The organism is Segatella asaccharophila (assembly GCF_054687055.1).
In genome coordinates this window covers 57,672-115,342 of record NZ_BAACAN010000008.1, presented here as the reverse complement: position 1 = coordinate 115,342, position 57,671 = coordinate 57,672, and the positions used below count along the sequence as shown (strand labels likewise).

Annotated in this window: 46 protein-coding genes and 1 CRISPR repeat array (1 of these 47 only partly in view); of the genes, 32 read left to right on the top strand and 14 right to left on the bottom strand. The window is 39.8% G+C overall.

The window, feature by feature from the left end:
- The 29 genes from ACYRYG_RS06890 to ACYRYG_RS06750 all read left to right on the top strand — a co-directional run.
- Window positions 1-1,141: the 3' portion of a tetratricopeptide repeat protein gene (locus ACYRYG_RS06890; protein WP_460197879.1), read on the top strand. Its footprint begins 443 nt before the window's first position; 1,141 of the gene's 1,584 nt are visible here — the last part of the coding sequence; its start codon lies off the left edge, out of view; the stop codon is at window positions 1,139-1,141.
- A gap of 376 nt (window positions 1,142-1,517) precedes the next feature.
- Window positions 1,518-3,653, top strand: coding sequence for a TonB-dependent receptor (locus ACYRYG_RS06885; RefSeq protein WP_460197878.1), 2,136 nt, complete (start codon window positions 1,518-1,520; stop codon window positions 3,651-3,653).
- A gap of 320 nt (window positions 3,654-3,973) precedes the next feature.
- Window positions 3,974-6,166 (top strand): peptidase domain-containing ABC transporter, encoded by a 2,193-nt coding sequence (locus ACYRYG_RS06880; RefSeq protein WP_460197896.1) that lies wholly within the window; start codon window positions 3,974-3,976, stop codon window positions 6,164-6,166.
- 17 nt (window positions 6,167-6,183) lie between these two features.
- On the top strand, window positions 6,184-6,690 hold the full coding sequence (locus tag ACYRYG_RS06875; RefSeq protein WP_460197877.1) for a hypothetical protein: 507 nt from the start codon (window positions 6,184-6,186) through the stop codon (window positions 6,688-6,690).
- A 206-nt stretch (window positions 6,691-6,896) separates the two neighbouring features.
- A complete protein-coding gene (locus tag ACYRYG_RS06870) occupies window positions 6,897-7,289 on the top strand; it encodes a DUF3244 domain-containing protein (protein WP_294730256.1) in 393 nt (130 codons plus the stop codon).
- A gap of 504 nt (window positions 7,290-7,793) precedes the next feature.
- A complete protein-coding gene (locus tag ACYRYG_RS06865) occupies window positions 7,794-8,093 on the top strand; it encodes a DUF6734 family protein (RefSeq protein ID WP_460197876.1) in 300 nt (99 codons plus the stop codon).
- 4 nt (window positions 8,094-8,097) lie between these two features.
- On the top strand, window positions 8,098-10,407 hold the full coding sequence (locus ACYRYG_RS06860) for an outer membrane beta-barrel protein (RefSeq protein WP_460197875.1): 2,310 nt from the start codon (window positions 8,098-8,100) through the stop codon (window positions 10,405-10,407).
- A gap of 13 nt (window positions 10,408-10,420) precedes the next feature.
- The gene (locus tag ACYRYG_RS06855) at window positions 10,421-10,840 is read left to right on the top strand and encodes a cysteine peptidase family C39 domain-containing protein (RefSeq protein ID WP_460197874.1); all 420 of its coding nucleotides are present in this window, start codon (window positions 10,421-10,423) and stop codon (window positions 10,838-10,840) included.
- A gap of 209 nt (window positions 10,841-11,049) precedes the next feature.
- On the top strand, window positions 11,050-11,442 hold the full coding sequence (locus ACYRYG_RS06850; protein WP_460197873.1) for a hypothetical protein: 393 nt from the start codon (window positions 11,050-11,052) through the stop codon (window positions 11,440-11,442).
- Between the two features lie 105 nt (window positions 11,443-11,547).
- Window positions 11,548-11,742 (top strand): hypothetical protein, encoded by a 195-nt coding sequence (locus ACYRYG_RS06845; RefSeq protein WP_460197872.1) that lies wholly within the window; start codon window positions 11,548-11,550, stop codon window positions 11,740-11,742.
- Window positions 11,743-11,969: 227 nt separating this feature from the next.
- Window positions 11,970-13,166, top strand: a complete 1,197-nt coding sequence (locus ACYRYG_RS06840) for a radical SAM protein (protein ID WP_460197871.1) — start codon at window positions 11,970-11,972, stop codon at window positions 13,164-13,166.
- 40 nt (window positions 13,167-13,206) lie between these two features.
- Window positions 13,207-15,522 (top strand): outer membrane beta-barrel protein, encoded by a 2,316-nt coding sequence (locus tag ACYRYG_RS06835; protein ID WP_460197870.1) that lies wholly within the window; start codon window positions 13,207-13,209, stop codon window positions 15,520-15,522.
- A gap of 15 nt (window positions 15,523-15,537) precedes the next feature.
- Window positions 15,538-15,981 (top strand): cysteine peptidase family C39 domain-containing protein, encoded by a 444-nt coding sequence (locus tag ACYRYG_RS06830; RefSeq protein WP_294730287.1) that lies wholly within the window; start codon window positions 15,538-15,540, stop codon window positions 15,979-15,981.
- A 184-nt stretch (window positions 15,982-16,165) separates the two neighbouring features.
- Complete coding sequence (locus ACYRYG_RS06825) at window positions 16,166-16,558, top strand: hypothetical protein (protein ID WP_460197869.1); 393 nt, start codon at window positions 16,166-16,168, stop codon at window positions 16,556-16,558.
- Between the two features lie 120 nt (window positions 16,559-16,678).
- Complete coding sequence (locus ACYRYG_RS06820; RefSeq protein ID WP_294730283.1) at window positions 16,679-16,828, top strand: hypothetical protein; 150 nt, start codon at window positions 16,679-16,681, stop codon at window positions 16,826-16,828.
- A 215-nt stretch (window positions 16,829-17,043) separates the two neighbouring features.
- The gene (locus tag ACYRYG_RS06815) at window positions 17,044-18,357 is read left to right on the top strand and encodes a radical SAM/SPASM domain-containing protein (protein WP_294730281.1); all 1,314 of its coding nucleotides are present in this window, start codon (window positions 17,044-17,046) and stop codon (window positions 18,355-18,357) included.
- Between the two features lie 47 nt (window positions 18,358-18,404).
- Window positions 18,405-20,759, top strand: a complete 2,355-nt coding sequence (locus ACYRYG_RS06810; RefSeq protein ID WP_294730279.1) for an outer membrane beta-barrel family protein — start codon at window positions 18,405-18,407, stop codon at window positions 20,757-20,759.
- An 11-nt stretch (window positions 20,760-20,770) separates the two neighbouring features.
- Window positions 20,771-22,966 carry a peptidase domain-containing ABC transporter gene (locus tag ACYRYG_RS06805; protein WP_460197868.1) on the top strand — a complete coding sequence of 732 codons (2,196 nt, stop codon included), beginning with the start codon at window positions 20,771-20,773 and terminating at the stop codon, window positions 22,964-22,966.
- Window positions 22,967-22,983: 17 nt separating this feature from the next.
- Complete coding sequence (locus tag ACYRYG_RS06800; protein ID WP_460197867.1) at window positions 22,984-23,490, top strand: hypothetical protein; 507 nt, start codon at window positions 22,984-22,986, stop codon at window positions 23,488-23,490.
- 206 nt (window positions 23,491-23,696) lie between these two features.
- On the top strand, window positions 23,697-24,089 hold the full coding sequence (locus tag ACYRYG_RS06795) for a hypothetical protein (RefSeq protein ID WP_293427865.1): 393 nt from the start codon (window positions 23,697-23,699) through the stop codon (window positions 24,087-24,089).
- A gap of 336 nt (window positions 24,090-24,425) precedes the next feature.
- The gene (locus tag ACYRYG_RS06790) at window positions 24,426-25,709 is read left to right on the top strand and encodes a radical SAM/SPASM domain-containing protein (RefSeq protein ID WP_293427867.1); all 1,284 of its coding nucleotides are present in this window, start codon (window positions 24,426-24,428) and stop codon (window positions 25,707-25,709) included.
- A gap of 8 nt (window positions 25,710-25,717) precedes the next feature.
- On the top strand, window positions 25,718-28,021 hold the full coding sequence (locus ACYRYG_RS06785; protein WP_293427869.1) for an outer membrane beta-barrel family protein: 2,304 nt from the start codon (window positions 25,718-25,720) through the stop codon (window positions 28,019-28,021).
- Window positions 28,022-28,178: 157 nt separating this feature from the next.
- Window positions 28,179-28,949 carry a GLPGLI family protein gene (locus ACYRYG_RS06780; RefSeq protein ID WP_293427872.1) on the top strand — a complete coding sequence of 257 codons (771 nt, stop codon included), beginning with the start codon at window positions 28,179-28,181 and terminating at the stop codon, window positions 28,947-28,949.
- A 12-nt stretch (window positions 28,950-28,961) separates the two neighbouring features.
- A complete protein-coding gene (locus ACYRYG_RS06775) occupies window positions 28,962-31,511 on the top strand; it encodes a hypothetical protein (protein WP_293427874.1) in 2,550 nt (849 codons plus the stop codon).
- A gap of 434 nt (window positions 31,512-31,945) precedes the next feature.
- Window positions 31,946-32,416 (top strand): RNA polymerase sigma factor, encoded by a 471-nt coding sequence (locus ACYRYG_RS06770; RefSeq protein WP_294730253.1) that lies wholly within the window; start codon window positions 31,946-31,948, stop codon window positions 32,414-32,416.
- Window positions 32,413-32,829: a hypothetical protein gene (locus tag ACYRYG_RS06765; RefSeq protein ID WP_460197866.1), complete on the top strand. Its 417-nt coding sequence runs from the start codon at window positions 32,413-32,415 to the stop codon at window positions 32,827-32,829. The genes ACYRYG_RS06770 and ACYRYG_RS06765 overlap by 4 nt, the downstream gene beginning before the upstream one ends.
- A 19-nt stretch (window positions 32,830-32,848) precedes the next feature.
- Window positions 32,849-33,280, top strand: a complete 432-nt coding sequence (locus tag ACYRYG_RS06760; RefSeq protein WP_293427880.1) for a DUF6108 family protein — start codon at window positions 32,849-32,851, stop codon at window positions 33,278-33,280.
- Between the two features lie 12 nt (window positions 33,281-33,292).
- Window positions 33,293-34,156 (top strand): hypothetical protein, encoded by an 864-nt coding sequence (locus ACYRYG_RS06755; RefSeq protein ID WP_460197865.1) that lies wholly within the window; start codon window positions 33,293-33,295, stop codon window positions 34,154-34,156.
- 238 nt (window positions 34,157-34,394) lie between these two features.
- Window positions 34,395-35,114 (top strand): hypothetical protein, encoded by a 720-nt coding sequence (locus ACYRYG_RS06750; RefSeq protein WP_460197864.1) that lies wholly within the window; start codon window positions 34,395-34,397, stop codon window positions 35,112-35,114.
- A gap of 127 nt (window positions 35,115-35,241) precedes the next feature.
- Here ACYRYG_RS06750 and ACYRYG_RS06745 read toward each other — a convergent pair whose 3' ends face one another.
- Together ACYRYG_RS06745 and ACYRYG_RS06740 are read right to left on the bottom strand one after the other, a co-directional pair.
- On the bottom strand, window positions 35,242-35,694 hold the full coding sequence (locus ACYRYG_RS06745; protein ID WP_293423547.1) for an HU family DNA-binding protein: 453 nt from the start codon (window positions 35,692-35,694) through the stop codon (window positions 35,242-35,244).
- A 360-nt stretch (window positions 35,695-36,054) separates the two neighbouring features.
- Window positions 36,055-37,404: an alanine/glycine:cation symporter family protein gene (locus tag ACYRYG_RS06740; protein ID WP_293423545.1), complete on the bottom strand. Its 1,350-nt coding sequence runs from the start codon at window positions 37,402-37,404 to the stop codon at window positions 36,055-36,057.
- Between the two features lie 291 nt (window positions 37,405-37,695).
- On the opposite strand from ACYRYG_RS06740, the gene ACYRYG_RS06735 reads away from it, so the two are divergent.
- Window positions 37,696-37,884, top strand: a complete 189-nt coding sequence (locus ACYRYG_RS06735; RefSeq protein WP_293423543.1) for a hypothetical protein — start codon at window positions 37,696-37,698, stop codon at window positions 37,882-37,884.
- On the opposite strand, the gene ACYRYG_RS06730 is transcribed toward ACYRYG_RS06735, so the two are convergent.
- The 8 genes from ACYRYG_RS06730 to cas9 form a co-directional block, all read right to left on the bottom strand.
- Window positions 37,881-38,138: a hypothetical protein gene (locus ACYRYG_RS06730; protein WP_460197863.1), complete on the bottom strand. Its 258-nt coding sequence runs from the start codon at window positions 38,136-38,138 to the stop codon at window positions 37,881-37,883. The two genes, ACYRYG_RS06735 and ACYRYG_RS06730, sit on opposite strands and share 4 nt — an antisense overlap.
- Before the next feature lie 48 nt (window positions 38,139-38,186).
- Entirely contained in the window at window positions 38,187-39,449 is a 1,263-nt protein-coding gene (locus ACYRYG_RS06725) for a WS/DGAT domain-containing protein (RefSeq protein ID WP_460197862.1), read from the bottom strand.
- 350 nt (window positions 39,450-39,799) lie between these two features.
- Window positions 39,800-42,604 carry an AAA domain-containing protein gene (locus ACYRYG_RS06720; RefSeq protein ID WP_460197861.1) on the bottom strand — a complete coding sequence of 935 codons (2,805 nt, stop codon included), beginning with the start codon at window positions 42,602-42,604 and terminating at the stop codon, window positions 39,800-39,802.
- A gap of 138 nt (window positions 42,605-42,742) precedes the next feature.
- Window positions 42,743-43,051 (bottom strand): hypothetical protein, encoded by a 309-nt coding sequence (locus ACYRYG_RS06715; RefSeq protein WP_460197860.1) that lies wholly within the window; start codon window positions 43,049-43,051, stop codon window positions 42,743-42,745.
- A gap of 341 nt (window positions 43,052-43,392) precedes the next feature.
- Window positions 43,393-43,914: an ATP-binding protein gene (locus ACYRYG_RS06710; RefSeq protein WP_460197859.1), complete on the bottom strand. Its 522-nt coding sequence runs from the start codon at window positions 43,912-43,914 to the stop codon at window positions 43,393-43,395.
- A gap of 236 nt (window positions 43,915-44,150) precedes the next feature.
- A CRISPR array of direct repeats spans window positions 44,151-46,044; the repeat unit is 47 nt; unit sequence GTTGTGATTAGCTGAAATTTCATTACCTTTGTAGAAGGTGAAACAAC.
- Between the two features lie 113 nt (window positions 46,045-46,157).
- A complete protein-coding gene (gene cas2 / locus ACYRYG_RS06705) occupies window positions 46,158-46,490 on the bottom strand; it encodes a CRISPR-associated endonuclease Cas2 (RefSeq protein WP_293424820.1) in 333 nt (110 codons plus the stop codon).
- The gene (gene cas1, locus ACYRYG_RS06700; RefSeq protein ID WP_293423529.1) at window positions 46,490-47,425 is read right to left on the bottom strand and encodes a type II CRISPR-associated endonuclease Cas1; all 936 of its coding nucleotides are present in this window, start codon (window positions 47,423-47,425) and stop codon (window positions 46,490-46,492) included. Before cas1 ends, cas2 begins: the two co-directional genes overlap by 1 nt.
- Before the next feature lie 11 nt (window positions 47,426-47,436).
- Window positions 47,437-51,915 carry a type II CRISPR RNA-guided endonuclease Cas9 gene (gene cas9, locus ACYRYG_RS06695; RefSeq protein WP_460197858.1) on the bottom strand — a complete coding sequence of 1,493 codons (4,479 nt, stop codon included), beginning with the start codon at window positions 51,913-51,915 and terminating at the stop codon, window positions 47,437-47,439.
- 407 nt (window positions 51,916-52,322) lie between these two features.
- Here cas9 and ACYRYG_RS06690 point away from each other — a divergent pair, with 407 nt between their 5' ends.
- Window positions 52,323-52,490: a hypothetical protein gene (locus ACYRYG_RS06690; protein ID WP_293417578.1), complete on the top strand. Its 168-nt coding sequence runs from the start codon at window positions 52,323-52,325 to the stop codon at window positions 52,488-52,490.
- Between the two features lie 32 nt (window positions 52,491-52,522).
- On the opposite strand, the gene ACYRYG_RS06685 is transcribed toward ACYRYG_RS06690, so the two are convergent.
- The 4 genes from ACYRYG_RS06685 to rsmA form a co-directional block, all read right to left on the bottom strand.
- Window positions 52,523-53,407 (bottom strand): glycosyltransferase, encoded by an 885-nt coding sequence (locus ACYRYG_RS06685; RefSeq protein ID WP_460197857.1) that lies wholly within the window; start codon window positions 53,405-53,407, stop codon window positions 52,523-52,525.
- Between the two features lie 9 nt (window positions 53,408-53,416).
- The gene (gene rsgA, locus ACYRYG_RS06680) at window positions 53,417-54,349 is read right to left on the bottom strand and encodes a ribosome small subunit-dependent GTPase A (RefSeq protein ID WP_294077075.1); all 933 of its coding nucleotides are present in this window, start codon (window positions 54,347-54,349) and stop codon (window positions 53,417-53,419) included.
- A complete protein-coding gene (gene frr / locus ACYRYG_RS06675) occupies window positions 54,350-54,910 on the bottom strand; it encodes a ribosome recycling factor (RefSeq protein ID WP_460197856.1) in 561 nt (186 codons plus the stop codon).
- A 152-nt stretch (window positions 54,911-55,062) separates the two neighbouring features.
- On the bottom strand, window positions 55,063-55,872 hold the full coding sequence (gene rsmA / locus ACYRYG_RS06670) for a 16S rRNA (adenine(1518)-N(6)/adenine(1519)-N(6))-dimethyltransferase RsmA (RefSeq protein WP_293417590.1): 810 nt from the start codon (window positions 55,870-55,872) through the stop codon (window positions 55,063-55,065).
- Window positions 55,873-56,505: 633 nt separating this feature from the next.
- On the opposite strand from rsmA, the gene ACYRYG_RS06665 reads away from it, so the two are divergent.
- Window positions 56,506-57,525, top strand: coding sequence for a lysylphosphatidylglycerol synthase transmembrane domain-containing protein (locus ACYRYG_RS06665; RefSeq protein ID WP_293417593.1), 1,020 nt, complete (start codon window positions 56,506-56,508; stop codon window positions 57,523-57,525).
- Window positions 57,526-57,671 lie beyond the last annotated feature (146 nt).

Here is a 57,671-nt window from a genome sequence, read left to right as displayed (position 1 = left end):
CTTAGCATCTGTTAATGAAAATCATAACGAATATGCGATTTCCTTGCATTATGCAAAGAAAGCCTTGGCCCTGTCCCGGAAAGCTCATAATGCCAATTGGACAGCCAATGCCCTTCAATACATAGCCGTCGATTACAACAATCTAGGCAAAAACGACAGTGCCCTGACTTATTTTGATCAGGCAAAGAATTTGATTAAATATACATCCCCTTCTTCACAGGCAGATTATTATTCTAATCTGGCTGCCGTCTTCTCTAATACAAACCCTGCTCTCGCAAAAGAATATATTCTCAAAGCAGAGAAAATCAGTCATAACAGTACGACTTACCTGGTTCTCTCTGACTTATATGAAAGGCACATGAAATATGGTCAGGCTATGGCCATGCTGGACAAGGCCTGGCCCATAGCCCCACTTGATCACCGGCCGTGGATACTTAAAAGGAAAGCAGAAATTTATAGCAAGGAAGGAAAGCATATAGAATCCGAGAAACTGTACCGGAAGGCCTATAACCTTCGGGACTCTGTAAACTCAATTACCAGGGAGAAGGACCTGAGCAAATTGCAATTGGATTACGCTTATCAGATACGTTCTCTCCATACGAAACAGATTCTCTACCATGCAATTACTACTATAATAGGTATAATACTGATGGTACTCCTGATCATCTTCTATCAGAAATACAGATTTCATAAAGGGAAGCAGATCGTAATGGAGAAACAGGCCCTAATCAACCTTTATCAAGGTCAGATTATCAAATTAACCCAAAATGGAGAAAATACCAAAAAGAAGATAGTAGAATTACATTTAAAGATCAATCAGTTAGCAAAAGATCAGACGGCTGTTTATCATCAGGGAAAACAACTCTATGATGATCTGAGAAATAGCGGAACAACAGTGTCTTGGGACAAAGATGATTTTGCCAGATTTATAGAATACTACAGGCTTGATCACCTGGAGTTAATCAATAGTATCGAAGCTCGTTATGATAATTTATCCTCTAAGAATATCTTTTTTCTGATCTTGCAGGAAGAAAATACAAGCAATGATCGAATCATGAAGATCATGGGCATTAGTGCAGGTGCTATAAGAATGATAAATCATAGAATAAAAATGAAAGAAAAAAGGATAAAATTGGAGTGATTTGATCCTAAAAGCGTCACATTTTCGAGTTAATTTTGTATAACAAAATAGACTAATCTATTATCTGTCAGACTTTTGCGCCATTTTAACAGTGTGACACCCCTAAGAAAAAAAGTGCGTAAATATTTGGAGTTCTCATTCTTTCAGAATAACTTTGATACAGCAAAATGGGATTTTTCTAAGCTCATAAATAGGATGTCTCTTAAATTATCCGAAAGATGCCTGGATTGTAATATGCTTCCGGTTTGTCCTAAACCATGTTCTCAGACACTATTGGAAAATCCGGGAACTATCTGTATTTTAAATAGTAATTTTACCAAAGAAGACTACATCATACAAATGCTAAATAACAAACTGATTCAGAAAAAATTGCGATATGAGAAATAGAATATTCTTATTTAGCATCTTCATCCTTTTTACCGTCAACTCATTTTCACAAATAAACATAGAAGGTATTATCGCTGACAAAATAAGTCATAAGGCCGTGAAAGATATGACCATCAAAGTTATGGATAAAGATTCCATATTTATAGTTGGTGCTATCTCACAAAAAAATGGTTGGTTTGAAGTCAATAACATAAAATTGTCTTCCGTCTATCTAATAGAATGCTCAGGAATTGGATATGAAAGAACTATTCAGAAAATAAAGGGAAGAAATACTGTAGATGTATCAACATTAAATGCTGATACGATATTTGTAGCCTCCTCTCCATATAATTTAAAAGAGGTCGTTGTCAAAGGAGAATCACGCAAAAGGCAGATAGACAGGATCGTTATATATCCTAATAAAATCATCAAGGAATCCACGAATTCTGCATGGGGTGTTTTGGAGAAATTACAGTTGCCTAAGATTGTTATCCATAAGGATGGGATGTCGATTACGACAGCAGATGGGAAAAACGTAGTTTTAAAAATAAATGGAGTACCTTCCAATACTGATGAATTTCTGTCTATCCTACCCAGTCAGATTAAAGAAGTGGATTATTATGATAATCCGGGCATTCGTTATGAAGGGCAAAATATAGGTGCTGTCATTGATATACATACAAAGAATTATATTGACGGTTATTCGGCAGGCATCCAATCTATGGATGCCTTGACAACGGTTTCTACCGAAAACAAACTTCATTTTAAGATCAGCCATGCAACAAGCCAGTTTTTATTTATGTATTCTAACAAATACAGAGACTATCATAAAAGTTGGACTGATACGAACTTATCTTTTGGCAGCCAGGCTGAAACTCTATCTCTAACAAAAAATGGTTTAAGAGAGCCTTACAGCTATCTGGAACATAATATTGAGGCAAATTACTATTATAACTTATCTGGCCTTCAACTGAATTTTAAGTTAAATGATGACATATACAATTGTAAAAAGGACAATGCCAAACAAGATATTTACGAGAACAACGTTTTTCAGTATCAATCTTATTCTTCTCCGAAAACAAGTTATAACTCTCCGTCTATTGATATGTACTCATCATTAAAATTGTCTGAGAAAGACAATATTTCCCTCGATATATTAACAACATACAGAAAAAGCAACTATGATTATTACTATCATGAAGCTGAGGAATCAGGACAGACCGTATTCCCATACGAATATAATGTTGATGGAAAGAGATTTTCAGTTATATCAGAAGCCTTGTATGAACGTTCTCTAAATGCGAACGCCAGATTCACTGGAGGATTGAGATATGATTATGCCAAAACTGATAATGATTATACAAAGGATCTGGCGTTACAAGATCATTCTACAAGTTCTTCTCTATTCGGATATACGCAGATTTTAGGTAAAGTATCCAGGTTCAGTTATCAAGTGGGATGCGGTATCAACTCGTTAAGATATCAAGAAGGTGACAATTCTTATCATAAGACAATATTTCGCCCCACTATTAGGGTCTCGTACAATCCTTTTGAACACTGGCTTCTTTCCTTCTCCTCAAAGGTTACTCCCTATATCCCAGAACTTTCAGACATGGCAGGCGCAACCAGAAAAATAAACCAGTTGGAATATGAAAAAGGTAATTCCAGTCTGAAACCTTACTCTGAATTTTCGAATAAGTTAGGCTTAACTTACAGCAATGACAGATTTTATGCCCAGTTGGATTACGAATTCGCTTATGGGCATCATCCTTTTGCACCTTACTGTTTTATCCAGAATAATTATGTTGTTTATTTGACAGATACCTATAACAAAAGCATTAATCAGACCTGTAGTTCCTATGTAAGCTATAATATTATAAAGGACATCATATCTGTTTCAGGGTTTTGCAACTACGATAGATACCTCTACTGCATTAACGGTGACAGATACAATAAAGCTTTTTGGAATTATCAGGGACAACTGATGATAAATCTGTCTAAATCTTTTTCTGTTGATATGGCAGTTATTGACAACCGAAAAGGGCTTAATGGAAATATCTGTTCTATGCAGGAGGCTGCTACATATATAGAAGCTTCTTATAAATGTGGATCATGGCTTTTTGATTTCGGAGTCTGGAATCCATGACGAAACAAAATCAAGTTGTATGAGGATAAATATTATGGTAATGATGTATCTAAGCATGTTATATCTTACAATTATGACAAAGGTAATATGTTCTATATTCAGGTCAGCTTCAATTTTGCTAAAGGAAAGAAAAGCAATACTGTTAATAACAAAATTACGAATTATGATTCTGAAGATGGTATCATCAGATAGTCTGGCATCAGAATCATTATAATGAGAATAAGATATACATTATTTATTACATCGATTTTATCGGTCGTAGAATTTCTGGATCAGAAAATATTTACGATTGAAATAAAGATGAAGATTCCAGTATGTTAATGAGCTACTTTCCTCTTTATCTCCAGCATGACAGTATGAAGTGCGGCATAGCCTGCCTTCAGATGGTCTGTGATTTCCATGGCAGGAAAATCTCTGAAGCCAGGCTGAGCCAACTCTGTTTTGCCACGGCAGAGGGAGTATCACTACTCGGTATCAGTGAGGCTGCCACGGAACTGGGATTCGAGACCATAGCTGGAAAAGTGCCCGTGGACAAGTTATCCCGGTCACCCCTGCCCTGTATCCTCCACTGGAACCAGAACCATTTCGTCGTCCTCTACAAGGTCAGGCATAACAGAAAGTTCTATGTCGCTGATCCGGGGAAGGGACTGATCAAGTACAGCCGGGAGGAGTTCTCGAAGCACTGGGTAAGCACGGTTTCCGGAGGTGAGGAGAAGGGCATTGCCCTGTTCCTCCAGCCCTCACCTAAGTTCTACCGGTTGAAGGAGGACCCCCAGAAGAAAATACATTCCTTCCGTTTCCTCTCGGGCTATGCCCGGCCTTACCGGAGGTATTTTGTCCAGATCATCCTCGGACTGGTTGCCGGCAGCCTGCTGCAACTCGTCCTGCCTTTCCTCACCCAGTCCATCGTCGATGTCGGTATTGCAAACAGGAATATCGGATTCATCTGGCTGATACTCATCGGGGAACTGATGCTCACTTTCAGCCGTACGGTCATCGACTTCATCCGCCGCTGGCTCCTGCTGCATATCAGCATGAGGGTGAACATCTCGCTCATCAGTGATTTCTTCATCAAACTCCTGAAACTTCCGATGTCCTTCTTCGATACGAAACTGCTCGGCGACCTCATGCAGCGTATCAATGACCATACCCGCGTGCAGGACTTCCTCACCTCGAAGACGCTCACCGTGGTGTTCTCGGCACTGACCTTTGTCGTCTTCGGCATCGTCCTGCTTCTCTACAGCCGTCTGATCTTTATCGTCTTTATCCTCGGCAGCCTCCTCTACGGCCTGTGGATAACGGTCTTCATGCGGAGGAGGAAAGTACTGGACTATGCCCTGTTCGAGAAGGAGGCAGAGAACAACAACCGGACGTACGAGTTTCTCACTTCCATGCAGGAGATCAAGCTACAGGACTGCGAGCAGCGCAGGCGCTGGGAATGGGAGGACGTACAGGCGGATGTCTTCGGCGTACAGATGAAAAGCCTGAAACTCCAGCAGTCGCAGGAGGCTGGGAGCATCTTCATCAATGAGGTGAAGAATATCCTGATCACCGTCCTTTCGGCCACGGCGGTCATCCACGGTCAGATGACGCTGGGTATGATGCTGGCCGTGCAGTACATCATCGGGCAGTTGAACTCACCCGTGGACCAGTTGATGTCGTTTATCTACTCCCTGCAGGACGTGAAGATCAGTCTGGAGCGGATCAACGAGATCCACTCCCAGGGCAATGAGGAGGACAGCCGCAGGACGGTTGCCTGCCTCCGGAATCAGAAAGACGGTATCCAGGTGGAGAAGGTCTGTTTCAAGTATGATCCCCATGCCCTGAAGGACACCCTTGAGGACATCAACTTTGATATTCCTGCGGGAAAGGTGACGGCTATCGTGGGAGCCTCGGGCAGCGGCAAGACGACCCTTGTCAAACTGATGCTCGGCTATTATCCCGTAAGCAGCGGGGATATCAGGGTATGCGGAACGGACATCGGCAGCCTCAACCTGAAATGGTGGCGCCGGCAGTGCGGCGTGGTCATGCAGGAAGGAGTTATCTTCTCGGAGTCGATCGCGCGGAACATAGCCGTGGGAGACGGGGAGATAGACGTGGAGAGACTGGACCGGGCGGCGGAGATGGCCTGTATCCGGGACTTCATCATGGGCCTTCCGCTGAAGTTCAATACGAAGATCGGACGGGACGGCATAGGACTGAGCCAGGGACAGAAACAGCGGATACTGATCGCACGGGCGGTCTACAAGGATCCGGACTTCATCTTTCTGGATGAGGCGACCAACTCCCTGGATGCCCGCAATGAACGGATGATCGTGGAGAACCTGGACAAGTTCTACAAGGGCAAGACCGTTGTCATCGTCGCCCACCGCCTGAGCACGGTCAGGGATGCCGACCAGATCATCGTGCTGGACAAGGGGCATATTGTCGAGAGGGGCAACCACCGGACGCTGACGGCAAAGAAGGGATATTACTATGAACTGGTGAAGAACCAACTGGAACTGGGAAACTGAAAGGAAGGCATTCGAATATGGAGAAGACAGAACAGAACAAGATAGAACTCCGCAGCGGAAAGGTAAGGAACATCATCGGGCAGATCCCTCCCTTCTGGGTCAGGACGGGCACCGTCGTGATCATACTGATCCTGATTGCCTTAGGCTATACAGCCTGGAAGGTTCCGTATCCGTTTACCGTGGAGGCCGGCGGAACCGTAGAGAAGTTTGTCCCTTCTGGATTCAGGGGGAATACAGGAAAATATGATATCCGGCTTCTGGTCCCATACCGCTACAATGATTATTTCCATGAGCCACGCAGGGTATCCCTCACCTTTGAAGGCAGGGATGACGTTTTCCTGTCCTTCAGAATTGATAGGGTAAGCGATTCGGTGATCACAAGGGACGGAGAGGATTATTTCTCTGCCTTCATACCCATAGAGGACCGGGACGCTGTACGATACCGGCTGGTTCCCGGCATGAAAGTACAGGCGGTCTGTACGGTCAGTGACAAGACGATCTGGCAGAGAATCTGGGCAAGATAATAGAGAAAATCCGAGTAATCCGATTATCAAAGCGTCACATTTTCGAGTTAATTTTGTATAATAAAATAGACTAATATCTTAATTGTCAGACATTTGCGTCATTTTAACAGTGTGACACCCCTAAGAAAAAAAGTGCGTAAATATTTGGAGTTCTCATTCTTTCAGAATAACTTTGATACAGCAAAATGATATCTAATAAGTTAAGTATGAAACAGAAAACCTTAATTTTAATTTTATGTTGTGGTCTGACTGTTTATTCTCAGACTCTTTTTGCCAACAAAGAGTTGACATCTCCTATGTATAATGAGAATGAAGATTACATTCCTACACATCAAGGACCAATAAAACGGTCCATACGTCCTACATCACCTATTTCTTTAACCTATGACGGATCAGAAGCAACTATTAACTTCCTTCAGACCTATATGAGCTGTAAGATTCTTGTATACAAAGATGGTATATTCTTTGATTCTTCCACTTATGCTACCATTCCAGCTGGGTATACGGAAACACTCACTTTTAATGGATCCGGCTCGTATGAAATAGATATTCAATCAGAAGAAAAAACGGTGTATAGTACCGAATTGGATATAGAATAATTTGACATATAATCTTGCTAGTACATTATATCCAGACCAGACTGGTATAAAGGAATGCAGATGCAGAAAAGCTATAAGTGAGTAAGCTTAAATCTATAATCATTTTTATAATGAAGGATTTAAAATATCAGATAGAACATTTTGAACCTCTTGATTTGAAGGAGCAAGGTGAATTATAGGGAGGATCTATCTCTATTAAATTAGGAAAAACATAGTGTTCTTAGTAAAGAATATAATAATCCCATCTGAAAAATCTTAAAGATACTAATAAATCACGCCGGGAAAAACGATTTCATTTTATGAATAATATATTTATATATTTGCAAATATAAGATAGTGTATAATTAGAACAATCTTAATACCTTAATAGGTATAATCTATATAGCATTATCTTCATACATGAGAACATATTACATTTACCATGCATCCACACTTTTTATAAGTTTTATGCTTACACATGTTCATGCTCCTTAATATTATGAAACTAAGAATTTAATAGTTGAAATGAAAATAATACAAAGTCTTTGGACTAACCCTTTAAAAATATCAACGCCATGGTGTGACGTTGACTATTTTTTTACAACTTGGATTCTAAGTTGCTTAAGGCTGCATTTGTATCATGCAAATTATGTAATAGAGTATCCTCTTATAGGGCCATATAGATTTCTACAAGCGTTAACTCATTTCTCAGGAAAGTTTAGATTGACAGACTTAATTCGAGGAAGAACAGAAAAAGAGAATAGAATGATACAACTACGAATAAAGAAAATGCTATTAAACCAAATGCTAATTATTAGTGGGTAAAAATATGATATGGGTAAATAAAATTCTGATTGTACTCTGCCTTTTCCTTATATCGGCAAGAAGTCAGGCACAAAATATTGTTGGACACGTGGAGGATGATACCAGGGCGCCGATAGAGTTTGCCAACATCGTGCTGCTTTCCCAGAAAGACTCTACTTACATTACGGGGACGGTTTCCGATTCAGCAGGCAAGTTCACACTTCCTTCCGGCAAGAATGGAGTCTTGCATATTACGTGCATGGGATATAGGCCTTTGTATGTGCAATCAAGAGAAGTATTGAAAGGAGCTATTGTTATGTACCCATCTGAGAATGCTCTGTCAGAAGTGGTGGTAAAAGGCTCACGTCCGCTGGTCAGGATGAAGGATGATGCGCTGGTAACTTCGGTTCAAGGAACCTATTTAGCTAAGGTTGGTACGGCGTATGACCTGCTCGACCAGATACCGGGTGTAGTTAAAAACACGGACGGGATAGAGGTGATAGGGAAGGGGACACCGCTCATTTATATTAACGGACGCTTGATGCGCAACCCTTCTGAGCTAGACCAGCTAGCCTCTTCACAGGTCCAGGACGTTGAAGTAATTAGAACTCCAGGGGCGAAATATGACGCTACTGCCAATGCCATTATACGTATTAAGACCGTGAAGCCAGCTGGTGAAGGTTTAGCTGTCGACAGCCGGACCATGGTTGGATTGAAACGTTACTTGTATGGTATAGAAGAGCTGAACCTGAATTATCGGAAGAACGGACTGGATGTCTTCGGAATGGTGGAATATGATAAGGATAAAGAATGGCAAACGATTACTACAACACAAGACGTATATACTTCCAATTATCTTTTCCACCAAAACAATATCGACCATAGGTCACAAAGAAATCAGGTATATACAACCAAGATCGGGGCAAATTTCACCTTTAACGAACACCATTCCCTGGGCGCGATATACGATTTTTCATACAAGCCCGTAAAGGTTAGCGACAAGGCTTTTACCGAAATGTTGAAGGACAATGTCTTGGCGGACAATGTAAATGACGAAAACCTGAGCAATAACCGCAGCAACAGACACCTATTGTCAGGCTATTATACAGGGCAGCTGAAGGACTGGTCGGTCAATCTGAATACGGATGCGTTGTGGACTAACGAGCATCGCACACAACGCATTAGCGAAACAGCATCGGCAGATACGGTCAGAGCATTCGCTACCGGAAACCGGGTTTGCAGTAAGCTGTATGCAGCTAAACTTGAGGTGGGGCACCCTTTGTGGAAAGGCGATATTTCCTTTGGCTCAGAGTGGAGCTTCATTCGCCGTTCAGATGTATATGATAGTGGTGCATCTTACATCGCTAATAGCGATACAAAACAGAAGGAAGATAACAAAGCTGGATTTGTCGAACTAACTCAACATTGGGGGAAGATAATGGCTTCCCTTGGATTGCGTTACGAACACACCTCTAGCAGATATTACAGCCAGGGCAAAAAGCAAAAAGAGCAGTGCCGTACCTACAATAACATCTTCCCTTCTGCAATGCTGCTAATGCCCATTGGCAACACGCGTATTCGCTTGTCGTACTCGAAAAAGGTTACACGTCCGGCATTCAGCCAGTTGAGCAGTAACGTGCAATATATCAATCGTTATACTTACCAGTCAGGGAACCCAAACCTTCAACCCTCATTCCGTGATTATGTAGAGTTTACCGCCTCTTATAAGTGGTTTACACTGATGTCAGACTATACCCACACATCAGGATATATAATGTCTGTGTATACCCAATATCTTAATAATCCGGAAATTTCGCTTCTGCAAAAGCAAAATGCTAAGTCTTTTAATGAATTAAGCACAATGGTTAATGTTGCTCCATCGTTTGGCATATATCATCCCTCTTTGATGGCAGCAATAAACAAGCAATTTTTTAACATTACATTTCTAGGCAAACCAACTAACATGGATAAACCAATAGGTGTATTCCGGTTTAATAATGCCATAAATACGCCATTTGATTCATGGCTTAATGTTGATATGTCATGGCGTACAAATGGGCATACTGAGAATATGTACTTACATGGTTCTTGGCAACTAAATTTAGGATTTTACAAATCATTTAATAAAGATCGATGGAGTATAAAAGTACAATGTAATGATATTTGCAAGACCGCAAAATCTCAAGTTACATTGACAAATGATATCAGACAAATTCATCTTACAAAGAATATTGACACAAGAAATTTTTCTGTTACAATTCGTTATAGATTTAATGCGACAGAAAGTAAATATAAAGGAACTGGTGCTGCTGAAGAGGATAAGAACAGATTATAAACGATCGTAGAAAATGGGCAGACGGTTTTCTTTTTATCTCCAGCATGACAGTATGAAGTGTGGCATAGCCTGCCTTCAGATGGTCTGTGACTTCCATGGCAGGAAAATCTCTGAGTTCAGACTGAGCAATCTGTGCTTTGCCACAGCAGAAGGCGTTTCCCTGCTGGGTATCAGTGAGGCAGCCACGGAACTGGGATTCGAGACCATAGCGGGAAAAGTACCTGTGGATAAGTTGTCCCAGGCACCCCTGCCCTGCATCCTCCACTGGAACCAGAACCATTTCGTCGTCCTCTACAAGGTCAGGCATAACCGGAAGTTCTATGTTGCTGATCCGGGGAAGGGACTGATCACGTACAGCCGGGAGGAGTTCTCGAAGCACTGGGTAAGCACGGTTAGGGACCAGATAATCCGGCAGAAGATCCGAGCGAGATAACAGAAAAAACAATTCTGATTTGATTATCAAAGCGTCACATTTTCGAGTTAATTTTGTATAACAAAACAGACTAATCTATTATCTGTCAGACTCTTGCATTATTTTAGCAGTGTGACGCCCCCCCCCCAAAAAAAACACGTAAATATTTGGAGTTCTCATTCTTTCGGGATAACTTTGGTATATCAAAATGAGATATAATAAGTTAAGATATGAAGCAGAGAACCTTAATTTTAATTTTATGTTGTGGCATGACCACTTGTTTTCAACCTCTTTTTGCCAACAAAGAATTGACAGATCCTATGTATAATGAGAATGAAGATTACATTCCTACGCATCAAGGACCAGTAAGACGGTTGGCATATCATGCATCACCAATTACCCTTATTAATGACGGAACAGAAGCAACTATTACCTTCTATCAAGGCTACACCAATTGCAAGATTCTTGTATACAAAGATGGTATGTTTTTTAGTTCTTCCACTTATGCTACCATTCCAGCCGGATATATGGAAACACTTACTTTTAATGGACCCGGTTCGTATGAAATAGATATTCTGTCAGAAGAAAAAACGGTGTATAGTACCGAATTGGATATAAAATAATTTGACATATAATCTTGCTAGCACATTATATCCAGACCTTACTGGTAAAAAGGAGCGGATGTCGAAAAGCTATATGAGTAGATATACAACTAAATGATGACTAAAATGATGAAATCTATTTTTGAAGAACTTGATGCAGAAGAGTTGAGTAAAGTAAAAGCTGGTAAGGCAAGTGTGGAAAATAGCATACAGGAGTTATCTGAGGGTAATTATGGTTATGCTTTAAAATGTTGCAGTGATAATGATTCTACTGGTGTTAAAAAGCTAAGACAAAACACGCCACCTAGCAAGTGTTTTTGAACAAATTTTGTTATAAAGGTAACTTTATTCCTTGCATAAAGTTTGTGTAAATTATGACTAATTGAGAGGCTGTTTAAATTTCTCAATTAGCCATTTAATGAAAATATATCATGCAGTATTATACATTAAATAGTATTTTTGTTCTACGAGAAAATAAAAAGGGAAGGTATATTTTGTACAATAAAATAATATCTAAAACATATTTTATTACAACCAAGCTATATTATATGCTCAAATATTTTCAGAATCAATCCATTTCTTTTCTTGATTTAAATAAAGAATGTGAAACTTATAAAGTAGATGCAACTGATTTTTATGAGCTTATGGCAAAAGATGAATTTAAAAATGTTTTAGTTCCAACAAAAGACAAAAATAAAGCGGTAGAATATAATATACCCAATAATCTTTCTCCTTATACATATGTCAGTCCAGAAAGAGTTGATCTTTTTATAACAAAACATTGTAACCTTGCTTGTAGACATTGTTTTGAAGGCTCTGCACCTTCTTTTAGGATTAAAAGATTTACAAATAGGGAAATAAATAGAGTAGTTTCCCAATTGGAATCTGCAAATATTAAAATTTTAAAAATAACTGGTGGTGAACCTTTTTCTCATCCAGATATTAATACTTTTTTAAAACGAGTTTCTCAATGTCATTTTAAAACTATAATTCTTACAAATGCTTTATTATTAAATAGTACACAGATTGACTTGATAAAAAATAATAATATGCAATTGGGAATATCATTAGATGGGATTACAGCTGAAACATATGATTATATTAGAGGAAAAGGAACTTTTAATATGTTGCTTCCAATTCTTCAGGAGATCAGTTATAAAGGCTTGATATTTAGTATTACTTGTACCATAAATAAGATAAATTTATTTCAAACAGGAGCTCTTATAGATTATGTCCTGGATGATTTAAAGGCACAATCTTTATTGCTTGGCAGATTACGTCCAATGGGCAGAGCTAATTACAATTCAAATTTAGTTTTATCAGAAGAAGAAAACAAATATGTTCGCAACATATATTTTAAGAAGAAAGAAAAATATAAAGATAGATTAGTTCTAGCTGATGATTCTACTTTAAAAGTTAAATCTGAAAGTAATATCATATCTTGTTCAGCGGGAAACAGCATTATTGCTTTAGATGAAAACTTTGATGTCTATCCTTGCATCTTTGGAGTTGGGCATCCAGCTTACATAATGGGGAATCTCCTAACTCAAGATCTAGAAACTATCTGGGGTGCTGAAAAATGGAAAATTTTCAGAGGTGGAACACACTTAGATGATTTAAGGGACTGTAGAAAATGTAAACTAAGCAAAGAATGTATAATGAAGAACTGTAGGCTAAAGCCTGTATTTGAAGGAAATACATTTTTAGATGCAATATCATATTGTGAAAAGAAAACTCAAGGATAAGATTTCAACGTAAGTAAAAAACATTAAAAAATAGAACAAATTGAAAAAGGTATTTTTCATCTTGTTTTTCTGTATATGCCCTATTACTTTATTACGGGCCCAAACAATAGCAGGTAAGATTATAAATGAGAAAAAAGAACCTGTTGCTTATGCCAACATAATCTTGTTGGATCAGAAGGATTCAACTTTTATAGAAGGGACAACAAGTGATGGCAACGGAGATTTCAGTCTGAATAGAGGCAATTCCAATAAATATTTGATAAAGGTTTCGTCTATCGGTTATATCACACAGTTTGTACATTACCATAATGATACAAAGCTTACCATAATGCTGAAGGAAAGTGACAAGATTCTCAATGATGTCGTTGTTAAAGGGCACCGCCCTGTCAGTTATCTTACAACTGAAGGTCTTCTGACGCATGTCCGTGGAACAGTTTTGGAAAAAATTGGTACTGCAGAAGATGTATTGAAGTTCATTCCAGGTTTGCTGGCAAGTAATGGAAGCTATGAAGTCTTTGGAAGAGGAGCTCCCATTATCTATATCAATGGCAGGTTATTACATGACCAGACGGAGTTGGACAGGATAAAGTCAGAAGATATAGTCAGTGTGGAACTCATAACAAATCCCGGGGCGAGATATGCTGCTTCGGTACAGGCGGTTTTGAAAATCAAGACGAAGAAGGTTCAGGGTGAAGGTCTGGGGACAGACTTACGTTCTGCCTACAGTCAGGGCATATATTCCAATTTTGAGGAACAGGTCAGCTGGAATTATCATCATAGAAAATTCGATGCTTTTGGGACGTTCTACTTTGCTAAAGGGAAAAACAAAGATATAAGTACGATCACACAGGATGTAAGAGTGGATACACTTTGGCATCAAGATAATTATCAGGCACATCGGTATATAAATAGGACACTAAAGGAATCCATCGGACTGGACTATATGTTTAACGAAGAGAACTCCATCGGAGCATGGTATACGATTACCCTCAACCCTGATGGTAGCAACCATACTGTCTTTAATTCTGATATTAGTGCCAACGGTACTTATTTTGACAAACTTAAAGACCGAATAGATGCGACTGTTTATTATAGGCCTTCACATCTTTTAAATATGTACTATCATGGAAAGATAGGTGTTACAGAACTGGACTTTGATGCGGATTATCTATTTGATAAGGATGGCAATAATACAAAGACGGCCGAAATCAGTGAAAGCCAGGGAAACAGGACTGTAACATCAGAAAGTAAAGAACGTAATATACTGTTTGCCTCGAAACTTATTCTGAGTCATCCTCTTTTAGGGGGGAAAGTGAGTATCGGAGCAGAATATACAAAAACGAAACGAAATGATGACTATATTAATAATGAAAATTATGTACCTCTATCACTGAGTATGCTCAGAAATCAAAATGAAAGTGCCTTCATGGTATATAACATTCCATCAAAGATAGGATCGTTTATGGCCGGATTACGTTACGAGCATGCATCCTTTGACTATTATGAAAACCATCAGCTGGTCAAGGAGCAAAGCCGTAATTTTTCGAATCTTTTTCCAAGTTTCTCATATAACAAGTCATTCGGTAATTTTCATTTGCTGACAGGATATACGCTTAAAACCAGCCGTCCTTCCTATCACCAATTAAGTAACAACGTTACATATATCAACCGGTATATGGTACAATCCGGGAATCCTCTGCTGGACAATGAGATTATACATCATATATCATTTCAGGGCCTTTGGAAATTCATACAGTTGGATCTGGGTTATAACGACCGGCGTAATGCCATCATCTATTGGACAGTTCAGGAGGGGAAAAGAACTTCCGTAACCCGTTTAACCTATACGAATGTGAAAAGTTTAAAAGATTTTTCAGCTTTCCTATCCATTACGCCACAAATCGGTATATGGTACGGTCAGTTCAATGCCGGAATTGTAAAACAATGGTTACATCTTGATGCATCAACAGACAGACAGGTTATGAATCGCCCCGTATTTGTAAGTACGATAAATAGCATTTTTAAATTTCCTCATGAATGGAATCTGTCTTGTGACATGACTTACCAGAGTAAAGGAGATGACGAAAACAATTATTTGCTGCGTAGTTATTTTGTCGGAAATGCCGGAATCGTAAAAACCTGGTTTAAAGACAAGATTTCTTTGAAGTTATCCGTTTCAGACATGTTCCATAGTGCAAAATATGGTGAACTCATGTACTGTAACAGGTTTCAGTCATCTCAAATTTCACGGTCAGACAGTCGTAATATATCTTTGACATTCCGATATAAGTTCAATATAGTGCCTAACAAATATAAAGGTACAGGTGCCGGTAATGATGAAAAGAGCAGACTATAAACAATTATAAGAAAAATGGGCAGACGATTTCCTCTTTATCTCCAGCATGACAGTATGAAGTGTGGCATAGCCTGCCTTCAGATGGTGTGTGACTTCCATGACAGGAAAATCTCTGAACTCAGGCTGAGCAATCTGTGCTTTGCCACGGCAGAGGGCGTGTCACTGCTGGGTATCAGTGAGGCAGCTACGGAATTGGGATTCGAGACCATAGCGGGAAAAGTACCTGTGGATAAGTTGTCCCGGTCGCCTCTGCCCTGTATCCTCCACTGGAACCAGAACCACTTCGTTGTCCTTTACAAGGTCAGGCATAACAAAAAGTTCTATGTTGCTGATCCGGGGAAGGGACTGATCAAGTACAGCCGGGAGGAGTTCTCGAAACACTGGGTAAGTATGGTCAGGGACCAGACACTCTGGCAGAAGATTTGGACAAGAATAATAAAGGAAATCGGAGTGATTTGATCGTCAAAGCGTCACATTTTCGAGTTAATTTTGTATAACAAAATAGGATAACAGATTATATGTCAGGCCCTTGCATCATTTTAGCAGTGTGACGCTCCCAATAAAAAAAGCACGTAAATATTTGGAGTTCTCATTCTTTCAGAATAACTTTGGTATATCAAAATGAGATATAATAAGTTAAGATATGAAACAGAAAACCTTAATTTTAATTTTATGCTGTGGTCTGACTGTTTATTCTCAGACTCTTTTTGCCAACAAGGAATTGACATCTCCTATGTATAATGAGAATGAAGATTACATTCCTACACATCAAGGACCAGTAAGACGGTTTGCATATCGTACATCACCAATTACCCTTATTAATGACGGAACAGAAGCAACCATTACCTTCTATCAAGCCTACACTAATTGTAAGATTCTTGTATACAAAGATGGCATGTTTTGGGGTTCTTCCACTTATGCTACCATTCCAGCCGGATATATGGAAACACTTACTTTTAATGGACCCGGTTCGTATGAAGTAGATATTCTGTCAGAAGGAAAAGCAGTGTATGGTACTGAATTGGATATAGAATAATTTGACATATAATCTTGCTAGCACATTATATATCCAGACCAGACTGGTAAAAAGGCGGACCTTCTTAGAAACGTTAAAATCCAAGATAGTTAACATATTAAGAACTTAAAACAAATTATTATGAATGATTTTTTAAATTTACCTTCAGAGGTTTTAGACAATCTCTCTAAAGAAGACATGGCTATGGTTGTTGGTGGTATCGAAAAAAAGAGTAATACCATAAATAACGGAACAGGTTGCGGCTGTGTACCAGCACAACGTCAACAATAATATCTTTAGGAGGGTGTATCAAAATGAAAATGCTATCCTCTACATGTTACGAATCGTAACTAACAAAGATAAAAACTATATTTAACTCCATAATATAGGGAAAAGATATGGCTTTTATTGGACCTTATAAATAATCCACTTACAAATTGTTAGTAAGGTCTTTCAAAAATAGAGTTTTGACACACCCTCTATCTCTTCAGCAAAAAAGAACAGCTATGAGAAAAAATAAATATCAAATTTGGGTATCCTTAAACGAGAATCTGTTTTTACACTATAATTCATTTAGCGATAAATACATTCTCATGAACAAGGATAACCACGAGTTATATGAAAATAGCACACCCGATATTTTGGAGAAAATGAATATGGAATTATTCCATAAATTAGTCAATGCAGACTATTTTGTGCAGGATGATTTTAGGGAAACTGATATTATTATATACAAACGTCTTTCTCTAAAGACAGATACAACACTTTATCATGTTGTCATAAACACAACACTGGATTGTAATCTAAAGTGCTGGTATTGCTATGAGCATAAATTTAAAGATAGCATATTAAAGGATAAGATTATCCTTTCGATAAAGAAGAATATCGAATTACATTATAAAACAAATCCTTATACCACTCTTAAAGTATCTTTCTTTGGTGGAGAACCGTTTATGAATTCTACTGCTATAGAAGATATTTTATCTTTTTCAAAATCATTCTGTAAAAAAAACAACATCCGTCTAATAGCTGATTTTACTACTAATTCAATACTTATTACCAAGAAGAATATATCTTTTTTAAAGGGCTATGATTGCTACTTTCAAATTACATTAGATGGAAATCGAGAACAGCACAATAAAGTCAAACACATTAAGGGTTTAGATACATATCAATTGGCTCTAAATAAAATATATGCTTTAGTGAAAGAAATACCTAAATGCCGGATATGGGTAAGAATAAATTATGATGCAATCACCTTATCCCATATAGATGAAATCCTAAAAGATTTGGAAGTTCTTGATAGAGATAAAGTATTTCTAATTGTCAGAAAGATATGGCAGGTTTCTTCGGATAAAATAGATACTCTCTTATTATTAAATTCCATACAAAAGATTTTTGATAGAGGTTTTGTAGTTGATTGCTATCCGTTAACTACAAACAGACTCTGTTTTGCAGAGCGACTAAACCAAGTTCTTTTTAATTATGATGGTAAAATATTTAAATGTTCTACCATTCCAAAGTTTGATAAGCAACATTCAATGGGCGAATTGGACATCCCAACAGGAAATGTAATATGGGATCAAAATAAAATATCACAAATTACCAAAGTAATGTATTCTATGAAATGTCAAGATTGTGGCTTATTTGGCTCTTGTTATGGAGCTTGCAACAAGACTCTATTACAATATCCCGATCAAGACTTCTGTATTCTAAAAGAAATAGGTATGGATATGCGTGAATACCTAATGTATAATTTTAAGCTAAGTTTGCAGTCTCATCATACAGTGGGAGTAGATAGCACATCCTATAGTGAATAGTTCTATTTGCACCAAGTATCACGAAATTTCATTGATAAACACTAAATATGATTTTGAACAAGTCTCTAAATATATTGTTACTTCGAAAGAGTATATTCATCTTTATAACTTTATTACTTTTTCCTATTATATGTTGGGGACAAAAGATTAAAGGTAAGATAACGGACAAAAAAGGTTCTGGTATTCCTTTTGCAGATGTGGCATTGCTATCTCATGACAGCACCTTTATAAAAGGAGCAATAACTAAGGGAGATGGGACTTTTACGATCAATTATGATACATTGGCTTCCATAATAGTCAGGATTTCCTGTGTAGGCTATAAAACGAAGTTTATTACTCAGCCCAAAAATGATATTGGTAACATTATATTACAGGAAGATGAAGCTATATTAAGGGAAGTTACTGTAAGAGGAAACAGACCAATCTATAAAATGACAGATAATGGATTGGTAACAAACGTATCAGGAACCATGTTGGGAAAGGTGGGCACTGCCGAGGACGTGTTAAAGTTTGTTCCAAGTCTGAGGAAAACGGACAATGGATATGAAGTCTTTGGCAAGGGTGCGCCGCTTATATATCTGAATGGGAAAAAAGTGAGAGATCTGACAGAACTGGACAGATTAAATTCTGAAGACATTAAGGATATTACCTTGATCTCTAACCCTGGTGCTGAATATGATGCTTCGGTGCATGCTGTCTTGAAGATAAGGACATTGCCTAAGAGAGGAGATGGATTTGGAGTCAACTATCGTCAAGTGTTAGGATTTGCTCATAAGTTCCTTCATGAAGAACAGTTGGATTGGAATTATCGAAAGAGGGAGTTGGATTTATTTGGCACCATCTATTATTCACAAACGGATGACAAGCAGAAACAAACTAACTATCAGACCATTCAAGATGGAAAAGTTTTAGCGCTTAATAGCGCTCTCAGTATCTACTCGAAGAATAACTATGGCAATGGTATTGTTGGTTTCAATTACAGTTTTGGAAAGAAACATTCCATAGGGGCAACGTATACGCTTGGTATCCCGTTCCGTAATCAAGGATATTGGGAATCACTGATGAATGTAAATGTTGCAGAAAAACAGACAGAACTTTTGAAGGATCATTTCAACAGCAAGGCGAAGGTATTACCGGATCATGATGTCGCAGCATATTACAGTGGCTTAATTGGAAAATTACAGGTTGATTGGAATGGAGAATGGTTTCTTTCAAGGACTGACAATAAGCAGGAATCCCTTGAACGTGAGCAGCTGAACGAGGATAATCGTACTGTATTAACTAATTATGACAATAAAAGTCAGTTGTATGCTACGAAATGGGGCGTTTCTACTCCTCTTGCAATCGGAAACATTTATGTCGGGAGTGAATATACCGATATTTTAAGGAATAGCATCTATACGGTGAAAGGAAACAGTAATTTATTGCCTGATGACAGTGATGACAGAACTACTGAATGGAGTCTGGCTGGCTTTTCATCCTATGGGGTGGCGATCAATAAGGTGAAATTAGATGCAGGGATAAGATTTGAGCATGTTTCATTTAAGTACTACAATCATGACACTTATGTGGCAGGACAAAGTCGGACATACAATAATGTTTTTCCAAATGTTTCTGTTTCTTTCCCTGTAAAACAAGTAAACGTGAATATCGCCTATACAGCTAAGACAAACAGACCCACTTATTCCATGTTGAGCAGCAATCTGCAATATAATGATCGTTATACTTACCAGGGGGGAAATCCAGTCCTGCAACCTTGTCAAACACATACTGCAGAACTGGATGTTGCTTACCATTGGATACATCTCAGTGCTTTTTGGAGATATTATCATGACTGTTTCTACCAATATGTTAAACCTTTTGAAGAAAGCTCTGATATAACCGTCTATTCATTCAAAAACATACCCCATTATCAAGTACTTTATATGGGTATGACTCTGTCACCCAAGTTGAAGTGGTGGCAGCCAATGTTCGACTTCGGCATCCGCAAACAATTCTTTCATGTTAATGAGAATGGCATTCAGACGAAATATGATCGTCCTATAGCATTCTTGACATTCAACAATATTTTTCAGTTACCCAAGAATTTTATGCTGAATGTAGATATGGACTATACTACTAGTGGGCATTCTACAGCCATAAAATGGCAGTCAAACGAAGGGGTCAATATTGGGATATATAAACCGTTCCTCAAAGATAAACTCACGTTAAATCTCCAAGTTAAGGATATTTTCAATTCTTATAAAACAGCTAACTGGCTATGCTATGGAGATTATAATATCCATAAATGGGATAAAAGTGATAGTCGGCAATTGTTGCTGACCTTACGTTATAAATTCAATACTGTAACAAGTAAATATAAGGGCATAGGTGCCGGTAATGACGAAAAGAATAGGTTGTAAATTATAAGAAAATGGGCAGACGATTTCCTCTTTATCTCCAGCATGACAGTATGAAGTGTGGCATAGCCTGCCTTCAGATGGTGTGTGACTTCCATGACAGGAAAATCTCTGAAGCCAGGCTGAGCCAACTCTGTTTTGCCACGGCAGAAGGCGTATCCCTGCTTGGTATCAGTGAGGCTGCCACGGAACTGGGATTCGAGACCATAGCGGGAAAAATGCCCGTGGACAAATTGTCTCAGGCACCCCTGCCCTGCATCCTCCACTGGAACCAGAACCACTTCGTCGTCCTCTACAAGGTCAGGCATAACCGGAAGTTCTATGTCGCTGATCCGGGGAAGGGACTGATCAGGTACAGCCGGGAGGAGTTCTCGAAACACTGGGTGAGCACGGTCTCCGGAGGTGAAGAGAAGGGCATCGCCCTGTTTCTCCAGCCTTCCCCGAAGTTCTACCGGTTGAAGGAGGACCCCCAGAAGAAAATACATTCCTTCCGTTTCCTCTCGGGTTACGCCCGGCCTTACCGGAGGTATTTTGCCCAGATCATCCTCGGACTGGTTGCTGGCAGCCTGCTGCAACTCGTCCTGCCTTTCCTCACCCAGTCCATCGTTGATGTCGGTATTGCCGACAGGAATATCGGCTTTATCTGGCTGATACTCATCGGGGAACTGATGCTCACTTTCAGCCGTACGGTCATCGACTTTATCCGCCGCTGGCTCCTGCTGCATATCAGCATGAGGGTGAACATCTCGCTCATCAGTGATTTCTTCATCAAACTCCTGAAACTTCCGATGTCATTCTTCGATACGAAACTACTCGGCGATCTCATGCAGCGGATCAATGACCATACCCGTGTGCAGGACTTCCTCACCTCGAAGACTCTTACCGTGGTGTTCTCGGCACTGACCTTTGTCGTCTTCGGTATCGTCCTGCTTCTCTACAGCCGTCTGATCTTTATCGTCTTTATCCTCGGCAGCCTCCTCTACGGCCTGTGGATAACGGTCTTCATGCGGAGGAGGAAGGTACTGGACTATGCCCTGTTCGAGAAGGAGGCGGAGAACAACAACCGGACGTACGAGTTTCTCACTTCCATGCAGGAGATCAAGCTCCAGGACTGTGAGCAGCGCAGGCGCTGGGAATGGGAGGACGTACAGGCGGATGTCTTCGACGTACAGATGAAGAGCCTGAAACTCCAGCAGTCGCAGGAGGCGGGGAGTATCTTCATCAATGAGGTGAAGAATATCCTGATCACCGTCCTTTCGGCCACGGCGGTCATCCACGGTCAGATGACACTGGGTATGATGCTTGCCGTGCAGTACATCATCGGACAGTTGAACTCGCCCGTGGACCAGTTGATGTCGTTTATCTATTCCCTTCAGGACGTGAAGATCAGTCTGGAGCGGATCAACGAGATCCACTCCCAGGGCAATGAGGAGGACAGCCACAGGACGGTTGCCTGTCTCCGGAATGCGGAAGAAGGTATCCAGGTGGAGAAGGTCTGTTTCAAGTATGATCCCCATGCCCTGAAGAACACCCTTGAGGACATCAACTTTGATATTCCAGTGGGAAAGGTGACGGCTATCGTGGGAGCCTCGGGCAGCGGCAAGACGACCCTTGTCAAACTGATGCTCGGCTATTATCCCGTAAGCAGCGGGGATATCAGGGTATGCGGAACGGACATCGGCAGCCTCAACCTGAAATGGTGGCGCCGGCAGTGCGGCGTGGTCATGCAGGAAGGGGTCATCTTCTCGGAGTCGATCGCACGGAACATAGCCGTGGGAGACGGGGAGATAGACGTGGAAAGACTGGACAGGGCGGCAAAGATGGCCTGTATCCGGGACTTCATCATGGGCCTTCCGCTGAAGTTCAATACGAAGATCGGACGGGACGGCATAGGACTGAGCCAGGGACAGAAACAGCGGATACTGATCGCACGAGCGGTCTACAAGGATCCGGACTTCATCTTTCTGGACGAGGCGACCAACTCCCTGGATGCCCGCAACGAGCGGATGATCGTAGAAAACCTGGACAAGTTCTATAAGGGCAAGACCGTTGTCATCGTCGCCCACCGCCTGAGCACGGTCAGGGATGCTGATCAGATCATCGTGCTGGACAAGGGGCATATTGTCGAGAGGGGCAACCACCGGACGCTGACGGCAAAGAAGGGATATTACTATGAACTGGTGAAGAACCAACTGGAACTGGGAAACTGAAAGGAAGGCATTCGGATATGGAGAAGACAGAACAGAACAAGATAGAACTCCGCAGCGGAAAGGTAAGGAACATCATCGGGCAGATCCCTCCCTTCTGGGTCAGGACAGGCACCGCCGTGATCATACTGATCCTGATTGCCTTAGGCTATGCAGCCTGGAAGGTTCCGTATCCGTTTACCGTGGAGGCCGGCGGGACCGTAGAGAAGTTTGTCCCTTCTGGATTCAGGGGGAATACAGGAAAATATGATATCCGGCTTCTGGTCCCATACCGCTACAATGATTATTTCCATGAGCCACGCAGGGTATCCCTCACCTTTGAAGGCAGGGATGACGTTTCCCTGTCCTTCAGAATTGATAGGGTAAGCGATTCGGTGATCACAAGGGACGGAGAGGATTATTTCTCTGCCTTCATATCCATAGAGGACTGGGACGCTGTACGATACCGGCTGGCCTCTGGTATGAAAGTACAGGCGGTCTGTACGGTCAGTGACAAGACGGTCTGGCAGAGAATCTGGGCAAGATAATAGAGAAAATCCGAGTAATCCGATTATCAAAGCGTCACATTTTCGAGTTAATTTTGTATAATAAAATAGACTAATATCTTAATTGTCAGACATTTGCGTCATTTTAACAGTGTGACGCCCTCAAGGAAAAAAGTACGTAAATATTTGGAGTTCTCATTCTTTCAGAATAACTTTGATACAGCAAAATGATATCTAATAAGTTAAGTATGAAACAGAAAACCTTAATTTTAATTTTATGTTGTGGTCTGACTGTTTATTCTCAGACTCTTTTTGCCAACAAAGAGTTGACATCTCCTATGTATAATGAGAATGAAGATTACATTCCTACACAGCAAGGGCCAATAAAACGGTCTGTATATCGTATATTGCCTATTTTGGTAATAGAAAACGGAACAGAAGCAACTATTAGCTTCTATCAAACGTATACCAATTGTAAGATTCTTGTATATAAGAATGGTATATTCTTTGATTCTTCCACTTATGTTACCATTCCAGCCGGATATATGGAAACACTTACTTTTAATGGATCCGGCTCGTATGAAATAGATATTCTGTCAGAAGGAAAAGCTGTATATAGTACCGAATTGAGTATAAAATAATTTGACATATAATCATGCTAGCACATTATATATCCAGACCAGACTGGTATAAAGGAATGCAGATGCAGAAAAGCTATAAGAGAGTAAGCAAAATCTATAATCATTTTTATAATGAAGGATTTAAAATATCAGATAGAACACCTTGAACCTCTTAATTTGAAAGAGCAAGGTGAATTGCATGGAGGATTTGTTTCTATAAACGTTAGAAAAAAGCCTAATTCCCCTCAGCATGTGAACTATTTTCAATGTGGATGCGATAATTATTGTCCTAAGCATAGATGCTAATATTTTAATCAGCAATAAGTCGACTATTGCTGATTTTTAATTTAACAAAAAATGAAAAAAAGCGAATTCAATATATTAATTCCTTTTGGAAAGGCCATTATCATATATAATACTTTATGGGATAGTGCAATTGCCATTAATCGCAAAGATGCTAATCTATGGGGAATTGATAATGAATCAGATTTATCTTCTTTAGATAGCAGGATTGCTAACATTCTTATTAACAAGCACATTATTATAGAAGATTCTGTTAATGAATTAGATATCATAAAAGAAAGACTTAATAAAATCAATAATTCTCAAGACCAATTTGAGATAATAGTTGTTCCTACCTTGGCATGTAACTTTTCGTGTTGGTATTGCTATGAAAATCATAACACACAGGATATAATTTCTATGACTGAAATAAATAGCATTATTTCAATGTTATGTAAAATTATAGTCCAAAATAAAAAGATACAAACTATCAAAATTCAATTCTTTGGCGGGGAACCGATGTTATGCTTTGATACTGTCATTAAACCATTAATTATTGGAATAACAACTAATACTCAACTTAACAAGAAAAAGTTGAGTATAGGTATGACAACTAATGGATATTTGCTATCATCAGATAAGGTCTTGTTTTTTAAGAAATTCCCTATTGAATGCTTCCAAATTACGATAGATGGAAATAAAGCTCGGCATAATTTAGTCAGGTATTCTTATAAAGGCGAAAACACTTATGACGTTATTATAGAAAATATTAAAAATATTATTCAAAATGATATGCATGTAGTCCTTAGATTAAATATATCTGAGAATACAAATCTGATAATAAAAGATTTACTAAATAGTTTCGAAGATGTTAGAGATAAAATAAATTTCTTACACTTTTCCATACAAAAAGTCTGGCAAGCAGGTGAAGAAGTTTACCATACAATAGATCAAATAGTTAAACAAATAAGAGACAAAGGATACGATGCAGCAACTTATTTTACAAACCCTTCATCTATATGGCAAACTTGCTATGCAGATAAGAAAAATCATCTGGTAATGAATCCAAATGGAAAAATATTTGGTTGTACTGCTCGCAACTTCAGTAATAAACAGATTGAGGGTCAATTATTGCCCAATGGTGACATCAAATGGTTCCCCTTACACCAACGTAGAAGATTAATATCTCCATTAGATTTTCCATCCTGTTTAAACTGTAAAATCTTACCTATTTGTATTGGGGGATGTTCTCAACACTTAATGGAAGCAAAAGATAAAACATCATGTCCTCTATGTATGGATGATAATGTTAAATTAGTATACGCAAAACGAGTATTAAGTGAAAAATTAAAATACTAATTTGATACATGAAAAAAACAGTTTTTCTCTTTCTGTTCTATGTAATAGCCTTGCATCTTTCGGCTCAAACTACAGTAAAAGGTGTTGTTGTTGATGAACACCAGAAGCCTTTACCGTTTGCACAACTCACATTGAAATCTTCTAAAGACTCTTCTTTTATAAAAAGCGGGAGTTGTGATAGTATAGGAAGATTTGCACTGACTTGCAAGAAGTTGCCTGTAATACTGTCTATAAATTATATTGGATACCAGATTAAAGAGATTGTGTATTCGTCTTCCGAATTTAAGAGAATAGCCCTTATCCCTGATACCATTTCCCTTCATGATGTGATCATCACAGGCAGACGCCCCAGGATGAAACTCACGGCAGAAGGTGTATTGACCAGTATCAGTGGAACGGTATTAAGTAAAGTAGGAACAGCAGAGGATGTGTTGAGTCATATTCCGATGATCCGTAAGACTAAAGATGGCTTTGAGGTCTTTGGCAAGGGCACGCCTCTTATCTATATCAATAATAAGGAAATGCGTGATGAGAGCGAACTGCAGCAGCTGAAATCATCCGACATCCTCAGCATTGAGTTAATCACAAATCCTGGTTCGAGATACGATGCTACCGTTAAATCGGTCATCAAAATCAAAACCCGCAAAGCTGTTGGTGACGGATGGAGCATTGATACATGGGGACGCTATGGGAAAGGGCGTAAAGATAAAGGTGATGAGACCTTGTCTGCTGACTTGAATTACCGTAAAAGTGGTCTGGATCTATTTGGCTCTGTATGGACAGATCATAATAAATCCATTCAGTATGCTACAATGAGCCAGGATGCAAAATCAGGGAAACAAATTCACGAGGAAGAGGTCATGGACAACCGGATGAGAAATCTGGATATCCAGTTGATTGGTGGGGCTGATTACGATATTAACAACCAAAGCATGGGTATTAAATATACGATGTATGTTCCAACCACGAATAAGATCTTTACGACTTTCAACAGTCAGGTATTTCAGAATAGCCAGCTCTTTGATAATCTCCGGAACAACACTTCTTCGAAGACAAAAGGGGATGTAGGTTCTACTATCAACACTTATTATGTAGGCACTGTCGGAAAAACGGAAATAAATTTCAATGCGGATGAGTTGAATGATGGCTACAAGGAGAAGAATGCCATTGATGAAAACAGCCAGGCCCAGGATAATCGTCATCTGGATACAGAGAACAGGGTAAGGAACAATCTCGTGGCCGCAAAACTCTCACTTACATTCCCTTTGTGGAAAGGAAACTTCACCTGGGGGTCAGAAGATTCCTATACGTACCGCAAGGATGACTATTCCAACCCGCAAGGATATGTAGCTTCCTCAAATAGCACCTTACATAATTATAATCTTGCGACCTTCATCGATTATTCTCATGACCTGCCTTTCGGAACTGCTGAAGCTGGAGTAAGATACGAACATCTTGATTTTCATCATGACGGTGACAAGAAACAAAGGAAAATATATAATAATGTGTTCCCGACTTTTTCTTTCAATACCCAGATTAGTAATGTTCAGTTACAGGCTGCATATTCTCTAAAGACGGCACGGCCTACCTATAGGCAGTTAAGCAATGATGTTTTTTATGCTAACATGTACAGCATACAAAAAGGAAATCCGATGCTGGAGAATTCAACGATACATGATGCTTCTCTGACCATGATATGGAAATTCCTGCAATTCAATCTTGACTATACAGACAGACGCAAGGACATCATATACTATATGTATCCCGAATCAGAAAATTCCGATGTTGTCATTACATCTTACAAAAACTTACATAGCGTCAAAACCATTACCCCTTTTCTTGATGTGGCTCCTGCCATCGGCAAATGGAATCCGGATTTGTCCATAGGCCTGAGCAAACAGTGGCTGACAGCAGCATCCTTCTCCGGAGAACAGAAGTTCAACAAGCCTATCTGGATGATTGGTTTCAATAACACTCTTGAATTTGGAAAGAATTTCATAGGAGAATTGAATTTCAACTACCAGGGAACAGGGAACTCAGAAAACGTGTATCTTTCAAAAAGCACTGTAGCTCTGGACTTAGGACTTACCAAAACGCTTTGTCATGATCATCTTATCTTGAAAATTGCCGGAGAAGATTTATTCAATCGTAATAATGACAGTAACATTTTGTATTGTCCTGCAGCCCAGTTATCACAGGACAACAGATATTATAAGCGTCAGGTCGTCTTTACCATCCGCTACAGATGGAATACAACAGGCAAAAGATATAAGGGTACAGGTGCCGGAAATGATGAGAAGAGCAGATTATAAATTATCATAGTATGGGCAGACGATTTCCTCTTTATCTCCAGCATGACAGTATGAAGTGCGGCATAGCCTGCCGGAATGCTGTACGATACCGGCTGGTTTTAATATTTAGAAACATTAACTCCAGTTCTACATATTGAACCTAAATTTATGATTATAAATGGAAAATAAAAGAATAATATCTCTAATCCTGTTTTTATTCTTATGTCATATTAACAATGAAGCTCAAAACACACATATCATCGGATCTTCGCAAATAGAGATTAGATATGGTGTGACACAGGGGAAATACAAGGATCTTTATGTCTTACGATACGGGGGAAACAAAAGCCAGTATTTCTGCTACAACACGTTGATGAGAGACTCCATGATTGCATCCGGTCACGTTGATGCTGTCATTGACATGCTGGAACAATCCGAGGAAGCAAAAACTCATCATGACGATTCTGATGTAATGCCTCAAAGTTCGAACTCTTCTGACTTCATCTACCGCAATCTGAAAGAAGGTAAGTTGTCTGTATATTCCTCTATATTCGGTTCCAGATATGTGTATGAAGAAGATATTCCCCGGATATCTTGGACTATTCGGGAAGATTCCACTGCGACCGTATTCGGATATACCTGCCACTATGCCTCAACGATCTTTCGTGGGCGCAGATGGGAAGTCTGGTATGCTCCGGATATTCCTCTGGACCTGGGTCCCTGGAAATTCTCCGGTCTGCCGGGACTGATCCTGCAAGCAGATTGCAAAGGTTTTATCCATATTGAGACCTGCGGAATATCCGATAAGAATCTTATTCCACTCAAATTCTACAATCTTCTCCATCGCAAGTTTCAGCCTATCGACCGCAGGACTTTCCTGAAAGCCAGAACAAGCCCCCGTTCCTATCCTAAAGGAAGTATCAGGATACCGGATATGGAATTGGAATAAAATCAGAACGTCATGAAGGTATTGATAACCTTATTCATCTGCCTGTTATTCCCTTCCATTCTGTCTGCACAGGTCAAGGTGACGGGAACGGTTGTGGATACGGACAAGAATCCTCTGGAAGGGGTGATCATTCAGGCTAAGGATGCCTCAACTAAAAAGATGGCTGCCTTCACACAAAGTAACGGTAAAGGTAACTTCCTGCTCCAGATCCCCGCCGGATGTTATCTGGAATGTGCTTACCTCGGATTTAAGAAAAAAGTCATTTATACTATTGCTTCCGGTCCCCTCCATATCGTCATGGAACCGGACAACTTCACCCTGAAAGAAGTCAAGGTCAAGGCGGATAGGGTCAAGGTCAACGGTGATACGCTGAACTATACCGTAGGAGCTTTTGCCAACAAGAATGACAAGAGCATTGGGGACGTGCTGGCCCGTATCCCTGGGTTTAATGTCAACAAGAAGAACGGACAGATCTCCTATGAAGGCAAGTCGATCAGCCATTTCTATATCGAAGGGATGGATATGCTCGGCAATAAATATGGCACAGCCACCGGCTCGCTGCCACAACAGGATGTGGGGACCGTACAGGTGATGCAGCATCACCAACCTATCCGAGTGCTGGAGGATTTTACTTTCTCTGATGATGTCGCTGTCAACCTGAAGATGAAGAAGGATGCCAAATCACATTGGGTCAACAGCATAGATGCCGGTACGGGATTCAGGGACAACCACTTCTTGTGGGATTTCAGTGGATTTGCTATGCGCCTGAAAGATGATTTTCAGACCATGCTGACCTATAAAACCAATAACGTGGGAAAGAATATAAGCCGGGAGACAGAAGATCTTTTCAAACTTGATGAACTTAACGATGATCCGACTGCATATATCCGGCTCGCACCACCCACGACACCTTACCTGGATAAATTACGTACACTTTTCAATACCAGCCATGCCGTTTCCATCAATACCTTGAAGCGGCTCAGTTCGTCTTCACAAACGGGCTTGCAGATCATCTATACCCATGAGGATGAAAAGGCCGAAGGGATGAGCCGGACGGAATACCTGAGGCAGGATGGCAACCGAACCGTAGTGAGCAACAAGGATTTTCACGATAAAGACAACAAGTTATATACTCAGTGGAAATACGAGAAGAATGGTGAGAGACAATACCTCAAAAATACCCTTATCGGCAATTTCTCCTGGGACGATCAGCGACTGGCGGAGACCTGGACCTGGCAGCATCTGCAACAGACCCGGCTTCCGGTATATCATCTGAAAGATAATCTCTACATCATCCGGAGATATGGCAAAAAACTCCTTTCCTTCTATTCCAACAATAGTATGGTATCGGCTCCCCAGTATCTTCTGGTCGACTCCCTCCGTCAGAATGTACACCAACAAAGCTATACAACCGATGATTATATTCGGGGGAGCTTGAAAATTGGTGAGGCTGTACTCTCTTTCCGCACAGGTATCAACGCACAGCTGCACCGTATCCGGTCCCGGCTCTATGGACTGCCCGACAGCATAGGAACAATGCACGGCGAGAACTGTTTCGGCTATTTCAAACTCTATGCCGAACCTGACTTTGAATACAGTTCAAGTGATTTCAATGTTTCTTTGGAGATGCCACTCTGTTACCTCTACGAGAAATACAGTGAGGATAAGGGAGTACGTGAATTCGTGCCGGAGCCTCTGCTCCGCATCCGATGGCAGGTTACCCCCTGTCTGAGATTTTCATTACAAGGCGGACAGACCACTGAACCTCTGGACGCCGGCAGGTTTCACCCTTCTCTCATCTTGCAGGACTATGAATACATTAACCGGGGATATAGTGGTTACCAGCATCAACGGAGCAATAACCTCTCGGCTAATATTCTCTATCAGGATGCCATCCACGGTACCCATGCTTTGATTATGATAAGCCGCTCCTTGATCACAGATCCATACAGTTCTACCCGCGACTTCATCGGCAACTATATTATCCTGTCTGCAACTGATCAGCAATCGAAATCGAGGAATTGGAGTGCGATCACCTTTTTCAGTAAAGGTTTTGACTTTCTCCACGGTATAGTTAATCTGCGGGGCAACTATAACTGTAGCAACACCTCACTCATAGAAGATGGTGTATCTCATGCTTACCAGAGTAATTTTCTTTCTTTGCAAAGTAGCCTTGACCTGTCATTCTATCAGGATATGCACCTGACTTACAGCGTTACCTTCAGCCGCAACCGGATGGAGTCTGAAAGTCTTTCATCCAATACAACGATCAACAACTGGCATCACGACTGGACATTGACTGTCCCTTTCAAGATGATTGCCTTTGATCTTCAAGCTGAATATGATCACAATCAACTCCTGACCAGACAATACAAGGATTTTTTCCTCGTTGATGCCGGCATAAAATACGATATAAAGCATATCGGATGGGAATTGGATTTCAGGAATATCTTTAATAAAAAGACCTATTCGTATGTGTTGAATGAGGATCTGATCCATTCTTGTTCGATGAATAGGATTCGGGGCAGAGAGATTATGATCTCTGCAAGTTTCCATCTTTAACCACATATAATAATCAGAACTGAAAAGAGATGGCATCGTGGTATTAAATGGATCATGATGCCTTTGGAAATTTAATAATTTGTTTATTTGCTTGAATATCATTGCATTACGGTTCTTGTTGATAATAGATTTGAGAATTTTAAAGAATAGATTTGAGAATTATTGCTTGCAGATTTGAGAATATTTATATAGCTTTACCCATTATTTATAGTCCTGAATCTATTCAGGATGTCAGCCGATATGAGTAGAACATAATAACCTGTATGTGGAAAAAAGTACTTTGAATCGAATGAAACTTTCGGAAGGTTCCTGGTGGCAGGAATCCGGGATTTATCTGATTCAGAAAATGTTTTTCATTTATATTCTATTTTTTCCTTATTTGTGTGTCACAAAACTGGTTCTTTTGCGTAATCCATATAGAAACGAAATGAAGTATGACTGCTGACGAGTTTCAACATGAGGTAAAGCGCTTGCGCCCACAACTTATTTCCATAGCCAGGCATTATATCGGCAATGGTGACGAAGTTGAGGACATCGTTCAGGATGCATTTCTGAAGATGTGGCTCATGCTCGATCAACTTAAGTTGCCTGTCGCTCCTTTGGCCAAAGTGCTTGTGCGCAATCTGGCTGTCGATCATCTTCGCCGGTATCATTCGGAATTGAATATTGATGATGTACAAATATCTGTTGAGGAGCAATCATACGATGGTATCGAACGGATGATGAAGATTATCCGAGTATTGCCCTCATTGCAGCAGACCATTCTTCGCCTCCGTCATATAGAGAATATGGAAATGAGTGATATAGCCCTTTTGATGGGATCTACAGAGACAGCTGTAAGAAAAGCTCTCAGCCGGGCACGGCAGGCAGTCAGAAAAGAATATTATAAAAAGTATCAATCATGAATCAACAAGACGATATACAGCAACTTGTCAACCGCTTCTTTGAAGGTGATACTACACTTGCAGAGGAACACCGGCTTTATGAGTATTTTCGCACGCATGAGGTGAGTGAAGAATGGAAACCTCTTCGACAGATGTTTCTGGATATGGAGGTTGTCAGCATCCCAAAGACGAAAGCAACTGTGAAACCATTACGTCATTGGCATCAGTCGCTTATGGCAGCGGCGGCAATCTTTATTGGAGTCATTGTCGTATCAATATGGTTTGTTCATCGGCAGAATACTTGTGTGGCTTATATCTATGGTCAGAAAGTGACGGATCGGGCTGTAGTGATGCATGAAGTGCGCAATACTATGGGCATTGTGATGGAAGGGAACCCAGGCGTTGATCATGAACTGAAAGGATTATTTGAATAAACGAGAAAGGAGTCAAAAGATGGACAGACGCATCATACTATTTCTAATGTTCCTGTTTTCTGTGGTGGGTATGCAGGCACAGACAGGGCTTGCTGTTAATCCTGTCTTCAAGGGAGACGTCATTCCTGCTTCGAGGATGGTGGAGACATCCGTGCGGGGACGTTCCTTGAGCCAATATCATCTCTCTTATTATCATAGTCTGCGTTTTGAGGCCTCTAAGAAAGAACTGTTGACGATTAACCGTCTTTTTGATCAGGACTGTAAGCAGTCTATAGAGACCTATCGCATAAAGAAAGGCAGTCATGACTGTAAGTTGATTATCAGTTTGCAGCCACAGGGGCGTACACATCGTTTTCTCTGTCTTTCTATTCAGAACACCAGTGTTACCTTGGTGTATATGGAGGGGTCTGTAGGCAGTCTTAGAGAATTAAGGAAATTATTGGAAAACTAATAAATAGAGAATATGAAAAAACTTACCTTTTTTATGATGCTTGCTGTCTGCATGACGGCATCTGCGAAAAACGCTAATGACACTATCGTTGTCAGAAAACCTAGGATAGTAACTGTTATCACCGGTGATTCCCTGCAGAAGGTGGATATCAGAGGTAGTGAATCGGATTCAACTTATCATTATGCTAATACCATCCAACTTACGGATAGCAATTATGTCTCAACTGCGCGGATAAATTCCAGTGATTTTGGTTTCAGTATAGGTGGTATCCGTAGAGACCATCATGCTCATCATGTGGAGATTACCAGTGACCTGGCTATAGGATGGACCTCGGCTTTAGGCGCGCCGGCAAATATGAATACCCGGGTGTTTTCTTCATGGGAAATATGGTATATCATAGCTCAATACAACTGGCATCCATGGGAGAGCAGTAAGGATCAGTTAGCTATTGGTTTTGGTATTGACTGGCGCAATTATCGGATGAACGGCAATCAATATTTTTCAAAGGTTGCCAATGGTGTTACGGGGCTGCAGGCTGTTCCTGACGGTGCAAACCTGAAGTTTTCACGTATTAAGGTAACGAGTATCACTGTACCATTGCTTTACAGGCATTCCTTATCGAGAAGATTCAGACTGTCTGTAGGTCCGGTAGTTAATTTCAACTATCATAGCAGCATACTCACAAAGTATGAGTTGAATGGGGAAGAGGTAAAGGACAGGGCAAAGGACGTACATGTGAATCCGGTCACTGTTGATTTTATGGCAGTGCTGAAAACACCATGTCTCAGCTATTATTTCAAGTACAGTCCATGCAATGCTTTGGATACTTCTTTTGGACCGAAGTTCCAGACTTTGTCATTTGGTATCTATTTATAAGGAGGTGCAAGGAATTAGTTGGCAAGATTATTTGTTAACTTCAAATTAGATTGCCGGCTATTTCTGCAAAGTACTTTTGGAGTTGATAGCGGTCTTCTAAGTGCAAAGTAATTTGGTGTTTTAAATTTTCTTCTATACCTTTGCCGTATTTATAGGTCAATACCAGTCGATGAATAATAATGAAATTGTCGATTCATGTTTTTCATAGACTGGTATCAATAAGAAATAGTCAATTTGAATGAAGAAAGCAAAGAGGTACTATAAGACTGTGAAATACGGGTTGGCAGCAGTATTGTTCCTGCAACCTTTTAGAGTGGCTGCAAAGACGAATATCATAGAAAAACGACCCTTTAGCGTTGCCTTGGAGGCATCTATGGACTCATATAGTACATGGTCGCTTTTACCTTCAATAAGTTTTAGGCCCATACCTTATTTCGAAGTATCAGCCGGCCTGCGTCTGACTGATTTTATTGGAAAGGAAGATGATTATTCTGTCGGTGGAGTAAGCTATGCTTCACATCACTTATGGAACCTGCATGATCCTTCTGATTTTATCTATCATTTTGCATTTCAACCGGAGGCAAAGGTGTATTTGCCTGAAATTAAACTGGATAATGTCGGTGACCGGCTTTTCCTTACTTTGGGAGTAGGTATGATAAAGCCTCTTACCAATCTGTCAAAAGGTCTTGTAGAGTATTTCCCTGAAGTGAACGGATACGTCGGAGTTGATCATGTGGAAAGAATTGAAAATCGCTGCAGGGATATGAATTGGTATACTTTTGGGGAAACAGCAGTTGGTCTTACAGATGACAGGTGGACCGTTTCATTGGGCTACCGACTCTCTGATTATGACGTCTATGGTAGTGCCAGAGAACTTTATGTTCAAGGGCAGAAAGTTAAATTTGATAAGGAGAAAAGCAACAGTGAGTTGTTTCTTAGTATATCATATACCCTTTAATATATTGTGAATTCGTCGGATCCATATAATCTTGCTTACCGTTATCAGCAAAGATAAATGTGTGAAGCAAATCATCGAGTTTTCTCTTTTGGGAAAAAGACGACTTCTTGTTCTTGCAAGGACTGTCTTAAGTTCCTTTTATATCCGGTCCATCCCCAGGACGGGAATAATCCTGCATTTCTTCGAACTTGATGCCATCATTAAAGGACCGGCGTACATGGTGTGTGATCGGATCATAAGAGCTGGCAGGCACGAAATTAGTATATACCCGTATGATGTGTTCATCTGGCCTGAAATCTGACGGATGATCTACCGCTACCGACTTGATACCCGTATGGAAATAGCCGAAACCGTCTAGGACAACCCTATGGCCGTCAGCGAGTTGTTCCTTTATGATGTCCTTGAGTGCAGAGACCACTGCTAGGGTATCTGCCTCCGTCACCGTACACCGTTTAGAGATGATTTGGGTCAGGTCGGTAGTATGAAGGACATCCCTTGTATACGTTTTTGCGAACCATTTTCCGTTCCTGGACGGATGACGGTGATCAATAATCTGATAAAGTTTGTATTTTACGCTCATAGTAATGAAATTTGAATTAGTCCATTATTCAAGTTTAAGCCATAATAGTGTCTCCTACAGTACGTAGCACTCAACGCTATGGTACATCCGGATGTCCTCTATGGTACATCGGGGCAGGCCCAATGGTGCATTGAGGTGATCCGTATGGTACCTTTTGATGGCTAATCTGAGTGTAAAGTTAATCTAGTCCGTCCTGATTTGCAAACTTGCCGGTACTAGTATCGTTTTAATAGTGTTTATATTCTGGTTATAGCATGATGATAAGTTGATGGGCCACTTGCGACTGGCCTGCAGAGACGGTACGTGCGGGCGGCAGTGAGGGTGTGTCTACGAGAAGAGACAGGCAGTTATCAAATAGGTTTACATTTCTCTATCCAGTCTTCCCCTCCATAAGTATTTCCGGGTTTCGTGTACGATGATTCCATTGAGCATAAGCAGGGAAATAAGGTTGGGTATAGCCATGAGAGCATTCATGCAGTCGGCGATGTTCCATACGATATTGAGACTCGCAATACTCCCCGCGAAAGTTGCGAGAATGTAGAGGATACGGTACACCAGCATCCATTTCCTTCCCTTCAGATATTCCATGGCACGTTCCCCATAGTAACTCCATCCTAAGATCGTACTGAACGCAAAAGTGAGGAGGCCGAAGGTGAGAATAGGGGTCCCGACGTAAGGGATCTTGCTGAAAGCAACCTTGGTCAGGGTCGCGCCGTTGTTATAGTCAATATCCGGATAGGCAAGGATGCTGCTAACGATGACGATACCGGTGATGGCACAGATGACGACCGTATCCCAGAACGTGCCGCTGGAGGATACCAGAGCCTGGCGTACCGGGTTACGGGTCTGTGCTGCAGCAGCTACGATAGGCGCGCTGCCCAGTCCGGATTCATTGGAGAAGAGTCCTCTGGCTATTCCGAACCGGGCAGCCATCATCACTGTCGTACCCGCAAAGCCACCTCCTGCTGCCTTGGGATTAAAGGCTGATTGAAAGATCAGTTCGATGGCCGGCCATACAAAATGACTGTTGACGAAGAGAATATAAATACACCCGAGGATGTAGAGGATAGCCATGAAAGGCACGAGCATTTCACAGACTTTGGCGATGCTCTTCACACCGCCGAGCAGGACGATACCGGTAAGGATGCAAACGACAGTACCGGTGATATAGGGAGAGATACCATAAGTGTTCTGGGCCAGGGTGGCGATGGCGTTGGCCTGTACCGTGTTGCCGATGCCGAAGGCGGCACAGGCCGTGAAGATACTGAAGAGCACGGCGAGCCATTTCCATCCCAGTCCCTTTTCCAGCGCATACATCGGACCTCCGAGCATCTTTCCCTGTTTGGTCTTGACCCGATATTTGATAGCAAGGAGTCCTTCAGAATATTTGGTGGCAATGCCAAAAACTCCCGTGAGCCAGCACCAGAGCACCGCACCCGGTCCTCCGAGAGTAATGGCTGTGGCTACGCCGATGATGTTTCCGGTACCGATTGTCGCAGCAAGGGCCGTGGCAAGAGCACCGAATTGAGATACATCGCCGGTAGCAGATTTGTCTTTCTTCACTGAAAGTTTGATGGCTGTCCCTATCTTCCGCTGGGGGAAACGGAGTCGGATAGTGAGGAAGAGATGTGTTCCTAGAAGGAGGGTAATCATTGGCCATCCCCAGAGATATCCACTGAGTGTTGCGAAGAAATTGTTGAGTACATCCATATTGTGTGAATAAAAAATTACGAGTTCATCGGACACTTGCTAAAAGATAAATACGATCTTTTCATTAGTTTATAAACCATAGTTGTGATCAATCCTTTAACTTCTGGAAACAATCTTCCATCTATTAAAGTGAAAGCACCAATGCAATCTTTTCTCTTTTTCGTTGTACAAAGATACAAAAATAGAATTAAATACCATCATATCGTCTCCGTTTTATTTGAAAATGCATTTTTATGATGGCCAATATGGCAGTTTTCGTTCCGTTTTGATTTTATTTAAAACGAATGAGAAATGAAGAACAATCAATTATCTACACAGATACGTTTTTATCATGATTCGGGAAAGTCGTTCCTTGCTGATCTCTGTCAGTTCTTGCAGAAGACTATATTTTTGCTTACTTTTGTATGCAGAAACAACTCTTCCTATCTATCCACCCTTGCCACTTCTTCAGGGAGGGACATCGCCCTTGCCCTTGCTTAATAAATCTTCGGAGATCTAAAAGAAGAAGTTTTGTACCAGTTCGTCTCATACTTATATCTTGAAACGGCTATGGATGGACTGATGCCACGCTGTTCTGCTTCTCTGGCAATAGTTCTTATGATTTTATAAGGATCAAGGCTGTTACAACCGATCTTCAGGATACTCTTCCATGTCGCTACAGGGATCAGCATCTGTCGGGCAAAATCATTAAGGCATTTCTTGATGTTATCGGCAGAGGTCGTTCTTGCATTCATTAATTAATCCACAGATTCATCTCATAGTTATTATCATCTCTCCCTATTTCACTTTACATTAAAGAACTGTAGTTCTTTATCCAACAAAGAGAAGAAAGTCTCCATATTGTATTTATCCTGCAAATCACCATATAAGTTTACTGTAAAGGTCATCGTATTATTATAGCTTGTCAAGGCCAGTTGAAAATAGGGTCTATATTTCATTGATCCAAACATGACAGCATTTTTAATCGGAGTACCTTGGAAGCAAAGTTTTTTAGAATCGAGAATACCGATATTAGTCATTCCTATCATCGGATTATTAAAACCTTTCCCCAGTAATTTTTTAACATGTTTATAATTAAAACATTTAAACAGCAGAGAAACCTTAACTATGGAATTTAATCCAATAAGTTTCTTCTTTTTTAAATTCATTTCTTTGCTAACTTTTCTTACAGTATCATCAAAGGTATCGTCAGGCTCGTAATGTATTTTGCAAATAGCTGTACCTGTCAGATTAGTAAGTGCTTTGATATTCCTCTCTTTTAAATATTTACGCATATCTATCGCTATAGAAATACTAAGGTCCTGCTTGTTCAAAATCTGATAAAGTACCCTGTAAAAAGCGGCAAGAGTTATATCATTAATAGTAACATTGTGACTATGTGAGTATTTTTTAATAGCAAGAAATCTATCTTCCTTTACTTCATACGTCAGCACAAATGGTTTGATTTCTTTTCCTGAACTCATCGGAAAATTCAAATCAATAGAACCATTACTTTCCTTTCTTTGCAGTAGAAGTGTCTTTAGTTTATCTCTAAAACTGAATTGCTTATTTATCAGTTTTATGCTTCTATCCCCATTAAAAAGGCAGCCTGATTTATAATCAGGATTTACCAGGAGAGTCGAATAAAGGCTACATAGCAAATAAAGATAGGTTTTAAATCCAGCAGCATCACATACCATGTGATTCATCAGAACACACAGGGAATCATTGTTTGAATTAAGTAAACAGGCTTTTACCTGAGGCCCCATCAACACATCGATTTTTGAAGTGATAAATGCCTCAAATTCATTCTTGGAATTTGCAAAAGTCAGTATATCCTTAAAACTTGATGATTCTTCCTTTCGCCAATAAGGCTCATTGACATTTTCTACATATTGACTATCTAAGATAGGTACAACATCCAGCGTCATAACTAAGGCTTTCTCCAAGATGACTTTATTAACATTGCCATTGAAATAGATGATACAGTGAAGATTATGATCATTGAATTTGTAAGTTTCAAAAAGGAACTGGATCTTGTCGAAAATTTCTGATTTAAGTATCATATTCTAATTCCTAAAGTTGATAAATTTAATCTGTAAAGATAGAAAAATATCAGCTGATTATGAGACCTTTTCAAAAGGATCTGCAATAGTGTTTCTTAATAGATGTTAATCATAACCCGTTGGGGAAATTGATTTAGTGTGTATTTGATTCTACAGATAGGCTTACCATTAAGAATGATACATGAAATGTTTTGGCAAATATAATATAAAATTTTATTATTAAGACAATTTTGATGATTTATTTAGGGTCCGCTGGTGAAAATAAATCAGCGGACCCTAAATATGAAAAATAGCTAGCATCAAGATACAGAAAATTAATCATTTTAGATTATTGAAGCAAATCATATTTATTATGAGATACGTTTCTTAATTTCCATTTCGATTTTATTAATTTCTCCACTACCAGCGGTTGACAATCGAAGTAATGGTATGTCGTATTTGCTGAGTACAGAGTCCTTGATTTTATCCCGGTCCGACTGTTTTGTGCCAGAATGATGGTAGGCAAATCCGTCAACCTCAATTGCTAAGACGGGAATCTTACTGACTTCATTCTCAATAAGGAAATCAAGATGACTCCAGGAATTCCTTACGAATTGGGCTTCTTCTTCAGTCAAAAGAGAGGTATTCCGGATGAGAGAATTGAGATGATAGAAAGGCATCACTTTCAGGTTGCTCATGGCATTGTTTCTTTTTAAAATGGCAGAGATAACGTAATAGGCAATATTCTCGGAATCATATTCTGATATTTTTCTCTTCTTATTAAGGTAGGAAAGGCGTTGCTCCGAATAACAGGAATATAATAAGTCGAAAATAGAATGCAAGTCACTCTCAATGATTTCACCATGATTATAATTGATGTAATCGATGAGATCACGAATATTGCCCTTCTCAGGATTTTCATTGCTGTTTGTAATTAGAACGAATTTCTTCCTTGCTCGAGATACTGCAACATTGATGAGGTTCGCGTTATCAACGAATGGATTGTATTTGTCGGCAACAGTGCTCATAACAATAATATCCTTTTCCCTTCCCTGATATTTATGGATAGTGTCGACTTCAATATCTTTCATCGGGATTTCTTTTCTGAATAAGGCAACCTGGCCACGGTAAGGGGTAATGACTCCGATCTCATTCAAAGGTATATCAGAATGCCCGTTCATCAGATCTTTAAATTCGTCGATTTCACGCTGATTGAAGACTAATGTCTGATTACCCTGAAGAACGGATCTGGAATGATTGCCTTTAACCGTCTTGATGACTTCCATTGGTGTTGTAGAAGAATCATATTTGGTCATGATGAGCAGTTCATTGTTATAAAACTTCTGATTACAGTAGTTGATGATCATAGGGGCACATCTATAGTGTTCTCTCAATAATGTTCTAGGTGCATTTGGGAATACCTTTGCTATAGAAGACAGAAAATTGTTTCCCAGACAATCATACTTTTCACTAATCAGGTAGGTATCATTCAACTGAGTTATTTCTTTCCTAACTTCATCACTGATGATATTTGTTAATTGTTTTGTATCCCCGACTATCACTGCGTTCTTGGCACATTGCATCGCCAGTGCTGCTGATTCAATAGATACTTGTGAAGCTTCATCCATAACCAGATAGTCAAATGTGTAGTTTCTCAGGCTTGATATGGCAGAAAAGGTGGTGCTGAGTATGACTGGATATTCGTTAGTAACGGCGGTTCCATTTTGGGAAAGATCTTTATCTTCAAACCTTGTTCTATCTTTTTCCCCACCTTTATACTTAATGTCAAGGACCGCTTTTAGAGCCTTCATGGAGAGCTCGGATTGTTTTTGTAACAAATCACTGGCGTGTTTGCTTTTAAGGAAAGAAATAGCGTCATCTATCTCCTTATAGAGCTCCTGGCTTCTGACCGTATAAAATAGAGCTTTTATATCCATCAAATAGTTTTGCAGATTGCTACTATTGCAGGTGACTCCTAATATCCTTTTTGACATGAAGGAAAAGAGAAATAGTTGAACTTTCTTTTTCAGTCGTTTCCATAAGGAAGTTGGGTAAAGGTTGGACTCTTCCAGAAAGAGATCCAGTTTTATCCAAAATTGGATCAGCTTTTTGCTTGAAGGATGTTTATATTGTTCAAGGTGATTAGTATCATAATGATTCTCTTCGAAGAAATGTTTGCTTTCGATTTTCAAGGCTGCCAATTCCTGTCGGTTCTGCACAAGGTCATTCTGACGTTTGAAGAGTGTTTCCAGTTCTCTAGATACATTATTAATTTCTTCCGTTAATTCCTTGTTGTTATTTGTATGCCAGCCTGACATGTCTGGATATGCAGACTGTCCATTAGCAATGAAATCCTTCTTGTTATCCGATTTTCCGAGTTTAGCAACGGTAAAGCCAAGTCCTTCTTTTTCCAGTTTTTCCTGTATGTTTTCTACTGCCGAATTATTATTACTGACAATCAAGACACTTTCGTTTCGGGAGATGATATTAGCAATAATATTCAGAATGGTCTGAGTCTTACCTGTTCCAGGAGGCCCCTGAATGATGCTGATTTGAGATTTGAAGGCATTGTCAACAGCTTTCATCTGACTCAGATTGCTATAGAACGGATAGATCAAATCTGTGTATCCTGGATAGGTGTGCAACAGACTTGGATTCAGGTAGGTTCCCAAAGCAGAATCCTCATTAATGAACCTTACTTTTTCATATTTATCATGTAATGAAATGGGACCGGATTCAGTTTGGATCACTTGCTTGCCAGAGACATCTTTAAGATAGTTGAATATATTCATGGACTCCTTGTTAACAAGAACCGATTTTTTTATTTCAAGATAATTCTCATCATATTCTTTAATGCATTCTTCATTAAACTGAATACGATAGTAGCTGTGATCAAAAAACTGGTATTGCCAGATGTGCAGGGGATAAAACTTTTGTCCTGTCTTGTTGGAGATGCAGCAGTCTGATATAGGGATTTCCTTTGAAAGAGAGAGCTTTTTTATATCACGAAGAGAATAAGGGAAGGTTTTACCTGTATTGAACTGTACCCAGCACACCCCTTTGGGGTCTTGTTCGATAGATTTAATCTCAAAAGTCTTTGGCTTTCCTTTTAGAAGGATCATGTCTGGAGTTTGCATGACAACTTTAATAGGTTCTTGGTCAGATGTTCCAATCATAAGATCTTGCATGCAAATATACTGAAAATTTCTAAGACACAGAAGAGTCATGTCTTCCATGACGGTTTACCACTTTGTCCTTATTGGTAATTCTCAGACTTTCTGTAAGAGATGTTATGAAAAAGACTTGCCCACTGGTTAAATCTGGTTTCTGTAAGCTTTTAAGATCTCGTCCTCATCCTTCAGATAGAAGACCAGTTTCTGATTACCGTCATAGACAATATCCTCAAACGGATTGATCCTCCACTCCGTGAGGTCTTCTTTTATTTCCTCTATCAGAGCATCCCGGAAAACTTTCGACATTTCGGCAAGTTCGACCACGATAGCATTGTTACGGGCATCAGCTTCCATGCTGAGGATCCTTCCTGAATCTCCTTCTCCATCCACTAACCCGCGGATACCATGAGCGATCTGCTGGTAAATTGTCTCTAAATTTAAATCAGTCATTATTTTCCCTTTTGCCCAGCAAAGGTAATGATTTTCAGTTGAAAGATGAGCTATAAAGGTGATATTTTCCTGTTTGGATCTGTTGCCTACCTGATAATATTGCTATATCGGTACGATGTATGTTGAAGTGTCTCCATATATTGTACGTTCTTAAACTCGAAATTTCCAATAACCTTTCCTGTTCGATCCGACACGCTCTATAATTCCAAATTCCTTTAATGCCCGAAGGTCTTTCTTTATCATCCGTTCTGATAATTTGGCTTCTTTGGCCAATTGGTGAATTGTAGCCTCTGGAAAATCTTTAAGTATTGAGGCAAAGACATTGAGATAGTCGGGCAGTTTTACTTGTTTTTGGGGAACTTTGGGGTACTTTGGGGAACTTTGGGGTACTTTAGGGAACTTTGGGGAACTTTGGGGAACTGATTGTTCTCGTCTTTGGGTTCAATTTCTAAGCGGCTCCCGTAGTTGAGATTGTAAAGTGTTAAGACAAAATCCTTATCATCAGAGAAAAACTTCGGCTTGAGTTCTTCTTTAAAATTTGGTTGGCTGGAGTAGTCCAAGCATATTTTCTTGAAACCACTTCCGCGTCGCTCCATATAGTGCAGTCGACTGAATATATCTGCTAATATTGGATTTCTGCGCCTTGACTGGACATGCATGATATCGTATTCCTGAATAGGCTTGCTTTCGAACATGCCCCCAGGTGAGAAGATCTCGATTCTGTCATCGAAAATGTCAATATGTACCTCACTGCCTATCTCCAAGTAGGATCGATGGATAAGACCATTGACTAGTCCCTCAAGAATACATTCTTCAGGATAGTCTGGTAGTTCTACACGCCCGTCGGGGGTCTTGTACCACATTTTTTTTGCATTACGGCGACAGAAACTTAAGCCATCCTGTAATTGAGAGACTAAACCACCTGAAATCTCCATATCGTCAATCGCGTCCATCAATCCGTTCGCCTGATTGACACCGTTCCAACGGGTACAAAATACCCTAGAGCATCTAATAGGGTTCTCATCTGAAAGTAAGGCTTTGTTTATTATATAGAATAAGGTGAAACAACTAATTAACAAATCTCCGTTTTCGTCAGCCAGTTGTGATTAGCTGAAATTTCATTACCTTTGTAGAAGGTGAAACAACGTGCAAAGGTACAAACAATTTTCTAAACTAGTTGTGATTAGCTGAAATTTCATTACCTTTGTAGAAGGTGAAACAACTGCAACATAGAAACAAGTAATAATAACATTGTTGTGATTAGCTGAAATTTCATTACCTTTGTAGAAGGTGAAACAACAGTATATATATAATATATAGTGTAATATGGTTGTGATTAGCTGAAATTTCATTACCTTTGTAGAAGGTGAAACAACTTTCTGTTTACATAGTGTTTGTAAACCGGCGTTGTGATTAGCTGAAATTTCATTACCTTTGTAGAAGGTGAAACAACCTTTTTCATAATTTCCAAAATCTATTATATGTTGTGATTAGCTGAAATTTCATTACCTTTGTAGAAGGTGAAACAACTTGCAGACATTTTATGATTTATCCGTTCAAGTTGTGATTAGCTGAAATTTCATTACCTTTGTAGAAGGTGAAACAACTTGAAGTTGTACAGGAACATACCAGCAGCAGTTGTGATTAGCTGAAATTTCATTACCTTTGTAGAAGGTGAAACAACAACAGTACAAATCAATGCTCATTCTAATCAGTTGTGATTAGCTGAAATTTCATTACCTTTGTAGAAGGTGAAACAACTTTATAACTCTCCCGTCTTTCAGCGTAACGGTTGTGATTAGCTGAAATTTCATTACCTTTGTAGAAGGTGAAACAACTGTCGCCAGGATCATCCTTCCTTGATTTTGGTTGTGATTAGCTGAAATTTCATTACCTTTGTAGAAGGTGAAACAACGGTCTAGTTGAATTAACCATATCCAAACTAGTTGTGATTAGCTGAAATTTCATTACCTTTGTAGAAGGTGAAACAACAGACAGAAATTGATTTTGAGAAAGGAACAAGTTGTGATTAGCTGAAATTTCATTACCTTTGTAGAAGGTGAAACAACGCTATCTGTCTTATCTGACAGACCAGTACGGTTGTGATTAGCTGAAATTTCATTACCTTTGTAGAAGGTGAAACAACAATACATTTTCAAATACAATTTCTTCTTACGTTGTGATTAGCTGAAATTTCATTACCTTTGTAGAAGGTGAAACAACACGCCGTCGACCTTTATAACGCACGGACTCGTTGTGATTAGCTGAAATTTCATTACCTTTGTAGAAGGTGAAACAACCATTTATCAAATTGGAGCATATACTTTTGTGTTGTGATTAGCTGAAATTTCATTACCTTTGTAGAAGGTGAAACAACGGCATCATTTTATGGAACTATCGATTTAATGTTGTGATTAGCTGAAATTTCATTACCTTTGTAGAAGGTGAAACAACAGATGATCTGAAAGGGATGCAGGGTCTTTGGTTGTGATTAGCTGAAATTTCATTACCTTTGTAGAAGGTGAAACAACTCCATTCTGATATATAGATTTACAGATTATGTTGTGATTAGCTGAAATTTCATTACCTTTGTAGAAGGTGAAACAACCTTAGCAGCTTCCTGATGTTCATCAACACCGTTGTGATTAGCTGAAATTTCATTACCTTTGTAGAAGGTGAAACAACATATTTTGCCATCGAAAACATTGCAGGCGTGTTGTGATTAGCTGAAATTTCATTACCTTTGTAGAAGGTGAAACAACAAAGATACGGTAAGATATATTCTCGATACTGTTGTGATTAGCTGAAATTTCATTACCTTTGTAGAAGGTGAAACAACATAATTTAGATATTGATATTAATAGGATTAGTTGTGATTAGCTGAAATTTCATTACCTTTGTAGAAGGTGAAACAACAGCGCTTGTGAATCTTGTAAAAGATTTATTGTTGTGATTAGCTGAAATTTCATTACCTTTGTAGAAGGTGAAACAACTCGATGTTTGTAACTTGCTGTATTTCATTTTGTTACAACTGAAATTAGAATTAAAAAATGAGTTGATGAGAAAGAAGAATTTCCTATAGTAAGGGGAAATCCTTCTTTCTGTTTTAGAATAGTTCGAGCTGTTGATAGGGCGCATTCGGCTTTTTTTCTTTCTTACAAATAAAAATTTGGATGTCAGCAAATTGTTTATCAGTAATACAAAGGATGCCAATATTACCATATTCGGGGAGTAATGATTTAACCCTTTTTACATGGACTTGAGCATTTTCCATACTTGCACAATGACGTACATAAATGGAGAATTGAAACATAGTAAAACCATCTCCCATAATTTCCTTACGGAATTTGGCAGCAGCTTTTCGCTCCTTAATTGTATCTGTTGGCAAGTCATAGAAAACCAGCACCCACATGACTCTATATTTATTAAGTCGACTAATCAAGGGAAAGTAGGGTAAGATATTTTTCTTATTTCACCTGTAAAGCATTTGGCTAGACTTGCTGTAGTCTGTCCAACGGCAATCATGAGAGGACTTTTTTTATTACCTATTTTTACGTCTACTATAGGGATATTCAGCAAATCGCGTTTTAGATTGGTATTCAACTTGTCTGGAATTTCTTGCTTGGACATAATATCAATGACGGCCTTGTCTACAAAGGGTCTGTAAGGTTCCATGATATCGTCTGCAAGGCAAAAGGCATTGTACTTATTATGATGGTGAATCCCCATAACTGGCAACAAACCACTGATGACTAGTGACCTTGCAACAGTCGCACGAAGAATGGCATAGCCATAATTCAATAAATTATTTGGAGGGTCGCCCTCTTGACCCCTAATAAAATCAGGCTTCCCTTTAAATATATTTTTCCAATAGTATACAGCTGCACGAGCCTCATAATTATCACTGTCTCCACTTTTTACATCTCTTGCCCATGCATACATACAGGCTACTGATTTGGGAGATTGAGTAGAAAGAAGGTAGGCTTGGTTTTCGATCTTAGCCTTCACGGTCTGTTGCCAAAGTTGCTTGAGTAGTGAAGTTGACGCATTGAGTTGGTTTCTGAATCGTTCGTTTTGAGTCGTATTACCTTGGAGTGGCAATAATAGTCCAGTAGGCATACGCTTTTCATTGCAAGTAACTAAAGCTGCAGAATTGTCCAGCAGGGAAGATATTGCATTAAGGGTGATTGTAATTTCTTTATTATCCAATACAACCACTCCGATATCTTCAATAGGTGTGGTTCGGACGGCTTGTTCTTTGAGTATATTTGGCAAATCTTTTTGCTTTTCTATTTCTGGAAGTTTAATAACCAATTGGTGGTTACGTAGTGCAAGATAGGCTGGATTACCAAAATATAATGTCTTCTTAATCATAGCATCGTGATTTAAAGAATGTCCCCTAATCTGTTGACATTGATTTTAATACAAGATCGTTTTATCATTACTCCATTGATAGATTTTTCCATCTTATTTAATGGACTGAATTCTTTTTTATCTTCAATTGTAGTTGCAACATTACAGGGGATAAAAAAACTTTGTTTTCCAGAGGAAGATACCATTTTGTAAATACGATCTTTACACAAATGGTTTTTGTCAACGTGTTCTCCTTCTTCAGGTAAGTAAACAAGGTCATTGGGCGATAATGTAAATAACAATTTTGATCCGTCTTCTTTTCGTTGAGGTGCTATGTCTTCAAGATTCTTTAAGTGTTCTACTGCTATATTGAAAGGAATACTATCATAGGTTCGATTGCCTTCTTCATCTTCATAAATGGCAAAGAAAAGATTTGTGCCTTTGTCAGCTTCCACATATTTCTTGTCTTTTGAACCCCGAATTCCAATATTGAATTTATTTCCTAGAGCTTCGTATTTTCTTACTTTCAATATGGGTTTATGGGCTTTCCCTTGATTTAGTTCCTTAAGGTGAAGGTTCATATCCTGTAAACCTTCGGGAGAAAAGGCTTTCTCTGGATGTTCTTTGCCGTTTGCATCATTGTATTTCTTTAAATGACTAGAGAGAATATTACGCACTCCACTGTCAGTAATGGAATTAATCGCTTTTTGGTCAAAGCTGGCATCAATATTTATACGAGTTGCTGCCCATTTGGCTTCTTGGGGAAGAGTGTATATCTCAAGTTTTGAAAAATCATAATCCTCTATGATATATTTCCTATCCTTGAAATATTTGAGTATAGTTTTTTCATCATAATGACTATATGACTTGATGACATCCTGGATGATATGACGCTTTTTCTTGTCGCAAATTTGATGGATATTCTTAAGTGCGATTGCAAATTTTACGGTTTTTCTTTCTGGTAGTCTCACTGCGCCCGAAACGGTTGCTTTGTGTAAGGACTTACGAATAGACCAACTGTCTCCTTTGACTTGTTTGGAACATACCTTTTGCCCATTGATATAATGCCAATAGTAATTGCTCATTCGATTAATGACTCTTAAGTTTTGTTTAAAGCTGACAATAATAGAGTTGAGTTCTTTGTGAACGTCTTGGGTAAAAGTAGGCCATGGCTTGTTGAACTGCCATATATAGTTGCCTTTGTCGTCAGTTGATTTCTTCGTACAGAGCAAATGCTTCAGATCATTTCTTTGGTCTTTCTGCTTGGATACTGCCATGGAATTGTTTAAGTAATTGATATGATTCCTCGTCGTACAGGCAATAATAATAGCATCCATGGCATGATGTCTATGGTCAATACGTTTCTTGCTGAATCCCATAGAAATAGAAGGCGGAATATTGATTTGGAAATAGCGTTTCCCATTCTTACATATCCATTCTCCGTAATTGTGGGTACCTGTAATTTGATTCATGCGTTCAAATCTTGGAGTAATGATTTGATTCCAGACATCTTTGATGCCCCATTCCTTTTTTAGACGATCTGTGATACTGCCATTAGTTGCAATAATGTTCTTTGATATGGCTTCTTCATCATTGTTTTGTTCACGTACGAGATGTGAAAAAATTTCCAAAGCTTTTCTTGCCATATAACGGCTATCATTCAATTGGCGGTTTATAAAAGCATCCGGGATATCTTCCATGAGAAGTTTTTTCATCTTTCCATGATTACGAGAATAATGTTGCTTTACGAATTTTTCATATTGTATTTTATCTAAAATCTTGAAGTCTTTTCCTTGTGATCCTGGAATGATACTGCCACCTTGTTTGGTAATAAATTCATAGCCTAGCATGCGCCCTTTAGCTTTATTGACTTCGCTTTCACAGATTACCTTATTGCTGAGCGAATCATCAAAATAGCGGGATTGTGGGATAATGTGTTCTATTTCGTAAGCTGGGGTAAATAACTTAGATAAAGGAATAGTTTGTCCTGTATATGGTGAACAATATTTTTGTTCTAACCACAGGCGATATTTCATGGTTTCTGCTTGGGAGATTGGTTTTGTTGGACTACCTAGATGATCAACAATATCCAGAATATCTTCAGGAACATTCTGGTCACTATTCAATGCGTTATCTTCGTATATTTTAAGTAGTTCCTGTTGTCCAGGGGAGTTGGGACGAACGGATTCAATGTTGTATTTGGGGTCAGCGAATTCCTGTAGGAGATATCGGATACGCAGATTAACACGCTGGTTCTGCAAATTCCGTTTCATATCCTTTATTCGTTTTTCTTTTGGTTGTTTTAGGTCCCTTCCCATTTCAATATGAACTTCGTCGATTGTACCGTATGTCGTCCAAATATCCTTGGTTACCTTGAGGGCTTCTCTAAGGACAGTTTCTACAATTGAATTACGGAGCGAATTAGGTTTAAAGTCTTTATGTAGGTAACTATCGATGTCTTCTGGCTTTTCCCATATTTTAGTGTCATTACTTTCGGAATGTCGGTCATAGACAATATAACAGGCTAACCATAGAGGAAGAAACTGAAAATCATTGATATTTTGTAACCTGATGGATTTCTCCCTTGTCCGGTTAGAAATATTTTTATCGACCAGACCGTTTATAATATTTGAAATACGTTCTTTCGTTTGTTTGTCAATGTCATTTGAACTCCAGTATTTTCCTGTTCTCATTAATTGGATGAGCTTCTTCGTTGCTTTCTCAGAATAGGCTCCATATTCAGCTGGATAAGGTTCTGTATCAATCAGAGCGTTTGTAAAAGAATCTGAATCAATTCTGTTACGTTCAGCAAAATGGTGGAGAGCTTTATCAAGGTCAATACGGTCTTCAACAGAATAGAGAATATGCCATAACTGCATTTCTTGTCCTGTATTCAATGTTGGTGTTCCTTTGACCTCTTTGAGTGCTTTTTGAATTCCGAAATGTGTCGGATTGCAGGGATACTTTTTTTCTTCAACATAATTCCAACGATAATTGGAGTCTAAGTTAAAGATTGGCGAATGGAGTAATTCTTCCTGGTTAATATCTTTTCGTTCTTTCAACCAGTCATAGAGTTTGCAGATATCATCAGGCGATTTCAGAAATTCACTTGTAACGTCAACATCTGTTTGGAGCCTCCCATCAATTTCTTTTTCTCTGGCATAGATCTTAAGATTCTGAACAAATTGCCACAGACGAAATTCTTGATAAATAGGATTAGATTTAGAAATACATTTGATATGTTGAATCTTTCTTTCTTTAGTTTGAGGGTCTTTGAAAGAATAATATTCAAATGGACAATTACCGATTTCACTTTTCTTGCTTTTAAGAGGACGTTGATAGAAGATAATATCGTTAACGAATAAATTTGTAAATCCCTTGTTTTTTAATGATTCCCTGTGGTTCTCGTTATGGTGGTATAATTCATCTATACATTTCTCTAATAGTTCTTTGTCTTTAAGCTCTGGTAGGAATTCTGTTTGCTTGTTTAGGATTTCAATTAGTTCATCCTTATAAAATTTTCGTTCTATAGTATGAACGAATTTTCCTCGTATTTTCACAAAAGGATTCGCTAATAAGTAATCATAAATATAAGTTCCGACAGTGCCTCCACTATTTTCAATATGAGATTCTGTACGTTTCTTCATCAAAGTCCAATCGTCTTCCTTTGGATCTCGTACCTTGATGAGTGGATTTCCTTCCTTATCAGTTTTTGTGCTGCCATCTTTGTTATATGTAGTGGTAATAATTAAATCAACCTGTTCTCCAATATGTCGTGGAGGGATGGGACTTGATTTTCTTTGGCAAGCACCATTTTCATAAGTGATTTGATACCAGTTAAATCCTTTTTTCTTTGTGTCTGATCCCAAATCTTCTACCAGTTTTACTTTAAGACTCTTATACTCTTCATTTTTATCGCTCTTCAATTCCTCATCTTTTCCTCTTAATTGATAATAACCTCTTTTGGTGTTGAAGTTAAGGATTATCCATGCTAGTTCGTTTTTGGTAACAGGTCTTGATAAAGCTTTTTTACGAAGATAATAAATGGTCCAGTCATAGGGTACCTTTTTCCCTTCAGACACCATTTCTGGTTGATTTTTTGAGAAGTCATCCAACATCTCAGAGAAAGAACCTTGGAAAATAAATTCATTTTTCCCATTTTTGTCTTTTTTGTATGGAAGCAAGGGTTCTCCATGATTTTTAAATTGACCTGGATGTTCTGCAAAATCAATTTGTTCTTCGAAATGTGGTGGGAGAAAATTGAGAATATGCAATATTCTAAGCAGCCTTTCCCTTCTGAGTTCTGCACGTTGATAAAGTCTGCGTGTTCCTCGGAACGTGGTTCTCTGAGAAGCAGGAGATTGGAGATTTCCGCTTTCGTAATTTCCCATTGTAGCTGCATCCATTGGAATAATACGACTTCCTGCTTTGATTATTTGTTTTTGCTCATCATTGATGAGTGCCCAACCTACACTGTTTGTTCCTAAATCTAAACCTAAGATATGTTTCATAATATAGAGAAATAGTTTATTTGTTACAAATATATAAAATTATAAAGAAAAATTTGCAAGATTCAAATATTTTTTATTCCTTTGCACTGAAATTTTAGCTAATCACAATAAGGATTATTCCGTTGTGAAAACATCTAGGGTGGCGTAAGTCACCCTTTTTTTATGGTTCTTAATTTTTCTATGACATTCCAAGCCTATGCTTGCTGCTAAATTGAGAACGCATTGCGTGCACAATTTTTGTCTCTTTTTCTTTCCCTTATTCCTCTCCATGAAAAGGTAAATGGAGGATATTTACATCAATGTAATAGATTTATCAGTAGGTTAAAAAGTCAGATTTACTATCACGTTTCGTTATTATTATTTTTATGTATCTTGGGGTTAGATAATCATCCTAATATTGAAAACGAATGAGAAATGAAAGACTGATGCAATGCAAACGCAGCATTATCGGCTCATTACAAACTGAAAAGAGTGCCTCTTCAGGGGATAAGAAATGTATCTATGATTTCACGATGAATGCCAGGATGCCGGATATTCATCCGCCAATTGCCAGGGGTACGGACAGATCTATGTAAACGGAAAATATGTGGAGAGCCAAAATAGGGGACTATTGGTTTTTCATGGATTGACTGAGTATTTCCCCTCTTAACAGAGGAGGAATGATATACCACTTATGTGGTTTTACCAATAGTTGCATCAAGGTGATGGCCTTGAAAAATAGGGTGGCAAAAGCATTATGGTATTTAGCATAACAATAGATCCTGGACAGATAGCGTTCTCGCGTCGTAATTTTCTTCCTCTTGTTCATGGTCGCGCCATGGATATGAAAGAATTTGCAGCGTGTGTCTACGGCATTGAGATAACCCTTCCGTCTTAACTTTTGGGAAATGTCATATTCTTCATACAAAAGGAATATGTTGTTATCGAAACCTCCGATTTCCCAGAAGACAACTGCAGGGAAAAGCATGAAGCAACCATTGATCTCGGATACTTTGAACAAAGAGTCGTGAGGAGGATCCTTCCGACTGGGATATTTCTCTGGGAAATACTTCTCAAACAAGCGGTCCCCCAGCAAACTCCTCCGAAAGCCCAGGGCATGCTTGAACGAAGGTTGCAGCTTATGCTTGAAATCATATTGCTGTGGTGTGATGCATCCTATATCGGGATGATCTTTGAGGTCAGTACAGAGGGGCGTGATGCAGTCTTCATCCAATTTTATATCACTGTTCAGAAAACAAAGGTATTTCCCCGTGGAAAAGTTGGCTCCCATCATGTTCCCGCCACCGAAGCCGAAATTCTTTTTATTCCTGATAATCGTGTATCGGGTGCCAAGTTGCTCTTTCAGCAGTTGGAAGTCTTCTTCCTTGCTGTTGTTGTCTACGATGATGATTTCATAGTCAGTTTTTCTATAAAACTGAACAATAGAGTTGACACAGTTAAAAGTATCGACAGCTGTATTATAATTTAATATGATAAACGATACTTCAGTCATTTTTTATTATCAATAAGCCTCCCGGTATTTATTTTCATCCTTGTCTTCCAGCATGGAGAGATAAGAATTGTAACGGCTTTCAGAGATGTAATGCTCTTCCACGGCCTTTTTCACCGCACATCCCGGTTCATTCGTATGGGTACAGTTGGAGAAGCGGCACTGTTTGGAAAACTCGAAGATCTCACGGAAATAACTAGTCAGTTCTGCGGGCTCGATGTCGAAAGTGCCGAATCCCTTGATGCCAGGAGTATCAATGATATAGCCACCTTCAGGCAGTTCCAGCATTTCGCTGTATGTAGTGGTATGTATGCCCGTGTGATGTGCCCCGCTGATTTCAGCCGTTCTGAGATGAGCTTCCGGAACGAGCTGGTTGATGAGGGTGGATTTGCCCACGCCACTGTTACCGCTCACCAGAGTGATCTTACCCTTCAGCAGTGGTCTCAGTGCCTCTGTTCCTTCGCCGTTCCTGGCCTGGATTTCCATACAAGGATAGCCGATGTGATTATAGAGGTCAATCATCATTTTCTCATAGTGCAGTTCGTCCTCGCTCAGCAGGTCATGCTTATTGAACACCAGAGTGACCGGCACACGGTAAGCTTCCGCTCCGGCCAGGAAGCGGTCAATGAAAGTCGTGCTGGTGATGGGGTAGTTGATGGTTATCATCAGAAAGGCCTGGTCGAGATTAGCGGCCAGTATATTGCTCAGCTTGGACAGGTTGGGAGCCCTTCTGATGATGTAGTTTCTCCGGTCATCAATAGACGTAATGAAAGCCGTTCCTTCGGGATTCATCGTGATTTCTACCTGATCACCTACTGCCACAGGATTTGTGGAGCGTATCCCTTTCAGGCGGAAATTGCCTTTGACCTTACACTCCACAATATGCCCGTCAGCCGTCTTGACCGTATACCAGCTGCCGGTATTTTTGATGACAAGTCCCTTCATCTATACCGTCATAATCTCTTTCTGCTTGTCTGTCAGCAGAAGGTCTACATCCTTGATGTATTTATCGTGAACCTTCTGAAGCTTGTCCTCAGCATCTTTTTCGAGGTCTTCAGAAAGTCCATCCTTGATCCCCTTCTTGAATTTCTCCTTATATTCACTGCGTGCACTACGGATTTCCACTTTTGTCTTTTCCCCCATCTTGTTGCACTGCTTGACAAGTTCTTTACGGCGCTCCTGAGTAGGTTGAGGAAGGTTCAGGCGGACCACTTCACCATTGTTTTCCGGTGTAATGCCTACGTCAGAGTCCATGATCCCCTTTTCCACTGCCTTGATCTGCTTGCGGTCCCAGGGGCGGATCACGATGGTACGAGCATCAGGAATAGAGACATTGGCTACCTGGTTCAGGGGGACTGTCTGTCCGTAGGACTCCACTCTTACGCCATCAAGGATGGCTGCATTGGCGCGACCGGCGCGGATGCGTGCCAGTTCTTCTTCCAGAAAACACGTAGCTTTCTTCATACGGTCTTCTGCGCTTCTTAGTGTTTGCTTAACGTCTATCATAAGATTTTATATTAGATTCGTATTGACAAAAATAGAGATAATATTCCGATTATGCAACTGTTTAAGGGCATTTTTGATGCAATGAATTATTTTTCTGTGAATGGATTTCCCTTTGCATCCTGATCATTCCGGGAATGACTTTCCGCTTGGGCTTAAAAAGGGATACCTGCTCTCTGGTATTCGGCTGCCACCTGATTGGTCAGGTGAACAAACTGGTCTACGGAGAGTTGTTCCGGTCTTTTCGTCATGATGTCCTGTGAAATGAAATCCTTGTTGATTTGGTCTTTCCGGAACATTTGACGAAGGCTGACCCGAAGCATTTTCCGGCGCTGGTTGAATACGGTTTTCACCAGTCGCTTGAAAAGTTTTTCATTGCACCCCAGGTCAGTTATTCCATTACGTGTCATCCTGATGACGGCACTTTTCACCTTAGGAGGAGGATTGAAGACATTCTCATCGACTGTGAAGAGATATTCCACATTATACCAGGCCTGGATCAGGACTGAGATGATGCCGTAGGCTTTTTTACCCGGTGGGGAAGCGATCCGCTGTGCCATTTCCCGTTGGATCATGCCCGTACAGCAAGGGATAAGATCCTTGAAATCCAGCATCTTGAAGAAAATCTGGGAGGAGATGTCGTAAGGGTAATTTCCGGTCAGCACGAACGGCCTGTTCTCAAACACTTTGGAAAGGTCCATTCTCAGGAAATCCTCCCCAATAATATTTTCCTTCATGACCGCAAAATGCTCGTGCAGGTAAGTCACGGATTCAGAATCAATCTCAACGACTTTCAATTCACGGGATTTCCTCATGAGATATTGGGTGAGCACTCCCATCCCCGGTCCTACTTCCAGAACAGGAATGGCAGGGCAGGCATCAACCGTGTCGGCGATCCGCTGTGCAATGGTCAAATCAGTCAAGAAATGCTGACCGAGATTCTTCTTGGGTCTTACTTTGTTCATATTTCTGCTGCTCTACTTTGCAAAAGTAGTAAATCTTGTTGATAAAAACGGCTGCAAGTCCGAAAATTGCGCTTTCCGTGTGGAAATACTTCAGGATTGCATCCGGAATAGTGAGCACTGACGGTCTGAAGGGGAGCTTGAACGGGCTGGCAGAGCAAAGAAAAAGGCGGGACAATATGAATTGCCTCGCCTTTTATAATGTTTTAATTGAATTTTCTCACTCAGTAGCAAGATTACTTGTTGCTCAAGTTAATCTTGTTGTTTACTTTGATAGCCTGTGCAATCATGATTGCAACGACGGCTGCTGAAATTAATGTTACCATAATCTTTTTACCTCTAAATTAAACAATCCTTTTACTTTTTCTCTTTTTTACTCACTTACTCTCTCGTACTCACTCACTTCATAAATCCTGTTATCCTGTTTCCTTTTTTATCTCTCTTTCTTTTCGATTGCAAATATACAAACATTTGATTGTGTGCGATAACAATTCGCTGATAAAGTTGATTTTCCCGCTTTTTTATTGATGTTGATCAAGTTGCATGAGAGCTAAAGCGTTTGTTTCCCTCCAGAGAGTCCAATATAGTCCGGAAAAAGCAATTCCTTTTCATTTATTTTGTCTAACTTTGCAACGTATGAAGAAAAAGGTTTTGAGCCAGATACTGAAAGTAGTACTGTCGTTATTTCTCGGCGGTGCTATTCTTTATTGGATGTATCGGGGTTTCAACTTCAGACAGGTGGAATATGAAATGTTCCATGGGATGAACTGGACATGGATGTTGTTGTCCCTGCCTTTCGGTGTTCTCGCCCAGGCTTTTCGCGGGTGGCGCTGGCGTCAGACCCTGGAGCCGGTGGGAGAGACCCCTCGGACCTCGGTGAGTGTCAACTCCATATTCGTATCCTATGCTTCCAGTCTGGTGGTTCCCAGAATAGGAGAATTTGCCCGTTGCGGGATCCTCCGCCGCTGGGATGGGGTCTCCTTTCCCAAGTCTATCGGCACGGTAGTGACCGAGAGAGCGATTGACTCCCTGCTGATCCTGCTCGTCGCATTCCTGACCATCCTTTACCAGATCCCTGTTTTCCATACTTTCTTCCGGAAGACGGGGACCAGTATGGGAGCCTTTTTCGGCCGCTTTACTTTTTCGGGCTATCTCGTTACGGGAATATGTGGGATAACGGTGATTGTCCTGTTGTATTTTCTGCTGAAGAAACTCTCCATATATAAAAAGGTGAAAGATGCCTTCAAGGGTATGTGGCAAGGAGTTATATCTCTGAAAAAAGTAAAGAATGTACCTTTGTTCATCTTTTTCACCCTTGCCATCTGGCTCAGTTATTTCCTGCATTACTATCTTACCTTCTTTTGCTTTCAGGCAACCTCCCATCTGAGTCTTTCTTGTGCTCTGGTCACCTTTATCGTGGGCAGCATTGCCGTGATCGTACCGACGCCGAACGGAGCCGGGCCATGGCACTTTGCCGTGAAGACGATGCTGATGCTATATGGTGTGGGGGCTACCGATGCCCTCAATTTTGTATTGATCGTGCATAGCATACAAACTTTGCTGGTTGTGCTGATCGGTATCTACGGTTGGCTGGCCTTGTCCTTTACAGCTAAAAAAAAGACGGGAAAGATCAGCGTCCCTGAGGAAGCAGCATAAGTCTTCCTGACAGTGTTGAGGGGCCTGTCCCCCTGTCCTCAATAAAAAGAGGACAAATGGTCATGGAAAACTTCTTTTCCTCCGGTCGCCAATCTGATATTCTCTTGGCAAAGAAATGAGTCTGAAGAATTGATTTAACTTAAATG

Coding starts and splice junctions, on each gene's coding strand:
- ACYRYG_RS06885 (WP_460197878.1), top strand. CDS start 1,518: ATGAGAAATAGAATATTCTTATTTAGCATCTTCATCCTTTTTACCGTC.
- ACYRYG_RS06730 (WP_460197863.1), bottom strand. CDS start 38,138: ATGAATGCAAGAACGACCTCTGCCGATAACATCAAGAAATGCCTTAAT.
- ACYRYG_RS06855 (WP_460197874.1), top strand. CDS start 10,421: ATGGGCAGACGGTTTTCTTTTTATCTCCAGCATGACAGTATGAAGTGT.
- ACYRYG_RS06750 (WP_460197864.1), top strand. CDS start 34,395: ATGAAGAAAGCAAAGAGGTACTATAAGACTGTGAAATACGGGTTGGCA.
- ACYRYG_RS06805 (WP_460197868.1), top strand. CDS start 20,771: ATGGGCAGACGATTTCCTCTTTATCTCCAGCATGACAGTATGAAGTGT.
- rsmA (WP_293417590.1), bottom strand. CDS start 55,872: ATGAACAAAGTAAGACCCAAGAAGAATCTCGGTCAGCATTTCTTGACT.
- ACYRYG_RS06790 (WP_293427867.1), top strand. CDS start 24,426: ATGAAAAAAAGCGAATTCAATATATTAATTCCTTTTGGAAAGGCCATT.
- ACYRYG_RS06710 (WP_460197859.1), bottom strand. CDS start 43,914: ATGTGGTACAAGACCCCCGACGGGCGTGTAGAACTACCAGACTATCCT.
- ACYRYG_RS06685 (WP_460197857.1), bottom strand. CDS start 53,407: ATGACTGAAGTATCGTTTATCATATTAAATTATAATACAGCTGTCGAT.
- ACYRYG_RS06780 (WP_293427872.1), top strand. CDS start 28,179: ATGGAAAATAAAAGAATAATATCTCTAATCCTGTTTTTATTCTTATGT.
- ACYRYG_RS06720 (WP_460197861.1), bottom strand. CDS start 42,604: ATGATTGGAACATCTGACCAAGAACCTATTAAAGTTGTCATGCAAACT.
- ACYRYG_RS06845 (WP_460197872.1), top strand. CDS start 11,548: ATGATGAAATCTATTTTTGAAGAACTTGATGCAGAAGAGTTGAGTAAA.
- ACYRYG_RS06880 (WP_460197896.1), top strand. CDS start 3,974: ATGAGCTACTTTCCTCTTTATCTCCAGCATGACAGTATGAAGTGCGGC.
- ACYRYG_RS06815 (WP_294730281.1), top strand. CDS start 17,044: ATGAGAAAAAATAAATATCAAATTTGGGTATCCTTAAACGAGAATCTG.
- frr (WP_460197856.1), bottom strand. CDS start 54,910: ATGATAGACGTTAAGCAAACACTAAGAAGCGCAGAAGACCGTATGAAG.
- ACYRYG_RS06800 (WP_460197867.1), top strand. CDS start 22,984: ATGGAGAAGACAGAACAGAACAAGATAGAACTCCGCAGCGGAAAGGTA.
- ACYRYG_RS06690 (WP_293417578.1), top strand. CDS start 52,323: ATGAGAAATGAAAGACTGATGCAATGCAAACGCAGCATTATCGGCTCA.
- ACYRYG_RS06755 (WP_460197865.1), top strand. CDS start 33,293: ATGAAAAAACTTACCTTTTTTATGATGCTTGCTGTCTGCATGACGGCA.
- ACYRYG_RS06735 (WP_293423543.1), top strand. CDS start 37,696: ATGAAGAACAATCAATTATCTACACAGATACGTTTTTATCATGATTCG.
- ACYRYG_RS06740 (WP_293423545.1), bottom strand. CDS start 37,404: ATGGATGTACTCAACAATTTCTTCGCAACACTCAGTGGATATCTCTGG.
- ACYRYG_RS06765 (WP_460197866.1), top strand. CDS start 32,413: ATGAATCAACAAGACGATATACAGCAACTTGTCAACCGCTTCTTTGAA.
- ACYRYG_RS06860 (WP_460197875.1), top strand. CDS start 8,098: ATGATATGGGTAAATAAAATTCTGATTGTACTCTGCCTTTTCCTTATA.
- ACYRYG_RS06870 (WP_294730256.1), top strand. CDS start 6,897: ATGAAACAGAAAACCTTAATTTTAATTTTATGTTGTGGTCTGACTGTT.
- ACYRYG_RS06875 (WP_460197877.1), top strand. CDS start 6,184: ATGGAGAAGACAGAACAGAACAAGATAGAACTCCGCAGCGGAAAGGTA.
- ACYRYG_RS06840 (WP_460197871.1), top strand. CDS start 11,970: ATGCTCAAATATTTTCAGAATCAATCCATTTCTTTTCTTGATTTAAAT.
- ACYRYG_RS06665 (WP_293417593.1), top strand. CDS start 56,506: ATGAAGAAAAAGGTTTTGAGCCAGATACTGAAAGTAGTACTGTCGTTA.
- ACYRYG_RS06745 (WP_293423547.1), bottom strand. CDS start 35,694: ATGAGCGTAAAATACAAACTTTATCAGATTATTGATCACCGTCATCCG.
- cas9 (WP_460197858.1), bottom strand. CDS start 51,915: ATGAAACATATCTTAGGTTTAGATTTAGGAACAAACAGTGTAGGTTGG.
- ACYRYG_RS06825 (WP_460197869.1), top strand. CDS start 16,166: ATGAAACAGAAAACCTTAATTTTAATTTTATGCTGTGGTCTGACTGTT.
- ACYRYG_RS06865 (WP_460197876.1), top strand. CDS start 7,794: ATGAAAATAATACAAAGTCTTTGGACTAACCCTTTAAAAATATCAACG.
- ACYRYG_RS06770 (WP_294730253.1), top strand. CDS start 31,946: ATGACTGCTGACGAGTTTCAACATGAGGTAAAGCGCTTGCGCCCACAA.
- ACYRYG_RS06785 (WP_293427869.1), top strand. CDS start 25,718: ATGAAAAAAACAGTTTTTCTCTTTCTGTTCTATGTAATAGCCTTGCAT.
- ACYRYG_RS06820 (WP_294730283.1), top strand. CDS start 16,679: ATGAATGATTTTTTAAATTTACCTTCAGAGGTTTTAGACAATCTCTCT.
- ACYRYG_RS06715 (WP_460197860.1), bottom strand. CDS start 43,051: ATGACTGATTTAAATTTAGAGACAATTTACCAGCAGATCGCTCATGGT.
- ACYRYG_RS06850 (WP_460197873.1), top strand. CDS start 11,050: ATGAAGCAGAGAACCTTAATTTTAATTTTATGTTGTGGCATGACCACT.
- rsgA (WP_294077075.1), bottom strand. CDS start 54,349: ATGAAGGGACTTGTCATCAAAAATACCGGCAGCTGGTATACGGTCAAG.
- ACYRYG_RS06760 (WP_293427880.1), top strand. CDS start 32,849: ATGGACAGACGCATCATACTATTTCTAATGTTCCTGTTTTCTGTGGTG.
- ACYRYG_RS06830 (WP_294730287.1), top strand. CDS start 15,538: ATGGGCAGACGATTTCCTCTTTATCTCCAGCATGACAGTATGAAGTGT.
- ACYRYG_RS06795 (WP_293427865.1), top strand. CDS start 23,697: ATGAAACAGAAAACCTTAATTTTAATTTTATGTTGTGGTCTGACTGTT.
- ACYRYG_RS06810 (WP_294730279.1), top strand. CDS start 18,405: ATGATTTTGAACAAGTCTCTAAATATATTGTTACTTCGAAAGAGTATA.
- cas1 (WP_293423529.1), bottom strand. CDS start 47,425: ATGATTAAGAAGACATTATATTTTGGTAATCCAGCCTATCTTGCACTA.
- ACYRYG_RS06775 (WP_293427874.1), top strand. CDS start 28,962: ATGAAGGTATTGATAACCTTATTCATCTGCCTGTTATTCCCTTCCATT.
- ACYRYG_RS06725 (WP_460197862.1), bottom strand. CDS start 39,449: ATGATACTTAAATCAGAAATTTTCGACAAGATCCAGTTCCTTTTTGAA.